This window comes from Vibrio sp. MM46, from assembly GCF_027587135.1.
Lineage (GTDB): Bacteria > Pseudomonadota > Gammaproteobacteria > Enterobacterales > Vibrionaceae > Vibrio > Vibrio harveyi.
Genome location: NZ_JAPPTO010000023.1, coordinates 57,672 through 101,560, shown reverse-complemented (window position 1 = coordinate 101,560; position 43,889 = coordinate 57,672). Strand labels below are relative to the sequence as shown.

General features: G+C 45.0%; 38 protein-coding genes, 1 rRNA gene and 1 other annotated feature (1 of these 40 only partly in view). Of the genes, 15 read left to right on the top strand and 24 right to left on the bottom strand.

Features of this window, described 5'->3' with window-relative positions:
* From OH459_RS21865 to rluD, 4 genes are all read right to left on the bottom strand, one after another.
* Positions 1-133, bottom strand: a 16S ribosomal RNA gene (locus OH459_RS21865); the annotation flags it as partial.
* A gap of 562 nt (positions 134-695) precedes the next feature.
* Complete coding sequence (gene clpB, locus OH459_RS21860) at positions 696-3,269, bottom strand: ATP-dependent chaperone ClpB (RefSeq protein ID WP_005447963.1); 2,574 nt, start codon at positions 3,267-3,269, stop codon at positions 696-698.
* A 146-nt stretch (positions 3,270-3,415) separates the two neighbouring features.
* Positions 3,416-4,144, bottom strand: coding sequence for a peptidoglycan editing factor PgeF (pgeF, locus tag OH459_RS21855; protein WP_269988709.1), 729 nt, complete (start codon positions 4,142-4,144; stop codon positions 3,416-3,418).
* Position 4,145: 1 nt separating this feature from the next.
* Entirely contained in the window at positions 4,146-5,123 is a 978-nt protein-coding gene (rluD, locus tag OH459_RS21850) for a 23S rRNA pseudouridine(1911/1915/1917) synthase RluD (RefSeq protein ID WP_005447961.1), read from the bottom strand.
* A gap of 136 nt (positions 5,124-5,259) precedes the next feature.
* Here rluD and OH459_RS21845 point away from each other — a divergent pair, with 136 nt between their 5' ends.
* The 5 genes from OH459_RS21845 (at position 5,260) to yjjX (ending at position 10,261) form a co-directional block, all read left to right on the top strand.
* Positions 5,260-5,988 carry an outer membrane protein assembly factor BamD gene (locus OH459_RS21845; protein WP_005447960.1) on the top strand — a complete coding sequence of 243 codons (729 nt, stop codon included), beginning with the start codon at positions 5,260-5,262 and terminating at the stop codon, positions 5,986-5,988.
* 121 nt (positions 5,989-6,109) lie between these two features.
* Positions 6,110-7,594, top strand: coding sequence for a lytic transglycosylase F (locus OH459_RS21840; RefSeq protein WP_009697650.1), 1,485 nt, complete (start codon positions 6,110-6,112; stop codon positions 7,592-7,594).
* 360 nt (positions 7,595-7,954) lie between these two features.
* Complete coding sequence (gene hpf, locus OH459_RS21835) at positions 7,955-8,281, top strand: ribosome hibernation-promoting factor, HPF/YfiA family (RefSeq protein ID WP_005447957.1); 327 nt, start codon at positions 7,955-7,957, stop codon at positions 8,279-8,281.
* Between the two features lie 108 nt (positions 8,282-8,389).
* Positions 8,390-8,511: a sequence feature (Phe leader region), on the top strand.
* A gap of 13 nt (positions 8,512-8,524) precedes the next feature.
* On the top strand, positions 8,525-9,703 hold the full coding sequence (gene pheA / locus OH459_RS21830) for a prephenate dehydratase (protein ID WP_005447956.1): 1,179 nt from the start codon (positions 8,525-8,527) through the stop codon (positions 9,701-9,703).
* Between the two features lie 24 nt (positions 9,704-9,727).
* Positions 9,728-10,261, top strand: coding sequence for an inosine/xanthosine triphosphatase (yjjX, locus tag OH459_RS21825; protein ID WP_005447955.1), 534 nt, complete (start codon positions 9,728-9,730; stop codon positions 10,259-10,261).
* 93 nt (positions 10,262-10,354) lie between these two features.
* Here yjjX and trpR read toward each other — a convergent pair whose 3' ends face one another.
* Both trpR and sltY read right to left on the bottom strand, forming a co-directional pair.
* Positions 10,355-10,657 carry a trp operon repressor gene (trpR, locus tag OH459_RS21820; protein WP_005447954.1) on the bottom strand — a complete coding sequence of 101 codons (303 nt, stop codon included), beginning with the start codon at positions 10,655-10,657 and terminating at the stop codon, positions 10,355-10,357.
* 13 nt (positions 10,658-10,670) lie between these two features.
* The gene (gene sltY / locus OH459_RS21815; RefSeq protein ID WP_269988706.1) at positions 10,671-12,617 is read right to left on the bottom strand and encodes a murein transglycosylase; all 1,947 of its coding nucleotides are present in this window, start codon (positions 12,615-12,617) and stop codon (positions 10,671-10,673) included.
* 375 nt (positions 12,618-12,992) lie between these two features.
* On the opposite strand from sltY, the gene ettA reads away from it, so the two are divergent.
* The 3 genes from ettA (at position 12,993) to OH459_RS21800 (ending at position 16,317) form a co-directional block, all read left to right on the top strand.
* Positions 12,993-14,660 (top strand): energy-dependent translational throttle protein EttA, encoded by a 1,668-nt coding sequence (gene ettA, locus OH459_RS21810; protein WP_005447952.1) that lies wholly within the window; start codon positions 12,993-12,995, stop codon positions 14,658-14,660.
* 257 nt (positions 14,661-14,917) lie between these two features.
* Entirely contained in the window at positions 14,918-15,286 is a 369-nt protein-coding gene (locus OH459_RS21805) for a PilZ domain-containing protein (RefSeq protein ID WP_009697646.1), read from the top strand.
* Positions 15,287-15,315: 29 nt separating this feature from the next.
* Positions 15,316-16,317 (top strand): M23 family metallopeptidase, encoded by a 1,002-nt coding sequence (locus OH459_RS21800; protein ID WP_009699373.1) that lies wholly within the window; start codon positions 15,316-15,318, stop codon positions 16,315-16,317.
* Positions 16,318-16,396: 79 nt separating this feature from the next.
* Here OH459_RS21800 and tyrA read toward each other — a convergent pair whose 3' ends face one another.
* The 3 genes from tyrA to nagZ all read right to left on the bottom strand — a co-directional run bounded on the left by tyrA (position 16,397) and on the right by nagZ (position 19,845).
* Positions 16,397-17,524: a bifunctional chorismate mutase/prephenate dehydrogenase gene (gene tyrA, locus OH459_RS21795; protein WP_269988703.1), complete on the bottom strand. Its 1,128-nt coding sequence runs from the start codon at positions 17,522-17,524 to the stop codon at positions 16,397-16,399.
* Between the two features lie 24 nt (positions 17,525-17,548).
* A complete protein-coding gene (locus tag OH459_RS21790; protein WP_050933859.1) occupies positions 17,549-18,622 on the bottom strand; it encodes a 3-deoxy-7-phosphoheptulonate synthase in 1,074 nt (357 codons plus the stop codon).
* Positions 18,623-18,861: 239 nt separating this feature from the next.
* Positions 18,862-19,845 (bottom strand): beta-N-acetylhexosaminidase, encoded by a 984-nt coding sequence (nagZ, locus tag OH459_RS21785; protein WP_269988700.1) that lies wholly within the window; start codon positions 19,843-19,845, stop codon positions 18,862-18,864.
* 100 nt (positions 19,846-19,945) lie between these two features.
* Between nagZ and OH459_RS21780 the strand changes: the two genes are divergently transcribed.
* Together OH459_RS21780 and murQ are read left to right on the top strand one after the other, a co-directional pair.
* Positions 19,946-21,058 (top strand): anhydro-N-acetylmuramic acid kinase, encoded by a 1,113-nt coding sequence (locus OH459_RS21780; RefSeq protein ID WP_026138182.1) that lies wholly within the window; start codon positions 19,946-19,948, stop codon positions 21,056-21,058.
* A gap of 64 nt (positions 21,059-21,122) precedes the next feature.
* Entirely contained in the window at positions 21,123-22,049 is a 927-nt protein-coding gene (murQ, locus tag OH459_RS21775) for an N-acetylmuramic acid 6-phosphate etherase (protein WP_050923220.1), read from the top strand.
* Positions 22,050-22,135: 86 nt separating this feature from the next.
* Here the strand turns inward: murQ and OH459_RS21770 are convergent, their stop codons facing one another.
* Together OH459_RS21770 and OH459_RS21765 are read right to left on the bottom strand one after the other, a co-directional pair.
* Entirely contained in the window at positions 22,136-22,465 is a 330-nt protein-coding gene (locus OH459_RS21770; RefSeq protein WP_269988697.1) for a hypothetical protein, read from the bottom strand.
* Positions 22,466-22,575: 110 nt separating this feature from the next.
* Positions 22,576-22,917: a DUF2799 domain-containing protein gene (locus tag OH459_RS21765; RefSeq protein WP_049534733.1), complete on the bottom strand. Its 342-nt coding sequence runs from the start codon at positions 22,915-22,917 to the stop codon at positions 22,576-22,578.
* A gap of 316 nt (positions 22,918-23,233) precedes the next feature.
* Between OH459_RS21765 and OH459_RS21760 the strand changes: the two genes are divergently transcribed.
* From OH459_RS21760 to btsR, 3 genes are all read left to right on the top strand, one after another.
* Positions 23,234-24,718, top strand: a complete 1,485-nt coding sequence (locus tag OH459_RS21760; RefSeq protein ID WP_005447938.1) for a carbon starvation CstA family protein — start codon at positions 23,234-23,236, stop codon at positions 24,716-24,718.
* Positions 24,719-24,846: 128 nt separating this feature from the next.
* Entirely contained in the window at positions 24,847-26,517 is a 1,671-nt protein-coding gene (locus OH459_RS21755) for a sensor histidine kinase (protein ID WP_009697640.1), read from the top strand.
* Between the two features lie 31 nt (positions 26,518-26,548).
* Complete coding sequence (gene btsR / locus OH459_RS21750) at positions 26,549-27,277, top strand: two-component system response regulator BtsR (protein ID WP_005447935.1); 729 nt, start codon at positions 26,549-26,551, stop codon at positions 27,275-27,277.
* A gap of 113 nt (positions 27,278-27,390) precedes the next feature.
* Here btsR and ispH read toward each other — a convergent pair whose 3' ends face one another.
* The 6 genes from ispH to murJ all read right to left on the bottom strand — a co-directional run bounded on the left by ispH (position 27,391) and on the right by murJ (position 35,014).
* Positions 27,391-28,356 carry a 4-hydroxy-3-methylbut-2-enyl diphosphate reductase gene (gene ispH, locus OH459_RS21745; protein ID WP_017190109.1) on the bottom strand — a complete coding sequence of 322 codons (966 nt, stop codon included), beginning with the start codon at positions 28,354-28,356 and terminating at the stop codon, positions 27,391-27,393.
* A 24-nt stretch (positions 28,357-28,380) separates the two neighbouring features.
* Positions 28,381-28,812: an FKBP-type peptidyl-prolyl cis-trans isomerase gene (gene fkpB, locus OH459_RS21740; protein WP_269988691.1), complete on the bottom strand. Its 432-nt coding sequence runs from the start codon at positions 28,810-28,812 to the stop codon at positions 28,381-28,383.
* Between the two features lie 160 nt (positions 28,813-28,972).
* Positions 28,973-29,479 (bottom strand): signal peptidase II, encoded by a 507-nt coding sequence (lspA, locus tag OH459_RS21735; RefSeq protein WP_005440576.1) that lies wholly within the window; start codon positions 29,477-29,479, stop codon positions 28,973-28,975.
* Between the two features lie 73 nt (positions 29,480-29,552).
* Entirely contained in the window at positions 29,553-32,381 is a 2,829-nt protein-coding gene (ileS, locus tag OH459_RS21730; RefSeq protein WP_045490851.1) for an isoleucine--tRNA ligase, read from the bottom strand.
* Between the two features lie 64 nt (positions 32,382-32,445).
* The gene (ribF, locus tag OH459_RS21725; RefSeq protein ID WP_005447930.1) at positions 32,446-33,381 is read right to left on the bottom strand and encodes a bifunctional riboflavin kinase/FAD synthetase; all 936 of its coding nucleotides are present in this window, start codon (positions 33,379-33,381) and stop codon (positions 32,446-32,448) included.
* Between the two features lie 70 nt (positions 33,382-33,451).
* Entirely contained in the window at positions 33,452-35,014 is a 1,563-nt protein-coding gene (gene murJ, locus OH459_RS21720; protein WP_005447928.1) for a murein biosynthesis integral membrane protein MurJ, read from the bottom strand.
* A gap of 294 nt (positions 35,015-35,308) precedes the next feature.
* Here murJ and rpsT point away from each other — a divergent pair, with 294 nt between their 5' ends.
* Positions 35,309-35,569, top strand: a complete 261-nt coding sequence (gene rpsT, locus OH459_RS21715; protein WP_005447926.1) for a 30S ribosomal protein S20 — start codon at positions 35,309-35,311, stop codon at positions 35,567-35,569.
* Positions 35,570-35,700: 131 nt separating this feature from the next.
* On the opposite strand, the gene OH459_RS21710 is transcribed toward rpsT, so the two are convergent.
* Both OH459_RS21710 and nhaR read right to left on the bottom strand, forming a co-directional pair.
* Positions 35,701-36,006 (bottom strand): ArsR/SmtB family transcription factor, encoded by a 306-nt coding sequence (locus OH459_RS21710; protein ID WP_005447923.1) that lies wholly within the window; start codon positions 36,004-36,006, stop codon positions 35,701-35,703.
* A 127-nt stretch (positions 36,007-36,133) separates the two neighbouring features.
* A complete protein-coding gene (gene nhaR, locus OH459_RS21705) occupies positions 36,134-37,024 on the bottom strand; it encodes a transcriptional activator NhaR (protein WP_005447920.1) in 891 nt (296 codons plus the stop codon).
* 386 nt (positions 37,025-37,410) lie between these two features.
* Between nhaR and OH459_RS21700 the strand changes: the two genes are divergently transcribed.
* Positions 37,411-38,556, top strand: a complete 1,146-nt coding sequence (locus tag OH459_RS21700) for a Na/Pi symporter (protein ID WP_026000321.1) — start codon at positions 37,411-37,413, stop codon at positions 38,554-38,556.
* Positions 38,557-38,936: 380 nt separating this feature from the next.
* Here the strand turns inward: OH459_RS21700 and OH459_RS21695 are convergent, their stop codons facing one another.
* The 5 genes in view from OH459_RS21695 to rppH are tightly spaced (at most 39 nt apart) and all read right to left on the bottom strand, a layout consistent with a single transcriptional unit that may run on beyond the window.
* Positions 38,937-39,788 (bottom strand): thymidylate synthase, encoded by an 852-nt coding sequence (locus tag OH459_RS21695; protein ID WP_005434888.1) that lies wholly within the window; start codon positions 39,786-39,788, stop codon positions 38,937-38,939.
* 9 nt (positions 39,789-39,797) lie between these two features.
* On the bottom strand, positions 39,798-40,619 hold the full coding sequence (gene lgt / locus OH459_RS21690; RefSeq protein ID WP_005447915.1) for a prolipoprotein diacylglyceryl transferase: 822 nt from the start codon (positions 40,617-40,619) through the stop codon (positions 39,798-39,800).
* A 39-nt stretch (positions 40,620-40,658) separates the two neighbouring features.
* Entirely contained in the window at positions 40,659-41,450 is a 792-nt protein-coding gene (locus OH459_RS21685; protein ID WP_005447912.1) for a sulfite exporter TauE/SafE family protein, read from the bottom strand.
* A gap of 7 nt (positions 41,451-41,457) precedes the next feature.
* Positions 41,458-43,704: a phosphoenolpyruvate--protein phosphotransferase gene (gene ptsP / locus OH459_RS21680; protein ID WP_005447910.1), complete on the bottom strand. Its 2,247-nt coding sequence runs from the start codon at positions 43,702-43,704 to the stop codon at positions 41,458-41,460.
* 9 nt (positions 43,705-43,713) lie between these two features.
* Positions 43,714-43,889, bottom strand: the 3' portion of a protein-coding gene (rppH, locus tag OH459_RS21675) for an RNA pyrophosphohydrolase (RefSeq protein ID WP_005434895.1). Its footprint extends 343 nt past the window's final position; only the last 176 of its 519 coding nucleotides appear in the window; its start codon lies beyond the right edge, outside the window; the stop codon is at positions 43,714-43,716.

Genomic DNA, 43,889 nt, shown 5'->3' with positions numbered 1-43,889 from the left:
GCATTACTCACCCGTCCGCCGCTCGACGTCGTTATCGTTCCCCGAAGGTTCAGATAACTCGTTTCCGCTCGACTTGCATGTGTTAGGCCTGCCGCCAGCGTTCAATCTGAGCCATGATCAAACTCTTCAATTTAAAGTTTTTGATTCCCTAAATAAATAGGGAGAGGCTCAATGAATACTGACTTCAAAACTACTAATGTAATTTTAAAGCTATTATCATTCCAACAGAACGATAATGAATTGACTGTGCCAAGTCCGAAGACTTGATTGGTCACTTCGTTTCATTGAAACCTAATTTGAAGCCGAAGCTTCTAATTGGATTATCATCAACGAGTGCCCACACAGATTGATAGGTTCTTATTTTTAAAGAGCAGACTTTGAAGTTCTCTTCAAAGCGGACGGTCATTTTAGCGAGATAACTTGCCGTGTCAAACACTTTTTTAAGTTATTTCTCTGTGAGTTAACTTCTAACTCACTGACCTTGTCATCTCGGTTTCGCTTAGCTTGCTTTCCCGTGACAACGGAGGCGCATTATAGGGAGTTCCCTAAGGAACACAAGCCTATTTTTCAAAAAAACTTGGCTTTTTAGTTCGTTCGTATAGAAAACAAACAAAACTCAATAAAAGTGTATTAAAAAGGGGGCTATTGCCCCCTAAAGTTTGAACTTTATCCCACTTTTCAGTGCATCAATGCAATTATTGATGAGCAATGATTTGGTCATTGCTAACAATCAGCTGTACTTTCTTGTCTGGTAATATCTCTCCAGCCAAAATCGACTTCGCTAATGGGTTTTCTACATTCTGTTGAATTGCACGTTTTAAAGGTCGTGCACCATATACTGGGTCGAAGCCAACTTGGGCGATCAAATCGAGGGCTTTATCAGATACCTCAAATTGGTAGCCTTTTTCTTCTAAACGTTTAGCCAAACGTTCTAGTTGAATAGACGCAATAGATTTAATGTGTTCTTGACCTAGTGGGTGGAAGACGACACTTTCATCAACACGGTTTAAGAACTCCGGACGGAAGTGTTTGCTTACAACATCCATCACCTCATTCTTGATTCCTTGGTAATCCAGAGTAGCAAAGTTCTCTTGAATACGAGCCGAACCTAGGTTCGATGTCATAATGACGACCGTGTTACGGAAATCCACCGTACGACCTTGTCCGTCAGTTAAGCGTCCGTCATCTAATACTTGCAGTAGAATATTGAACACATCAGGGTGAGCCTTTTCTACTTCATCTAATAAGATGACGGAATAAGGTTTACGACGAACCGCTTCAGTTAAGTAGCCCCCCTCTTCATAGCCGACATAACCCGGAGGCGCACCAACCAGCCTTGCCACAGAGTGTTTCTCCATGAACTCTGACATATCGATACGTACCATGGCATCTTCACTATCAAACATGAAGCTAGCGAGTGTCTTACACAGCTCTGTTTTACCTACGCCTGTTGGACCTAAGAATAAGAAGGAACCAATTGGTTTATTTGGATCGGATAAACCAGCTCGGCTACGACGGATAGCATTCGATACCACCTCAACCGCTTCAGCCTGGCCAATGACACGTTTATGCAGAACATCTTCCATACGGAGTAATTTCTCTTTTTCTGCTTCAAGCATTTTTGAAACAGGAATACCCGTCTGCTTAGAAAGCACTTCTGCAATTTCATTGTCAGTAACCTTATTACGCAGTAGCGTCATCTCTTGCATTTCTGCTTGAGTTGCTAGGTCTAATTGCTTTTCTAATTCAGGAATACGTCCATACTGCAGCTCAGACATACGGTTTAAGTCACCAGCACGACGAGCAAAGTCCATATCCATACGAGCTTGTTCTAACTCACCTTTAATATGTTGCGTACCTGATAGCGCTGCTTTTTCAGCATTCCACACTTCTTCAAGCTCTGCATACTCACGCTCTTTCTCGTTCAACTCATCGTTAAGCACATCCAAACGTTTTTCACTCGCTTCATCATGCTCGTTGCTCAGCGCTTGCTGTTCGATTTTCAGTTGAATGATTTTGCGCTCAAGTTTGTCTAGCGACTCTGGTTTAGAGTCAATTTGTAGACGAATACTAGAAGCGGCTTCATCAATTAAATCGATCGCTTTGTCGGGTAGTTGACGATCAGAAACATAACGATGCGACAAGCTAGCCGCCGCAACAATCGCCGGATCTGTAATTTCTACGTGATGGTGAAGCTCATAGCGTTCTTTTAAACCACGCAGAATTGCAATGGTATCCTCAACACTTGGCTCATCCACCAGCACTTTTTGGAAACGACGCTCAAGCGCAGCATCTTTCTCTATATACTGACGGTATTCATCTAGTGTTGTAGCGCCCACACAATGAAGTTCACCACGAGCCAGCGCTGGTTTTAGCATGTTACCGGCATCCATAGAGCCTTCACCTTTACCTGCACCAACCATAGTATGAAGCTCATCAATAAACAGAATGACGTTGCCTTCTTCTTTGGCTAGTTCATTCAATACCGACTTCAAGCGCTCTTCAAATTCACCACGGTACTTCGCGCCCGCAACAAGTGCGCCCATATCTAATGAAAGCACTCGGCGACCACGTAGCCCCTCTGGAACTTCATTATTAATGATGCGCTGAGCCAAACCTTCTACGATTGCTGTTTTACCAACGCCTGGTTCACCAATGATTACAGGGTTGTTTTTAGTACGGCGTTGCAATACTTGGATGGTACGACGAATTTCGTCATCACGACCAATAACCGGATCCAACTTACCCTGCTCTGCACGTTCAGTAAGGTCTATGGTGAACTTTTCCAACGCTTGTCGAAGTTCTTCCGCATTCGGGTCATTAACCTTTTGGCCACCTCTGATCTTTTCGATCGCTTGACTCACTTTTTGCTCGGTCAAGCCCATCTCTTTCAATAACTGACCAAGTGGACCACGGTCTTCTAATGCTGCAAGCAAGAAGACTTCGGAGGAAATGTAGGAGTCCTGACGCTTTTGAGCCACTTTGTCACACAAATTGAAAAGCGTACCCATAGAGCTAGACAGCTGAACATCACCACCGATGCCACTGACTTTAGGCAGTCGATCTAACATTTCGCTCAATTTAGAGCGTAGATGAGTCACGTCGACATCTAACATTGTTAGCAGTGGACGAATTGGGCTACCGTTCTGATCAAGCAATGCCACCATTAGGTGCACTGGTTCGATATATTGATGATCGCGCCCTAACGCTAGTGACTGAGCATCAGAGATAGCGATTTGAAACTTGCTTGTGAATCTATCAAGACGCATATCTTCCTTCCTAACCTCAACTGAAGAAAATTCTTTTGACAGTTAGAAAGATGGATACGCAGAGAGGGAATTTCAAGGGAGAGAATTAATAAAGATAGCTTTGCAAAAATGAAGCTATGCATCTTTGTACTTTTGGGTTGTAGTGGTTAGTCCTCGATCCAAATAAAAGTCGCTTGTCTACCCGTCACACCATCACGACGATATGAGTAAAAATCTTCTCTATTTTGGAAAGTGCACAATCCGGAATCAAATACTTGAGTGACCCCAGCTTTGTTAAAACGTTGAGTTGCAAGCTTGGACATATCAGCCAGCCACTTACCTTCAACATTACGAGGTGTAAATGCTTGATGCGCTTGAGAGTCAAAATCTAAAAAGGATTGTAAGACATCCTCACCCACTTCAAATGCTTGAGGTCCAATTGCAGGACCAAGCCACGCTATTACTTCACCAGAAAATAGCGCTAGTGCATTTTCAACAATACCATTTGCTAAACCGCGCCAACCAGCATGCACGGCTGCCACTTGGCTGCCCTGTGTATTGGTTAATAGAACAGGTAAACAATCTGCAGTCATCGCAGAACAGACAATATTATTTGAAGAAGTAAACACACCATCAGCGTCAAGTACTTGTGTTGTTGGTGTGCTTACTTGAGCTACCACAGTAGAGTGAGTTTGATTCAACCAAATTGGCGCATTTGGCATATTCGCTTGTTGCGCCAACCAATTACGGTTCTTCTCTACTATAGACGCATCATCCCCAACATGCGTACCAAGGTTCAACCCTTGATATGGCGAAGTCGAAAAGCCTCCGACTCTTGTAGAGGCGAAAGCTTTAACATTTTTCGGCGCGGACCAATTGGGAACAATCGTCTTCATATTAGAACTCGTCAGGTAGACCGAACTCTTCTGTATCTTTACGCAGCGCTTCTGTCATCTCTACCATGTCATCAGGAACTGGAGCGTGGAACTCTAGCTCTTCACCAGTGATAGGATGTTCGAAACGTAGCATTACCGCGTGCAATGCTTGACGATCAAAACCACGAATCATGGCTGTTAGCTCTTCCGATGCACCTGTTGGGATACGAGCACGACCGCCATAAGCAGTATCACCGAGTAGCGGATGCTGTAGGTAAGACATATGAACACGGATTTGGTGCGTGCGACCGGTTTCTAGACGAAGACGGATACGTGTGTGTTCACGGAAATGCTCTGCAACACGGTAATGCGTTACCGCCGGTTTACCCAGAGGCGCAACTGCCATTAGCGTACGCTTAGTCGAGTGACGGCCAATTGGCTGATCCACTTTACCACCCGCCGTCATACGACCGATTGCAATCGCTTCGTACTCACGGGTGATGTTACGTTTTTGCAAAGCGCGAACCAGACGAGTTTGTGCCGGAACAGTTTTCGCAACCACCATCAGACCAGTGGTGTCTTTATCTAGACGGTGTACGATACCTGCACGAGGTACTTCGGCGATGTCTGGGTAGTGATGCAGCAATGCGTTTAGTACTGTGCCGTCTGGTGTACCCGCACCTGGGTGTACAACAAAATCACGAGGCTTGTTGATTACGATGATATCTTCATCTTCGTAGACGATATCTAGCGGGATATCTTGTGCTTCCCAGCGTTCTTCATCTTCCAGCTCGGCTTGCAAGGTAATTTCCTCACCACCCATTACTTTGGTGCGAGGTTTAGTGACAACTTCACCATTCACTTGTACCTTCCCGTCAAGCAACCACTCTTTCAAGCGAGAACGAGAGAAGTCCGCGAACAATTCGGCGATAGCTTGGTCTAAACGTTGACCTAACTGGCTATCTTTTACGGTGTTGGTTAAAACAATCTGCTGAGCCATATCGAACTTTTTTAAAAACTGTGAGACTAATGCTCACGACTGTGGAAAAATAGACTATTACGTCATTGTATCTGTTACTGGAAAGAAAGTAACGGCAGCTTAAGAAATATTTAGATTCAAGGAACAGACTCCTGATATGAAACATCAGACTTTAACAGGCCTTTTAGCGGTATCCCTTCTGTTTGGCTGTGCAAGCAAAGAAGAAATCGTTCCTGATGTGCCACCTTCTGAACTGTATGCAGACGCGCAAACTTCTCTGCAAAGCGGTAACTGGCTTTCTGCCATCGAGAAATTAGAAGCTTTGGATTCGCGTTACCCGTTTGGTGCCTACTCTGAGCAGGTACAACTTGACCTTATCTACGCGTACTACAAAAACGACGACCTAGCACTCGGTCTAGCAACTATTTCTCGCTTTATGCGTTTGAACCCGACTCATGAAAAAATGGACTGGGTATTGTACATGCGTGGTTTGAGCCACATGGCACAAGATCGTAACTTCATGCATGACCTATTTAACGTTGATCGCAGTGACCGTGACCCAGAGCCCGTTAAGAAAGCATTTGATGATTTCAAAAAACTGCTAGAGCGTTACCCGAACAGCCCATACGCGGAAGATTCACAGAAACGCATGGTGGCGCTGAAGAACCGTCTTGCAAACTACGATCTTGCGACAGCAGATTTCTACTTGCGTCGTGAAGCTTGGATTGCGGCGATTAACCGTTCTCAAGAGCTTCAAAAGACTTTCCCTGATACAGAAGCAGCTCGCAAGTCGCTTGAGATTCAACTAGAAGCTTACAAACAGTTGAAACTGGATGACGCCGTTGCCAGAACGGAAGAGCTTATCAAGCTAAACCCAGCAAACTAATCCTCAACCGCCACAGCTCAAACTGTGGCGGTTTTGTTTTCCCTTCTTATTTTTGCTCCACCCGCTAACTTGATGATTTTTTGAGCGCTACTTATGCTTAAAGTTCTCCTTCACCATCAACATGGATGTGAACGTGACATTATCAAAGTTATGGATAGGATTGCTGCTTCTACTCTCAGCATCGAGCTTTTCTCTTGAGCTCTCCCCTCTTAGACAACCACCTTACACGGGGGATCTGGATGTCATTAAAGAGAAAAATGTTTTACGCGTATTAGTGTCTGCCGACCTTGGTTTCTATTACATAGAAGGTGGAGAACCAAAAGGCATTGGTGCAGAACTATTGGCTCATTTCGAAAAAGAGCTCCGTAAGCTCAAACCAAAACTCAACATTCAAATTATCCCAGTTTCACGCGATGAGTTGCTACCTTCTCTTGAGCAAGGTTTAGGGGATTTAGTGGTTGCCAATCTCACCATTACCGATGCACGCAAGAAGCTGGTCGATTTTAGCGATCCTGCTATTACAGGGATTGAAGAATGGGTCATCACTAACAAAAAAACACCAGCAATGACGAAGATTGAACAACTGAGTGGCAAAGAAATTTGGGTTCGTGCCAGTTCAAGTTATTTCGAGAGCATTCAGGTATTAAACAAACAGCTTAATAAAAAAGGCTTACCACCAGTGGTGGTACACTTTATTGAAGAGACGCTGCAAGACTATGAACTGGTAGGAATGCTAAACAATGGCTATATCAAAGCTATCGTACTTGATAGCCACAAAGCCAAGCTGTGGATGAACTTTATGGATGACATCCGAGCACACACCAAGATTCCGATTAGAGAAGGGGGTGAAATTGGTTGGGCCATGCGCCATAACAGCCCGGAGCTAAGAAAAGCGGTCAACAAGTTCATCCAAACTTCCAAGTCAGGAACACTACTGGGCAACGTCATTTATGGAAAATACATCGATAACACCAATTGGCTCAACAAAGCACTGAACCCCAAAAAGATTGCTCAGCTTGAAAAGCTCTCATCACTGTTTGCTAAGTATGGGGAGAAGTACGACTTTGACTACCTCCTCATCGCAGCGGTGGCCTATCAGGAATCAGGGTTCGATAACAGTCTAGTATCAAGCCGTGGTGCCGTTGGTATTATGCAAATCTTACCGAGTACGGCGAGTGACCCTAATGTGAACATTAAGAATGTCCGTAATCTAGAGAACAACGTTCATGCAGGGGTGAAATACTTAGCGTTTCTTCGCCGGTATTACTTCAGTGATAGCAACATAACTAAAGAGAACAAGCTCTACTTAACGTTAGCTGCATACAATGCTGGACCTGGAAACATTGAGAGAATGCGTAAACGTGCCGCTCAGCAAGGTTACGATCCGAATGTATGGTTCAATAATGTGGAGGTCGTAACACGTAGAAGCTTAGGGGAAACCATCAGGTACGTAACGAATGTGAACCGCTACTACGTGATCTACAAACAGTTAGAAAGTCTCGACCTAGCAAAAACTCTCGATAATGTTCTGCTTGTGCCTGATGACCCTGTCTTTATGACGCCATTGCGCAGCGTCAGCCAAACGCCTCAATTGAAAACACACTAGCTAGAAACCAAAAACGCCGCTCATTTGTTGAGCGGCGTTTTTGAATCTAACTTATTGTGCACTTTAAGAGTGATCTGATTCACATCTTTGATCTGGTTAATTTTTAACTAACTAGAATTACAGGCCGTATAACTCCCCTAAAAACGGGTTAGTTTTCAGCTCAGTACTCTATCCAATCTAATGATTTCGAATCCGATAACAAGCAATTTTCACATAAATCTCAGCAGTTCTTGAGTGAGATCACATTCATTTTTCATCTCGAAAAACCCATCCAAAAAAGCGATCTAGATCACATTCTTTTCTCCTCAAAGCGGTAATCTGAACTCAACCCATGAGGGATGAAACAGAGGAAAAACATTTATGACAATGAACATTACTGGTAAAAACATCGAAATCACCTCTGCAATCCGCGCTCATATTGAGAGCAAATTTAAAAAGCTGGAGAAATGGCAAGTAGACATCATTGGATGCCAAGCAACATTCAGCGAGGAACCAAACAAACAGAAGAAATTCGAAGCCGTTATTAAAGTTCCTAAAGGCCAGCTAATCGCCTCAGCAACTCACGAAGATCTTTACGCAGCTATTAATGAAGTGGAGCAAAAACTAGAACGACAACTGAATAAGCTGACCCACAAACCTGAAGCTCGACGTGCGAATAAGCCTGAGCTAGTGGAAGAAGAAGAGTAAAACGTCCAGATTGAGAAAGTAGCGCCGAAAGGCGCTATTTTTTTGCTTGACGCTCCCCGCCTGCTTGCTTATTGTGTTTAAACACTCACAAATTAAGCACTATTTATGCACTCAACTAACCTGTTTCTTTTTGACTTCTTTTTCCTTCCATAGTTGGAGGGGCTAACTCGTTTGTGAAAGAAAAGTCAAAAACAAACAGAAAGCCTCCCAAATCGGGGGGCTTTTTTTATAAGGAAAGAATTGATGACTGACCAACCTATTTCCCTGGAAGAAATTCGTTTACGTTTGAATGAACTCGATGACGAGTTATTAAGCCTGCTGTCCGAACGCCGTAAGCTCAGCATTGAAGTCGCTAAAAGCAAAGTTCAAACTTCGAAACCTGTTCGTGATGCCGTCCGTGAACAACAGCTTCTAGTAAAACTGATCACCAATGGTCGTGATAAATACGAACTCGACGCTCAGTACATCACCAAACTTTTCCATACCATCATTGAAGACTCGGTCCTTCTTCAACAAAGCTACCTACAAAACCTTGTTAACCCACAGCAAAGCCGTAAGCCACTTGCTCGTGTCGCTTTTCTTGGTGCGAAAGGCTCTTACTCACACCTTGCAAGTCGCGAATACTTCAGCCGCAAGAACACAGAGTTAATTGAACTCAACTGTGAACACTTCAAAGAAGTGACTCAAACGGTCGAATCAGGTCATGCTGATTATGGTGTGCTGCCAATTGAAAACACCAGTTCAGGCTCGATCAATGAAGTCTACGACCTACTGCAACACACAACGCTGTACATCGTTGGTGAACTGACTCAACCAATTGAACATTGCTTGGTGGCAACCAAAGACATTCGTCTTGAGAACATCAAAACGCTTTACTCTCATCCACAACCACACCAACAATGCAGCGAGTTCCTGAGTCGCATGAAAGGCGTGAAACTAGAATCTTGTGCAAGTACTGCAGATGCGATGCAAAAAGTGCAAGAGCTCAATCGTGATGATGTAGCGGCAATCGGTAATGCTTCAAGCGGTAAGCTTTATGGTCTACAAGCGATTCAGGGCAATATCGCAAACCAAACCGAAAACCACACACGCTTTATCGTAGTTGCGCGTAAACCAGTAGAAGTATCGACACAGATCCCTGCAAAAACCACACTGATCATGTCGACTTCTCAAGAAGCAGGCTCACTGGTTCAAACGCTATTGGTACTTCAACGTTACGGCATCAATATGACCAAACTAGAATCACGTCCAATCATGGGTAACCCATGGGAAGAAATGTTCTACGTTGACCTTGAATCTCATCTTGGTTCGAACGAAATGCAACAGGCAATTGATGAGCTAACTAAAATCACTAAGCACTTGAAAGTACTAGGCTGTTATCCAAGTGAGAATGTGAAACCGACTCAAGTTAAACTGAGCTAAAAGACATCCGTAGGTAAAAAGATCATGGCAGGCCAAAAAGTCGTTATCGCATCACTTAACCCAGCGAAAATCAAAGCCGTAGAGAGTGCTTTTCACAGCGCTTTCCCTGAGCAGAAGTTTGAATTCATTGGGGTCAGCGTTCCAAGTGAAGTCGCAGATCAGCCAATGACAAATGATGAAACACATCTCGGAGCTCTGAATCGCGTTCGTAACGCTAAAGCCGAAATAACGAATGCCGATTTTTATGTCGGTTTAGAAGCAGGTATTGAAGGGAAAGTCACATTTGCTTGGATGGTGATTGAATCTGATACGCATCGCGGGGAATCTCGCTCTGCAAGCTTGATGTTGCCACCAGAAGTACTACAGAAGCTTAAACATGCCAATGAACTTGGTGATGTGATGGATGAAGTTTTTGGTACCGACAACATCAAACAGAAAGGCGGTGCAATTGGGTTGCTAACTCAAAACCAACTGACTCGTAGCTCGGTGTATCATCAAGCTTTGATTCTGGCGTTGATTCCATTTACGAATCCCGAGCACTTCCCTGCGAATTTATAACTGCTTTTAGACTCATGGCTAAATAATACACGAATTAAAAAGGGCGGTTTTTCCGCCCTTTTTACTGTCTATGATATAGAAACTCAAACGACCTTACTGAGCACCTTGCTCGAGCAACGTCTTGAGTTTGTCCTTATCGACTTCCGACTTTGACTTCAACTCATTTGAGCCGCGAGTGATCGTTGCTATGCCAACCCCCAGCATTTGACTGATTTGACGTTGAGAAAGCTCACCTTTCAGCAATTCATTCAGAATGTTCACACGTGCGGTGAGTGATTCTCTCTCATCCGGTGTCATTAGCATGGTCAACAACATCTCATGTTGCTGGTTATCCACACTTGAGCGGATCAATTCAACAATCTGCTGCCAGTCTTTGTACTCAGGTTCGTGTGACATCAAGTTACCTCACTCAATACTTGGTATTGATCTCATTTGGGGTCAAGAACGCACCATCGACACCTAAAAGGTCACGGTAATACGTTTCAAACATCAAAATGTTCTGCACATAACCGCGAGTCTCTTTAAACGGAATCGCTTCAATAAAGGAATAAGCGTCCACTTTTCCTTGGGTTCGCTCTCGCCACGTTTTTACTCGGTTAGGTCCTGCATTATAAGCGGCGAGCGCAAAAATACGATTATTATCGTAATCCTCCATTAACCCTTGTAAGTAATGACTACCGATTTCAATATTCTTACCTACATTGTACAAGTCTTCCGTGCCTTGGTATTTAAGCTTATATTTACGAGCAGTGTACTTCGCGGTTGCAGGCATAATTTGCATCAAGCCACGAGCGCCAACGGGTGAGCGAGCCTCAGAGTCCAGTGCACTTTCTTGTCGAGCCAAAGACATCATAGTAATAGGATCGATGTTATGTTTCTCGGCATAGAAATTAAACCACCAGCGGTGAGCGACAGGAAAACGCAGAGGTATGTTGTCCCACATTTTAGCTTGAATACTCGCTGTTACCGTTAAATTATGCCAACGTTTAGAAGCAGCATAAGCCGCCAACATCTTTTTCTCTTCTTTACCAACACGACGCAGCAAATGTGCCCATTCACTTTTGGCAGCAGCAATTTTGTCGGTTTCAATCAACTCTTCAATTCGCACTAACGATTTTTGGTAAGGTTGAACAACCTTTTTATCGAGCTTCACGGTACTCGATGGATACTTAATCGACTGACCAATCGCATTCGCTGCAGCAACACTATAAAAATTCCGTTGACCCGCCAATTTAGCCAAGCGCTGTTTGCCCGCGATTTTATCACCCAACGCCATCTCACTGCGTCCTAACCAGTATTGCCACCGAAGCGTCGCTTGTTCTTTTTCATTTAAAACTGCAATCCACTTCTGTACCCCTTTCCAATCACCATTTTGAATCGATAAACGAATGCGGCTTTCAATCAAGGGTAAATTCTTACTCGATTTCGTCTTATCATCACGCCATTGAGCCAACGAATCTGACTCGGTACGAATCAAACGAATCGCAATATAGTCAGCTAATGCTTGTGCTTTCTCTGGTGAAAACTTCTGTCCTTTCACAACGATTGCGTAAGCGTCTTGCGCCTTTTTTGTATCCTTACGCGCTAGTTTTTCTAACGCGAATTCACTTTGAGCACGGTTGAAATCATTAGCAGGTTGTTTCTTAGCAAATGCAGCGACCGTTTCTGGTTTATCAAACAGTGCCTTCATTGCTTTGGCTTGCTGCTGCGCCTTGCTTGATTTAGGCAGTTTTTGTAGGTAACTCAATAAACCACCGTTACGCGCATCAAACGCCAGCAACATGCGTTGTAAGATAAGTTCATCAGAGCGCTCACCCGCTTTATCCCACGCAGAGAATAGTGGGTCACACTCATCTGCAATGCTGCTGCCACGCAACCACATGTGTTCTGCACCTTTGAACGCAGCCACTTGTTTGCCTTGATTTAATTGGGCGACGTAAAAAATACATTGATAGCGCTCACCACTTGGTTCCACTCTCTGAAACTCAGTAATGGTTTTCCAATCTTTCTGACGATAAAGGTTATCTAAGTAAGGGGCACGAATTCGACGTGAGAATGGAAAAGCCTCATGGTCTTTAATAAATTCGTCTACCTGTTGTGGAGACTTACTCGATAATTGCCTCAGAAACACCCGATAATCCACATAAGGAGTCAGTGGATAGTTGGCGATTTTTGAACGGATAGATAAGTAACCATCAATGTCATTCTTATCTAATAGGTCTTGAGCTTGTTCATAGACCTGGCGCTGCTTTTCTAAACTCAGCGCAGCGTTTGCTGATACGCTAACCGCACATAAAGCGGCTGCATAACATACTCTTTTAGCCAATTCAGATACGTTGAATCTCATGTGCGTCATTTTCCTCAGACGTTTATCACTCCATGCCTTACTAATGAAGAATACAAAGCGTAGTAAGTCATAAAGCATATGCATCTATTTACACCGTATTAAGTTCTCATTGTAAAGCGACTTGATGTAATAAATGTTGTACTCGTGAAACTTTAGAACCCTTAAAGACAAATAGATTCCCAACAATCCATTCTTCCTGATGAATCGCAGCACATTGAATTAAGGATGAACAAGAAAAGTGTATACCCTAAAGTTGTGAGTTTCCGGTCAGCAATGAAGAAGAAATCACATGAGCGGCGAATTTCTTGCAATGCGGTAACAAAACTCAAGGAGTTGGTATAAAATAGACGCTTTGAATGACAGTTAATTTAGGAACGATCGGCAATGGCTGAATACGTATATACCATGTCGCGGGTGAGCAAAATCGTGCCACCTAAGCGTCAAATTCTTAAAGACATCTCTCTAAGCTTCTTCCCAGGTGCAAAAATCGGTGTTCTAGGTCTGAACGGTGCGGGTAAATCAACTCTGCTACGTATCATGGCGGGCATCGATACTGATATCGATGGTGAAGCACGTCCACAACCTGGTCTAAACGTAGGTTACCTACCTCAGGAGCCAGTACTAGACGAATCAAAAACCGTTCGTGAAGTGGTTGAAGAAGCGGTATCTGATGTTGCAGACGCGCTGAAGCGTTTGGATGCGGTATATGCTGCGTATGCAGAACCAGACGCAGACTTCGATGCACTTGCAAAAGAGCAAGGCGAACTAGAAGCGCTAATTCAAGCGAAAGACGGTCATAACCTAGACAACGCGCTAGAGCGTGCGGCTGATGCACTTCGTCTACCTGAGTGGGATCAAAAGATTGCAAACCTATCTGGTGGTGAACGTCGCCGTGTTGCTATCTGTCGTCTTCTTCTAGAGAAGCCAGACATGCTACTACTAGACGAACCAACCAACCACTTGGATGCTGAGTCTGTTGCATGGCTAGAGCGCTTCCTAGTTGATTACACAGGCACTGTAGTTGCGATTACCCACGACCGTTACTTCCTAGATAACGCTGCGGGTTGGATCCTAGAACTTGACCGTGGTGAAGGTATTCCATGGGAAGGTAACTACACGTCTTGGCTAGAGCAAAAAGATGCACGTCTACAACAAGAAGCATCTCAAGAAAAAGCTCGTCAAAAGACCATTGAGAAAGAACTTGAATGGGTTCGTCAAAACCCTAAAGGTCGTCAAGCGAAGTCTAAAGCACGTATGGCGCGCTTTGAAGAGCTGCAAAACACTGACCACCAAAAACGTAACGAAACCAACGAGCTGTTCATCCCACCAGGTGAGCGTCTAGGTGATAAAGTTATCGAAGTGAACAACCTGACGAAATCATTCGACGGTCGCGTTCTTATTGATGACCTATCATTCAGCATGCCTAAGGGTGCAATCGTAGGTATTATCGGTGCCAACGGTGCTGGTAAATCGACCCTATTCAAGATGCTAAGCGGCACAGAACAGCCTGATTCAGGTACGATTGAGCTAGGTGAAACCGTGAAGCTAGCGTCTGTTGAGCAGTTCCGCGACTCAATGAACGACAAGAACACCGTATTCCAAGAAATTTCTGAAGGCGCTGATATCATCAAGATCAACAACTTCGAAATTCCTGCACGTGCTTACTGTTCTCGCTTCAACTTCAAAGGTTCAGATCAACAGAAGATTATCGGCGAACTGTCTGGTGGTGAGCGTAACCGTGTACACCTTGCTAAGCTTCTTAAAGCTGGCGGTAACGTACTATTACTCGATGAGCCAACCAACGACCTTGACGTTGAAACACTACGTGCGCTAGAAGAAGCTCTACTAGAGTTCCCTGGCTGTGCAATGGTTATCTCGCACGACCGCTGGTTCCTAGACCGTATCGCGACACACATCATCGACTACCGCGATGAAGGTCAAGTTAACTTCTACGAAGGTAACTATAACGAGTACATGGAATGGCTGAAGAAGACGCTTGGTCCTGAAGCGGCTGAGCCACACCGTATCAAATACAAGCGCGTATCGAAGTAATTTCGACCGTAGGTTGATGTGCGGTATTTCACCTTACATCTCACCTTTGCTTGTAATTCGTACAAAGGTCGCTATCATAGCGACCTTTGTTGTATGTGTTGCATAAATAGCTCAAATGCCCTTGTAGCATGTAAAGAGCCTAACCTTTAGCCAGCATAACTCTGTAGCATTTTCGACATTTCAAACACAAAAATCGAACATTTTTTGTTCTATTTGGTATAGTCTTGCCATTGTTTGACACTTTACGAGAAAGCTCTATGACGGAAAGACGACGCTTTTCACGCATCATCTACCAAGTACCAGCCTTAATTGAACAGAGAGATTTGGTAATACCAGCTACCATTCAAGACCTTTCTTTACATGGCTTGTTATTAAAAGCTGAAGATGCAAAAAAACTGAATTTATTACAGCCCGTAGAAGTCGGTTTTTCGTTTATTCAATCAGAGCAAACCATGCGATTAAATGCTGACGTCATTTCAATTGCAGACAATGAAGTTCGGCTAAAGATCAGCAACATAGACATCGACAGTATTAGCCAATTAAAACGATTCATAGAATTGAATGTAGGCAATAACGAGCTCCTAAATCGAGAGTTAGAACACCTTTCGGATTTAGGGGAAGAATAAACTGAACGCCTGCTTTAGTAACAATAATCATGTCTAGAAAAATCATCATGCAGATCCCAACCAAAGATGGGAATCAGCAATTTCATTTGGGTCGCCTTTCGATCCTAACCATTTGCGCATCGGTCATTGCGCTACCGGCTGTCATTGGTGGCGCTTGGTATATGAACCAAAAACAGGTTCATGACGCACAAACATTAAACCAGACCATCGCAAAGCTTGAGAGCGAGAAAGCACAAATCACTGCATTGTACGAAGAGCAGTTGGACACCAACCATTCATTATCTCAGTCTCTGACGGACAAAAATAACCAAATACAACTTCTCGGGAAGCGCGTATTTGATGTTGAATCCGTACTCGGCTTGGCAGATGAAGAGTTAATAGGTGAAGAAAGCAATCTCGCGTTAGAAGAGCGGATCGATGCAGCTGCGATAGACTCAGCGGTCAGAGCCACCATGTTTCGCTTGATACCAAACGACAGCCCGATGACCTACCAACGTATTTCATCTTCATATGGCAGTCGTATTAACCCTATTTCTGGTAAACGTCATGTTCACACCGGTATCGATCTCACCTGCAAACGCGGTGAAGAGATCCTGGCTCCAGCCGATGGGGTTGTGGAGACAGTACGACCAAGTAACAGAGGTTACGGCAACTACCTAACTCTGCGTCACTCTTTTGGTTTCTCGAGCTCTTTTGCCCACTTAAACCGTTTTAAAGTGAAAAGTGGTCAGTTCGTAAGTAAAGGTGATGTGATTGCACAATGTGGTAATTCAGGTAACTCAACTGGACCACACTTACATTATGAGGTGCGCTTCTTAGGTCGTGCGTTGAATCCTCAATATCTGATGGATTGGACACCAGAAAACTTCAACTACGCATTCGAGAAAGAGAAAAAGGTGAAATGGGGACCATTGGTTCAATTGATTGATAATGTCGTTCGTCTGCAAATCAATCTGACTAACTCACCTTACCGTGATACTAGCATCAGCACCGTATCAAGCGAAGATAAGACAGGAACCGCAACCAACTAAGGTTTTGCGCTCTTTTTCTTCACTTCACATATAAAAAGAGCAGCCTCAGGGCTGCTCTTTTTATCTATCAAATCGGTGTTTATCCACGATGGATATTGTCATTCGCTTGTTTTAGCAGATTCTGACTCTCGTTCATAAATTGTTGAGAGTACTCACCAAACCAATCACTGACTTGTTCAAAGCTTTCAACAAATTCCGCTTTGTCTTTGCTATCCAAAATGCTCAGCGCCTCACCAAAACGTTGGTGGAATCGCTTAATCATATCGATGTTCTCTTGCGACGAGAGAATAATGTCACCGTAGAGGTTTGGATCTTGACCAAACAAACGCCCTACCATCGCTAACTCCAAGCGGTAAATTGGTGAGCTCAACTTTAACAACTGTTCAATGTTTGGATTCTCTTTACTTAGGTGCATACCGTAAGCAAACGAAGTGAAGTGGCGCAGCGCCTGAATCAATATCATGCCATGATCGTGCTCTTGCGCATCAATTTGGCACAGGCTTGCGCCCCAAATCCCAAACTGTTGCAATAGCCATTGGTATTGTTCGTTACCACGACCATCACAGTACACAATTACCTGTTTCGCTAAGCTTGGTACATCTGGACCAAACATAGGGTGTAAACCAACAACCGGACCTTGGTGCACATTCAACATTGCTTGCAATGGTTTAGACTTGATGGAAGTCAGGTCACAAAGAATGCAGTCTTTTGGTAGATTGCCTAGCTTTTCAATCACACCTTCTGTCAGGTGAATCGGAACAGTAACCACCACCAGCCCAGCATCTTCCAAGATGTCGTCTGCATGATCCCAGTCTTTACTGCCCAGCACTTTAACTTGGTAACCAGACAGCTTAAACATTCGACCAAACAGACCACCTAACTGACCATTACCACCAATAATAACCACTGAGCGCAATTCTGGGTTCAAACACTTAAAACCGGAATCTTTCTCGCTGGCATAAGACTCACGCATTGTTCGACGAAGAATGTCTTCAATCAGTTGTGGAGGAATCCCCATTTTTTCAGCTTCAGCTCGTCGTGATGCCAGCATTGCCGCCTCACGATCTGGGGCATAAATTGGCAAACCGTGTTCGCTTTTTACTTCCCCTACTTTCTCTACTAGAGCCAAACGCTGAGCTAATAGCTCCAACATTTGCTTGTCGACTGCATCAATCTGATCGCGTAATGCGTTAAGTTCAACTGCCATTGATGTTCCTTAAATCCCGTGTTGTTAGCCTTTTAGACGATTCTCTAAGAAAGGCACCAGCTCTTCGTGTGCATGACGTAATAGTGCCTCAGTTGAATCCCAATTGATACATGCGTCGGTGATCGATACGCCGTATTTCATCTCTTCGAGTGGCAGGTCAGAAGATTGATTACCTTCATTGATATGGCTCTCAATCATCAAGCCAATGATTGACTTGTTTCCTTCACGGATTTGATGAATCACATCTTCTGCGACCAATGGCTGACGACGGTAATCTTTACGCGAGTTCGCATGGCTACAGTCCACCATCAGCGAAGCATCGAGACCAGACTTCGCCATTTCTTGCTCACATTCAGTCACTGATACTGAATCGTAGTTGGTTTGCTTACCTCCACGTAAAATGACATGACCATTTGGGTTGCCTTGTGTCGTTAGCAGTGCCACTTGGCCTTCACGGTTGATTCCCATGAAACGATGACTAGAAGAAGCCGCTTGCATCGCGTTAACAGCAGTTGCCAAGCTACCATCCGTACCATTCTTAAAACCAATAGGCATAGAAAGACCACTTGCCATCTCGCGGTGAGTTTGTGACTCCGTTGTGCGAGCACCGATCGCCGCCCAGCTAAAAGTATCCGCAAGGTATTGTGGGCTGATTGGGTCAAGAGCTTCTGTTGCTAGCGGGATTTCTATCTCTGCCAATTCAACCAGCAGTTCACGACCAACATGCAAACCATGTTCAATGTCGAAGCTACCATCTAGGTGTGGGTCATTGATCAAACCTTTCCAACCAACCGTGGTTCGAGGTTTTTCAAAGTAAACACGCATTACAATATACAGTTGGTCGCTTAGTTGTTCTGAAAGGGCTTTTAGGCGCTTAGCGTAGTCCTTCGCTGCCTCTACGTCATGAATAGAACATGGTCCACATACAACAAGCAGACGATGATCTTTCTTGTGAATGATGTCAGCGATGGTTTGACGAGACTCTTGAATGAAACGACGTGCCTTTTCACTCAAAGGAAGCTTAACTTTTAGCTCCTCAGGCGTGATCAGTACTTGTTCTTCGCTGATGTTGATGTTGCTCAATTCACTTCTTTGCATAACTTCGACCTGTATATTTTTGTTTACACCCAACCAATTCCTTGGTGAGACAACTAAGCTTTATCGACAAGATAACAGGCTACAAAAGAAATACAAGCGTACACAATAAAAAACATTCAATGTAAACTTAAATTTACACACAAAGAAAAAGCCGAAATGCAGGGCACTTCGGCTTAAAATAGGTGTTTTCGACAGTTTACGTATCCCCCCAAGTAAACCAATACTCAAGGTTTACATGGCTAACCAATCAATCGCTTCATGGCTTCAGTAGCGTCTTTCCACTCTTGAGACAATTTTAACTCGCTTAGTGTAAAGTTTTGTTTTTTCAGCAAGGCATCAGCAAGAGGAACGGAAGTAATTGGCAGGTTATCGAGTACTTCCACCTGTGCATCGCGCTTGTTACAAACTAATAGCATGTCACAACCTGCTTTTAATGCCTGTATGCCTCGCTGGGCAGGACCACCCATAATTGCGGCACCTTCCATGGTCAAATCATCAGAGAAGATCAAACCTTTAAAACCAAGTTGTTGGCGCAAGATTTGTTTTAACCAGTACTCTGAACCACTTGCAGGTTGATCATCATAATTGGGGAAAATGACATGAGCAGGCATCATCGCATCTAAGATGCCGGAATCGATTTGCGCTTTGAAAATAGCCATATCTTGCTCAAAGATATCACTGCGCTCATCGTACGGAGTCTCTAGGTGTGAATCAGCAATCACACCGCCATGACCAGGAAAGTGCTTACCTGTTGTTGCCATACCGACACTCTTCATGCCATGCATGTAAACAGAACTGTGACGCAAAATTGTGTCCATATCCTCACCAAAAGCTCGACTGCCGATCGCTTTACACTGATGGCCTTTATCCAGCACAGGCGCGAAACTTAGGTCAATGTCATGAGCTATCAGCTCTGCAGCCATCAACCAACCACCCATGCGTGCCAGTTCCTCACTATTTTGGTGCTTGGCATATTCGTCAGCCGCTGGAATGAGAGAGAAACCTTCACGGAAACGCTGAACGCGCCCGCCCTCTTGGTCAACACCAATCAAAATCGGACGTTTCGCCGCTTTACGGATAGACTGGGTAAGAGCTTGAAGCTGCTTGCTGTCGTGGTAGTTACGTGTAAATAAAATCAAACCACCAACCGTTGGATGTTCCAAAATTTCTCTGTCTTCTGCAGTCAGTTCGTAGCCTGCAACATCAACCCATAACGGTCCCATTGTTTCTCCTCAAAATCGGCTGAATATCTCGTATTCGATGAGGTTATTCGCTTCAGAATTGCTTTACAATAAGTGAATCGAAGAATTGACGGAATCGGCTGTGAATCTTAACAATCTGTACATTGGCGTAATGTCTGGAACCAGCATGGACGGTGTGGATACGGCACTGGTAGAAATTGAAAATGACCATGTTTGCCTAATTGCGCACGATGATTACCCAATGCCGCCTCACATTAAACAAATGCTTCTGTCGATTTGCACAGGACAAGACACTAACCTGAAAGCACTTGGCGAACTGGACCACCAACTCGGGCATTTGTTTGCCGATGCCGTATTACAACTACTGAATAAATCTGGCTATTCCGCTGAGCAAGTCCGAGCCATTGGCAATCATGGTCAAACCGTTTTCCACCAGCCAACTGGCGATCTGCCCTTCACCACTCAACTGGGTGATGCCAACATCATTGCGGTCAAAACCGGTATTGATACCGTGGCAGATTTTCGACGCAAAGACATGGCGCTAGGTGGACAAGGTGCACCACTTGTTCCTGCGTTTCACAAAAGCATCTTTGCGATGCAAGACTCCACAACGGTAGTGCTTAACATCGGTGGTATTGCCAATATCTCTGTATTACATCCCGAGCAGCCGGTGATTGGTTATGACACCGGTCCGGGTAATATGTTGATGGACGCATGGTGTGAGCAGAATACTGGACAAGGCTTCGACAAAGACGCCCAATTTGCTCTGCAAGGTAAGATCAATGCAGCTTTACTGGCTCAACTGTTGGAGGCTCCTTATCTTGCGATGCCACCGCCTAAAAGCACAGGGCGAGAACTGTTCAATATCGATTGGTTACATCAACAGCTAACGAATCACCGTGTCTCTGTACAAGATGTACAACGCACACTTTGCGAATACTCGGCAATGACCATTGCTGTCGAAGTGGAAAAGTTCACTCATGGTCAAAAGCCTCAGCTTTTAGTGTGTGGTGGTGGAGCAAGAAACCCACTATTGATGCAACGTTTGGCAGCCCTTCTCCCTCAGTGGCAAGTCGCAACAACCAACGACAAGGGTGTCGACGGAGACTATATGGAAGCCATGGCTTTTGCTTGGCTTGCACAGCGCCACGTTCATGGATTGCCAAGCAACTTGCCAGAAGTGACAGGGGCAAGTCGTCTTGCTTCACTCGGTGTGCTCTATCCTAAAAACTAAATGAGTTGTTCTAAATACAGCTTAAAGATGAAACGAATTCAGTATTCAAAAGGCTTAAATCACTATGACAAATGACGCGCTTATTGCCGCTCTCGCTCACCTTGTTTCAGAAGGTCGCAACCCAGATACGATGGACATCGACTTATTACCATCTCTGGATATTGTTCAGCGTCTTAATCAACAAGACAAACTCGTTCCACTTGCCGTTGAGAAAGCGTTGCCGGAGATCGCCCTCGCGGTAGATAAAATCACCGATGCATTTAAGGTAGGCGGTCGTTTGGTTTACATGGGCGCAGGCACCAGTGGTCGTTTAGGGGTGCTTGATGCATCAGAATGCCCACCAACATTTGGTGTGTCTGACAAGATGGTGGTTGGCTTGATTGCAGGTGGTCCAGAAGCCATCCTCAAAGCGAAAGAAGGCGCAGAAGACTCTCCAATTTTAGGTGAACAAGATTTGAAAGACATCGAGTTCACTCGTCATGATGTCGTGGTCGGCATCGCCGCTAGTGGACGCACACCTTACGTGATTGGTGGTTTGGAGTACGCCAACGAGATAGGTGCGACGACAGTGGCACTGTCTTGTAACCCAGACTCACCAATTGCAGAGATCGCTAGCATCGCCATTTGTCCTGTCGTAGGTCCTGAAGCTTTAACCGGTTCAACACGTTTAAAATCAGGAACCGCGCAGAAGCTGGTTCTGAATATGCTGACCACAGCGAGCATGATCCGTTTAGGTAAGAGTTATCAAAACCTGATGGTCGACGTGAAAGCGACCAACAACAAACTGGTAGCGCGCGCCGCACGCATCGTTATGCAAGCGACCGATTGCAGCAAAGAACAAGCAACCGAAGTACTTAAGCAAACAGACTATGAAGTAAAACTGGCGATCTTGATGATCCTGACCGATCTTGATATCGATTCAGCTCGTGCGCATCTGCATCATCAAGATGGCTTCTTACGTAAAGCCGTTGAAAGTCACCAGCCAAAATAACGGGTGAGATGGTTAACCAGATTGACCAACACAAGAAAAACAAAAAGGAGACCTCAAGGTCTCCTTTCTTATTCTGATATCAAGAATCAGTCTTCATATAGCCACTCATCAAACTCTTGGTTAAGCTTGTCATTCGCTTTGCGCTTGATTTGATCAGGATTCGTCATGTTTTTCACACGGTCGACCTTATTGGTGTACTTGCTAGTGGTATTGTTTACCTTGCGCTTAACCCGGCTCTCCACATAAGTGCCATCGGTGATCTCTTTGATATTACGCTTAGTGTGATTGATGGTGTTGGTTATATGATGCTTGTCATGGTCATACTTTCGCTTCATCTTGATCGACTCTTTCAATACATTGGTTGCGCCAACGGTCAAAGGGAACAGTGCTAATACGACCAAAAAGACTTTTTTCATGCTTCTATTTCACTTCTGATTGAATCTAATCATATCAGTACATCAAAGCGATAAAATTCAAATGTCAGAAGATTAACAGGGCAAATTGCTGTCTTGATTATGAAACAGAACTAGTTACTGTATTCGTTCCAACCGCGTTGCCATTCCATTCGAAACTTCTGCGCTTGTGGTGTGCCTTCGCATACACCTTCATAGTACTGACCAGACAATCCCATCTGGTAAGCGAAATCAGGATTACAGTATTCCGTCACCCCTTCGAGATAACCTTGGTCGTAGTCACCTTGCTTAGCATTACCGAGTTGATTGAGTTCTTTCACCGTACGAGAAGTATGCCCTGCAATGCCATCTTGATAACCGATCTGATACCAATCACCAGATTGCGCTAATTCTTCCGTGGTCGCCACACAGCCTGCCAATAAAGCCAGCGCCAAACCTAACGTTGCCTTTTTCATGATTCTTCCTTAACTAGTTGTTTTCCAAACAAGCTTACCACTAAAGCCCGTGATGTTCCGCTTATCTGTCGATTTCGCCACTTAACTCTTGAGGTAACCACTTACCATTAATCACAGCCACTCAATGGTGAATAGAACCACTTAGCCCATCGTGCTACCACTAAGCAAACGATAAAACCACTTAATCTTTATATCGACCACTCGCTTCTCTATTCGACCACTCATCCACTGAGCGAATGCACTTAACAAAAGAGGCGAATACCATACATCCTGAGCTTAAAAAATTACCCTACCTAATAAACCAAGGACAATTGCTATGATGTGGTTTCTAACCTGTGTCGCAGCCCTTATCGGCGGATACTTCATCTACGGTGCTTTCGTTGAGAAAGTTTTCGGTATCAATGAGAATCGCCAAACTCCTGCCCATACAAAAACCGACGGTGTTGACTACGTTCCAATGTCAACCAAACGCGTTTACCTTGTTCAACTACTCAACATTGCTGGTGTTGGTCCTATTTTCGGTCCAATCATGGGTGCCCTATACGGTCCTGCCGCTATGTTGTGGATTGTTGTAGGTTGTATCTTTGCAGGTGCAGTACACGATTACTTCTCAGGCATGCTTTCTGTTCGTAATGGTGGTGCATCAGTACCAACGATTACAGGTCGCTACCTAGGTAATGGCGCAAAACACTTTATGAACATCTTTGCCATTGTCCTGCTGCTTCTTGTTGGTGTGGTATTCGTATCTGCGCCTGCTGGCATGATCACGAACCTAATTAACGACCAAACTAGCCTAAGCGTCAGCATGACAACGATGGTTGTATTGATTTTCGCTTACTACATCATCGCTACAATTGTTCCAGTTGATAAAATCATTGGTCGCTTCTACCCACTGTTTGGCGCACTACTGATCTTCATGTCTGTTGGTCTGATGACAGCTGTCGCGTTTTCTAGCGAACACACAGTGATGGGTGATTTCCAAGTAAGCGATATGTTCACTAACTTGAACCCTAACGACATGCCTCTATGGCCAGCGCTGTTTATCACTATCGCATGTGGCGCTATCTCTGGCTTCCACGCAACTCAGTCACCACTGATGGCTCGTTGTATGGAAAACGAGAAAAACGGTCGCTTCGTTTTCTACGGTGCGATGATTGGTGAAGGTGTTATCGCGTTAATCTGGTGTGCTATCGCTCTGTCTTTCTTCGGTACGCTTGACGGTCTTGCAGAAGCAGTGAAAAACGGTGGTCCTGGTAACGTGGTATACAGTGCTTCATTTGGTCTACTAGGTGTATTCGGTGGTGTGATTGCCTTCCTAGGTGTTGTAATTCTGCCAATCACATCAGGTGACACAGCATTCCGCTCTAGCCGTCTGATTCTTGCTGAATACTTCGGTATGGAACAAAAAACACTACGTAACCGCCTTCTAATGGCTGTACCACTATTCGTTATCGGTGGCGTTCTGACTCAAGTAGATTTCGGTATCATCTGGCGCTACTTCGGCTTTGCAAACCAAACAACAGCAGTAATGATGCTTTGGACTGCATCGGCTTACCTATTACGCCACAACAAGTTCCACTGGATCACGACTGTCCCAGCGGTCTTCATGACAACCGTGTGTGTTACGTTCATTCTAAACAACAGTACATTAGGCTTTGGTCTGCCAATGCAAATCTCGACCATCGCAGGTATTCTGTTCTCACTAGCCGCTGCTGGCTACGTAATTAAAATCTCTAAAGGTAAAGGTGAGACTGAGCTTGCTGACGAAGAGAAACCACAAGCTGCTTCAGAAACTGCATAATGAATACCTTCGCTTGCTAACCGATTCATTATCAATGACTGGATAAAACCAAGAGCCTGCCCACCGCAGGCTCTTTTTGTTTCTCTTCTACGTTACAATAACAACATCATTTTTAGGTTAGGTTCGCTATGGAACTGGTCATCTCCCTTTTACAACAAATGTGTGTTTACTTAGTGCTGGCTTACATGCTGAGTAAAACGCCGATCATTTTGCCCCTGCTGAGTATCTCCTCTCGCCTCAGTCATCGGCTCATTTGTTATGTACTCTTCTCTGGCTTTTGTATTCTCGGCACCTACTTCGGCTTGCATATTAACGATGCTATCGCCAATACGCGTGCCATTGGTGCGGTGATGGGTGGGTTGTTTGGTGGTCCTGTGGTCGGTTTTGCTGTGGGGTTAACTGGTGGTATTCACCGCTACACACTTGGCGGTTTTACCGATTTAGCCTGCGCAATTTCTACCACGGCTGAAGGCTTGATTGGCGGCTTGCTGCATGTCTACCTTATAAAGCGTAACAAGGGAGCCATGCTGTTCAATCCAAGCGTGGTATTCAGTGTCACTTTTGTAGCAGAAATTGTGCAGATGATTCTGTTACTCGCTGTAGCCAAACCTTTCGACCAAGCCTATGCGCTTGTCTCAGCGATTGCCGCTCCAATGATCATTGCTAACTCGGTTGGTGCGGCACTGTTTATGAGTATCCTGCAAGACCGTAAAACCATTTTCGAAAAATACTCAGCCACCTTCTCCCGCCGCGCATTAAGCATCGCCGATCGCTCAGTTGGTATTCTAAGTACCGGCTTTAACAGTGAGAATGCAGACAAAATCGCCCGCATCATCTACGACGAAACCAAAGTAGGTGCCGTCGCGATCACCGACCAAGAAAAGATCCTAGCTTTCGTTGGTATCGGCGATGATCACCATAAGCCAAATACTCCTATTTCATCGCAAAGCACGCTAGATTCGATGGAAAAGAACGACATCATCTACCTTGATGGTAGCGAACGACCGTATCAATGCTCATTAGCACAAGACTGTAAGTTGGGCTCTGCATTGATAATTCCTCTGCGTGCAGGCAAAGAGGTGGTGGGAACCATTAAGCTTTATGAACCAAAACGCAAACTGTTCTCTACTGCGAATATGTCAATGGCAGAAGGGATTGCTCAGCTTCTTTCAAGCCAAATCTTGTATGGTGATTATCAGCAGCAACAAACGCTACTGGCTCAGGCAGAAATCAAACTGCTGCATGCTCAGGTGAATCCACATTTCTTGTTCAACGCGTTAAATACCATTAGTGCCATCACTCGTCGTGATCCTGACAAAGCACGAGAACTGATCCAAAATCTGTCTCATTTCTTCCGTAGTAACTTAAAGCAGAACATCAATACAGTGACGCTAAAAGAAGAATTGGCGCACGTGAATTCCTACTTATCGATCGAAAAAGCACGTTTTACCGATCGCCTAGAAGTTGAGATTGATATTGAACCAGAATTACTGGATATCAAGCTGCCGAGTTTTACTCTTCAACCTCTGGTCGAAAATGCCATCAAGCATGGTGTTTCTAATATGTTAGAGGGAGGAAAAGTGAAGATTTATAGCCAAGCACACCCTCAAGGCGCGCTGATAACGGTTGAGGACAACGCAGGTAGTTATAAGCCGCCAAAAGAGAATCATTCTGGTTTGGGTATGGAAATCGTCGATAAGCGCTTGTCGAATCAATTTGGGCGTGATTCAGCGCTAAAAATTACCTCTCAGCAGCATCAATTTACTAAAATGAGTTTTATCATTCCCCACTCGCGATAAGCGCAATGAAAACGCACAAAGGTAATCTTGGATGTTAACCGCCCTCGTCATTGATGATGAACAGTTTGCTCGTGAAGAGTTGGCAGAGCTATTGGATGAAACAGGTCAAATTGAGGTGATTGGCGACGCGTCAAACGCCATCATGGGACTGAAGAAAATCAATGAGCTGAAACCAGATGTGGTGTTTCTCGACATCCAAATGCCTCAGGTGACGGGCATTGAGCTGCTGGGAATGTTAGACCCAGAAACTATGCCTTACGTGGTGTTTGTGACAGCTTATGATCAATACGCTATTCAAGCCTTTGAAGACAATGCCTTCGATTACTTACTCAAGCCCGTTGATCCATGTCGTTTGACCAAAACCGTCAAACGCCTTAGCAAGGTGATGAGTCAATCTGCGCTCACTCAGCAACTGTCAGCCATCGCACCAGAAAACCTCGACCAAATTCCATGTATTGGGCACAACCGCATAGTGATCATGGCGACGGAGACAGTTGAGTGTGCTTACAGTGATATTAGCGGTGTACATGTGCGCTCCACCAGCCAAACCGCAAGTACTCAATTGACCCTGAAAACCTTGGAAGAGAAAACGCCACTGGTACGTTGTCATCGACAATATCTCGTAAGTATTAAAGCCATCAGCGAGATTAAGCTATTAGAAAACGGGCTGGCAGAAATCATTACCAAAACAGGCTTTGAGATCCCCGTGAGCCGCCGCTATTTAAAAGTACTCAAAGAGCTACTCGGCATTAGTCATTAGGGTATATACCAAAATAACCCCGAAATGGCTGGGTATAAACCATCACGAATAGATAGAAACCACACAATCAAAAAAGGCGACCTTCTGGTCGCCTTTTGCATATTTTCATCGCCTTAATCAACTTGCTTGATTTGTAGCTCTTTTGGTACTTCGAAGAACATGTTTTCTTCGCGACCAAGCACTTCATCTACGGCTTGCGCCCCAACCAACTCTTTGATGCGATCTAGGATTTGATTAACCAGCTCTTCAGGCGCAGATGCACCAGCAGTCACACCAACCTTGCCTTTACCTTCAAACCATTCAGGCTTAATGTCTTCAGGACAATCTGTTAGGTATCCTGGCGTACCTAGCTTTTCAGCGAGCTCTTTTAAACGCGTTGAGTTTGATGAATTCTTGGAACCTACCACGACCATCACATCTACGTCAGCAGAAAGCTCACGCACAGCATCTTGACGGTTTTGCGTCGCGTAACAGATGTCATCTTTACGAGGACCTTGAATGTCTGGGAATACGCGGCGTAGCTCTTCAATTACGTCAGCGGTTTCATCAACAGACAGTGTCGTTTGACTCACGTAGTGTAGATCAGATGGATCCTTTACGATCGCTTTTAGCTTCTCAACATCCGCAGGTGTTTCCACAAGGTACATACCGCCTGTATCACTTGAATACTGACCCATTGTGCCTTCCACCTCTGGATGACCAGCGTGACCGATCAATACCACTTCCATATTGCGACGGCTTGCACGTGCTACTTCCATATGTACTTTGGTTACCAGCGGACAGGTCGCATCAAACACAGTTAAATCACGAGACTTCGCTTCTTGGCGAACCGCTTGAGATACACCATGAGCGGAGAAAATCACAATGTTGTTGTCTGGCACTTCGTGCAGTTCTTCAACGAAGATAGCACCACGCTGTTTTAAACCTTCAACCACAAAGCGGTTGTGCACTACTTCATGTCGAACATAGATAGGTGGCTGATACATCTCTAGCGCACGTTCTACGATGCTAATCGCGCGGTCAACACCAGCACAGAAACCACGTGGGTTAGCTAACAGGATTTTCATTTCATTGCTCATGGAAGTTATCTTTTATTTGGTTCGCTATTCTACTGACAAAATTTCGACTTCGAAAGTCACGTCTTGTCCCGCGAGTGGATGGTTGAAGTCCACTGTTACTGAGTCGCCAGCAATCTCAGTAATGATGCCCGGGATTTCCATACCATCGGGACCACTGAACGCCATAATAGTGCCGACTTCAACTTCCGTTTCGCCCACAAATTTAGTGCGATCCATATGGTGGATATGGTCTGGATTCGGCATGCCAAAAGCGTCAGCCGCTTTTAGTTCAATTGCCTTTTGTTCACCTACTTGCAAGCCTAATAGGCACTGCTCAAAGTTCTCACTTAAGCTGCCATCGCCCATCACGAACTTAGCAGGCTTGCCCATGTTATGTGTGCTGTCCGCTACAGAGCCATCTTGCATTTTGATGGTGAAATGCAGTGTTACTGCTGAATCTTGATTTATTGTTGTCACGTTACTGCTTCCTTGTTCTTGGGTTTTCCAGCGCTCTATATGATCACTCACCGTGATTACTTTTATTGTACGAAGATACGCGGATTGCGCTCCAACATAATAAAAAGCGTCGTCCGAATCAACGGACGACGCTTAGGGTTATTCGATATATCGCAAAAGATTACTTGTCAGCGTCCTTTTTGCGGAAGCCATCAAGAATGATCATTGCCGCACCAATACAGATAGTTGTATCTGCAAGGTTGAATGCAGGCCAATGGTAGTTCCCCCAGAAGAAGTCTAGGTAATCAACAACAAAGCCATGAACAACACGGTCAAACACGTTGCCCACTGCACCACCAATAATCAGTGCGTAAGCGATGTTGTTCCATTTTTCTTTCGCTGGAAGCTTGCTCATCCAGTAGGTCAAAAGACCTGTAACAACAAACGCGATACCTGTGAACAACCAGCGCTGCCAACCCGCTTGATCGCTCAAGAAGCTGAATGCTGCACCGTAGTTATGAACATAAAGTAGGTTGAAGAATGGCAGCACCTCAATTCGGTTTGCCCATCCGTAGCCCATGTTGTCCATCACCACCAATTTGATGCCAATATCTGCAATAAATACCAGAATTGCTAACCACAGCCAGCGAACTCCAGATTGCTTTAACGTCAGTGCTTTTTCACTCATTACTTTACCTACAAACAGCCCCAGTAAATACTGGGGCTGTTAATTTTAAAAAAAGTTCAGTTGTACTGGGTAATTACGCGAATTTACGTACTTCACCTTCGCCGTCAACGTTAGACACACAACGACCACAGATCTTCTCGTGACCTTCGATTGTGCCTACGTCTGGCGTGTGGTGCCAACAACGGTCACACTTCTCGCCTTCAGCAGCTGCCACTTCAACAAACAAGCCTTCGATATCTGTCGCTTGTGCTGCATCAGTCTTCTCACTTAGAGACTTAACTTTCGCAGCAGAAGTTAGTAGAACAAAGCGCAGTTCATCTTCTAGTTTGTTGATTTTCGCCGCTAGAGCGTCATCAGCAAATAGCGTCACTTCAGCTTGTAGTGCACCACCGATGGTTTTCTCTTTACGCGCATCTTCTAGAAGTTTGTTTACTGCACCACGAACCGCTTGGATCTCAGTCCAAAATTCGTTGTTCAGCTCTTCACCTTCAGCAAGACCGAATAGACCGTCGAACCACTCACCAGTGAATACGAACTTGTCGCGCTCGCCTGGCATTTCGTTCCAGATTTCATCTGCAGTGAACGACATGATTGGCGCCATCCAACGAACTAGCGCTTCTACGATGTAGTAAAGTGCTGTCTGACAGCTACGTTGAGCGTTACCGCCACGTTTTGCTGTGTACTGACGGTCTTTAATTACGTCTAGGTAGAAAGAGCCCATTTCGATTGAACAGAATTGCATTAGACGCTGAGTCACACCGTGTGTGTTGTACTCTTCGTACGCTTTAACAATCTCTTCTTGTGCTGCTAGCGCACGACCAACTGCCCAGCGATCTAGCGCAACCATCTCTTCAACAGGAACGATGTCTGTTTCTGGATTGAAGCCGCTCAGGTTAGCTAGGAAGAAACGCGCTGTGTTACGGATACGACGGTACGCATCTGCGCTGCGTTTTAGGATTTCATCAGAAACCGCAACTTCACCAGTGTAGTCAGTAGATGCTACCCATAGGCGAAGAATGTCAGCACCTAGCTTGTTCGTTACGTCTTTTGGCGCAACCACGTTACCGATAGATTTAGACATCTTACGACCGTGACCATCAACCACGAAACCGTGTGTCAGAACTTGCTTGTATGGTGCTTCGTCTTTCATCGCGATAGATGAAATTAGCGAAGACTGGAACCAACCACGGTGTTGGTCAGAACCTTCTAGGTATAGGTCTGCACTGTTGCCGTTGTACTCTTCACGAGCATCAACAACAGAGAAGTGTGTTACACCAGAATCGAACCATACGTCTAGCGTATCTAGTACTTTTTCGTACTGGTCTGCTTCGTCACCTAGTAGTTCTGCTGAATCAACATCCCACCACGCTTGAATGCCTTTCTCTTCAACCAACAGAGCAACCTTCTCGATAAGCTCTAGTGTGTTTGGATGAAGTTCTGCTGTTTCTTTGTGAACGAACAGAGCAATTGGCACACCCCAAGTACGTTGACGAGAGATACACCACTCTGGGCGACCTTCGATCATACCTTCGATACGGCTTTGACCCCACTCAGGCATCCACTCAACATTCTTGATTGACTCTAGTGCTTTAGCACGTAGGCCAGCTTGGTCCATAGAGACGAACCATTGAGGCGTAGCACGGAAGATGATTGGAGTCTTATGACGCCAACAATGTGGGTAGCTGTGCTCGTAAGCGTGGTGGTGTAGTAGTGCACCTTTTTCTTTCAGTACTTCGACTACTGCATCGTTCGCTTTAAATACGTGCTGACCAGCAAATAGCTCTGTATCTGGTAGGTAAACGCCGTTTGAACCAACTGGGTTTGCTACTTCTAGGTTGTACTTGTTACCAACCGCAAAGTCTTCTTGACCGTGACCAGGTGCAGTGTGAACAACACCAGTACCTGAATCAGTTGTAACGTGATCACCCAGGATCGCCGGTACTGTGAAATCGTAGAATGGGTGTTGGAACTGAGAAAGCTCTAGATCCGCACCTTTTGCAAAGCCTAGGTTGTGGAAGTGCTCGATACCAGCACGATCCATTACGTCTTTCGCTAGCTCAGCAGCAACGATAATACGCTCAGCGTTGTCGCCTTCTGTTTGGATAAGTACGTATTCTAGATCATCACGTAGACATACTGCGCGGTTTGCAGGCAGCGTCCAAGGCGTTGTTGTCCAGATAACGATAGACACGTCACCTTGACCTTCATGACCTTCTGTCAGTTCAAACTTAGATAGCAGTGCCGCTTCGTCAGCCGCTTTAAAACGAACGTCGATAGATGGCGATACTTTATCTTTGTACTCAACTTCTGCTTCAGCAAGAGCTGAACCACAGTCTGTACACCAGTGAACTGGTTTAAAACCTTTCAGTAGGTGACCTTTGCTTGCGATCTTACCAAGAGCACGAATGATGTTCGCTTCAGTTGCGAAATCCATAGTGCGGTATGGCTTGTCCCACTCACCCATGATACCAAGACGCTTGAAGCTCTCTTTCTGACCTTCAACCTGACCGGCCGCGTACTCGCGACATTTCTCGCGGAACTCAGCAGCTGTCACTTTTTGTCCTGGTTTGCCAACTTTCTTCTCTACCATCAATTCGATTGGTAGACCGTGACAGTCCCAGCCTGGGATGTAAGGTGCGTCAAAACCTGAAAGTGTTTTGGATTTAATAATAATGTCTTTAAGAATCTTGTTTAGTGCGTGACCAATGTGAATGTCACCGTTCGCGTAAGGAGGGCCATCGTGCAGTACGAATGACTTTTTGCCTTTCTTAGCTTTACGGATTTCACCGTAAAGATCTTCTTTGTACCAACGCTTAAGCATTTCTGGCTCACGATTGGCCAGGTTGCCGCGCATTGGAAACCCTGTTTCAGGTAAGTTCAGGGTATCTTTATACTCACTCATCGATTCTTAATTCCGTTATATTGGGCGAAAATTAGACATTATGTTGCACGGTGGAATAAACCGCTCAACGCTTAAGCTGACGCAGCCACACCCTTGCTGCTTCAGCATCCAATTCGATTTGTTGTTTAAGTGCTTCAAACGACTCAAACTTTTGCTCATCTCGAAGTTTGTGCAAAAGTTCCACTTCTAGCTGCTTGCCATATAAATTAGCGTGAAAGTCGAATAAGTGTACTTCTAACTGCTGGCGAACACCATTTACTGTTGGTCGTTGACCAATATTAGCGACACCGCCAACTGGCTTATCTCCTAAGCCAAGCGCTTGAACAACATAAACTCCGGAAACCGGAGAAACACAGCGTTTCAAAGGAATATTTGCAGTAGGGAACCCAATGGTTCGACCTAGCTTTCTTCCATGAGAAACACGACCGCTGATGCTGTAATCTCTTCCCAGCATCTCTTGCGCGGAATGCAAATCATCACGAGCCAGCGCTTTACGAATAGCCGTGCTACTCACTCGTAATTGCTGTAAACAAAAGCTTTGGGTACTCACAACTTCAAAGCCGTACTTTTTCCCCGCTTCTTGTAACATTGCAAAGTTTCCTGTTCGACCTTTGCCGAAACAGAAATCATCACCAATGACAAGAAACTTAACACCCAATCGACCAACCAACAAGTCACGGATAAACTCTTCCGCCGTTAGGTCAGCAAAATGACGATTGAAGTTAACACACAGCAGACGATCGATGTCGAGCTTACTCAGCTGAACAAACTTATCACGCAGTCGCGTTAACCTCGCAGGTGCCTTATCTCGAGCAAACAGCTCCATCGGCTGAGGTTCAAAGGTCATCACAACCGAAGGTAACGAAAGTTTCTCCGCTTGTTCAGACACTTGCTGCAATACTTGTTGATGACCTCTATGCACGCCATCGAAATTGCCAATAGTCAACACGCACCCATGATGGTGCGACTTGATATTGTGAATGCCTCTAATCAGTTCCATTGGATACTGCTTTATGCCTCTGTTTTTACTTTGCACTGTGTGAAACTGACGGATTATATACCAATCAACCTTATTCTGTCCCAGCTTTTAGGTCTTTTAAACGTACACCGAGTAAAAACACGACGGCTAGGTAAACACCTGCACCAAGCGCAATCAGCATTCCTAATACGCCACTGCGATGAGCAAAGCTCCAATCTAACCATACCGACATGTCTTCTAGCTGCCACAAAATAGCCGCAACCATCGCAGCTCCCGCGATCATCAAACGTATAATAAAGAGGACTGTACGTTTGGTCACTTGGTACACACCTGCGATATGGAGACCACGGTAGAGTAATGCCATATTTACAAAAGCAGAGAGCGCAGTCGCGATAGCCAGACCAACATAGCCATAGAAATAAGCAAAGATCGCATTGAATACCATGTTAGTTAGCATCGCAATGATGCCGTATTTCACTGGCGTTTTCGTGTCTTGACGAGAGTAGTAACCCGGAGCAAGAACTTTGATCAGCATAAAGTTAAGCAAGCCAGAAGCATACGCTAATAAAGAGAGAGAAGCTTGATGCACATCCTGCGGAGAAAACTCACCACGCATGAACAGCACCATTAACATCGGCTTCGCCAGTACCATTAAACCAAGCATTGCTGGGATTCCCAGTAAGGTCACCATACGAATGCCCCAATCCATGGTGTGTGCAAAGCCTTCACTGTGAGCATCTACGTGCTTACGTGATAACGCTGGGAGAATCACCGTCGCTATCGCAATACCAAACAGGCCTAACGGGAATTCCAACAATCGATCGGAATAGTACAACCAACTGATTGAACCGGTTTGTAGAAAACTGGCAATAAAAGTGTCAAACAGTAGATTGATTTGGCTTACAGACACACCAAATAAAGCAGGAATCATCAAGGTACGGATCTTCACCACCCCCGGATCGCGCCAACCCCATTTTGGCTTGACCATAACTCCCGCTTTAATAAGGAAAGGGATTTGAAATAAGAACTGAACCAACCCACCAAGAAAAACACCAATGGCAAGACCAATCTCTGGTTGTGACATCTGCGGAGAGATAAACCACGCAGCCAAAATGATCATCACATTGAGGAAGACGGGAGTAAAAGAAGAAACCGCAAACTTACCTAGTGTATTGAGAATGGCTCCCGATAAGGCAACAAAAGTGATGAACCATAAATAAGGAAAGGTAATCTTGAGCATTACGCTGGCAAGTTCAAACTTCTCAGCCGCGGGACCACCATGCATCCAGTCTAAAAACCAACCAAAACCAAATAAAGCAGTCACGACGCCAGAGCCAAGAACACCAAGGATGGTAACAATAGAGACAATCACACCCAATGTACCAGCAGCACGAGCAATCAACTCACGAGTTTTGTCCATGTCCCCTTGTGCGTGACTTTCAGTTAATACAGGAACGAAAGCTTGAGAAAATGCGCCTTCAGCAAACAAACGGCGTAAGAAATTAGGAATTTTATTGGCAAAGAAGAAGACGTCGGCACTCGCGCCTGCCCCCATCAAGTTTGCTACTACTACATCACGAACTAAACCTAGGACGCGCGAAATTAATGTCATGGCACTGACGATCATGCCAGACTTGAGCAGTCGTTTACTCACTGTAACCTCGGAATATCACCAAAAGATAGCCAACCCTATTCCTCTAAGCCTTTGAAAGCTACAAATGGGCGTTAAAAATATATCCGGTTATTGTTAGATCTAAGCGGATAAGTATTAGCAATGGTCTAAAAATGCTGTTAGAATCCCCGCCATCTTAACCGCGATAACCTTTCTTACCAAAACTTGTTTTGGCTTCGATGGGTTTTTGCACAAATCATTTGACATTTAGGCGCAAATGAGGGATAGTCCTCGCCCTTAAATTGTCACAGAACTAAGTTTTTGGGAGTTAGACCCTTGGCAAATAGTAAATCTGCTAAGAAGCGCGCTATCCAAGCTGAGAAACGTCGTCAGCACAATGCTAGCCGTCGCTCAATGATGCGTACTTACATGAAGAAAACTGTTGCTGCTATCGAAGCAGGCGACAAAGAAGCTGCAACTGCTGCATTCGCTGCAGTTACACCTATCCTAGACCGTATGGCGACTAAAGGCCTTATTCACAAGAATAAAGCAGCTCGTCATAAGTCTCGTTTCACTGCACAAATCAAAGCTCTATAATAGAGAATTGATTCTACAGTGAAGAAAAAACCGGCTAACGCCGGTTTTTTTATACCTAAAATTCAGCAAAGCTCGAATTCAAGACAATAAAAAAGCTGGCACTGCCAGCTTTTCTAATTTGTGACCTGTCATCACGCGGTTGCTTCTGCACAATAAAGACCATGAAGTGTTTGAATTAGCGCTTTCACTTCATCGCTCTTCAATGTGTAGTAGACCGTTTGTGCTTCTTTTCTCGTCGCAACTAACTCATCACGACGAAGCCACGCTAAGTGTTGAGACAATGCCGACTGGCTCAACTCTAGTTTTGCGCAAAGTTCCCCGACCGAAAGCTCTTGATTATGCAGCATGCAAAGGATTTGTAGGCGTCTCTCATTTGCCATCGCCTTGAGCAGCACGACAGCCTTGGCGGAGTTTTTCTCCATTTCTTGTAGATTCATGCGTTGGACCTCTAGCTACAACTTACTTTTCCCAACCCTGGCCAGTTTGTTGTGTGTTACAGAATTTTATAATTTCGAGTTATAATTTTATCGATAGTAATCTATTTAATTGAGCAACGGAACGTGTTCATTCAAACATTTGGCTAAAATCTGCATCACATACGTTCTTAACCGCTGGATGTTGTATCATTCGTTCCGCAAAAATGACGTAGTACTCTTCTTTTAAGTCTTCAACGTGACCAATCAGTTGTAAGTTTCGGTCATCTTCAATCTCCGACATATAAACTGTTGGAGCCAAAAAGATCACATCATCGCGGTAGCGTGCAAAAGCTTTCATGAGTGCCACATCGTCAAACTCACCCAATACATCCGGTTGTAAGCCTTGGCGATCAAACCACTGCAATACTTTACGACCCATTGCCGTTCGGCTTGCCGGGATCAACAACTTTTTCTTCTCTAAGACTTCAGGAAAGCTCACTCCTGCGATTTCAGACGAAGCAAAAAAGCTCATACTACTTTCACCCAACTTCTTACTGTACAGACCCGGGCTTTGTGTCGAATCTACTGGGCAATCGGAAAGGATCATATCGAGTTTATGTTGTGACAAGCGCTCCAACAGCAACTCGTGTGTTGATTCATAACAACGTAAATGAATGCTGTTGTCTTCAGGAACTGTCGTCATCAAGACTTTGCTGACAAGACGTTTAGAAAGCGCATCGGCGACGCCGACTTCGAAAAGGATATTAGAGTGTTGGCTATAGTTAACAATATCGAGCATTTCGTAGCTCAAACCAAACATACGGTCGGCATACTTAAAAACTAACTGCCCAAGTTCTGTTGGTTCAACTGTACGTCCATTCCGTTTGGTCAACTTCCCCTTCATACGGTCTTCAAGTGCTTTAATTTGTCCGGTAACCGTTTGAGGCGTCAGGAATAACGCATCTGCTGCTTTTGTTACCGAGCCTTGTTTACACACCATCCAGAAGTAATAAAGGTGGTTGTAGTTTAAATGTGACATAGCCAATCCCTATAAAGAAGATGACACTTTTTATATCAAATGTGACACCGACAAACAATAAGTTCGACAAAACCTACATAAAGCTACAAAACATATGGTTTTACCGAAAATATAAGATTCACACTGTCATAAAACTTGAAGCCAAACGCACTTTTTTGATCTTACCCAGAAATAAACCCGCCGATCTATAAGCAATAAATACCCTTAATAATCAACATCTTAATTTGATGTGAAATTTTCTTCACGGATAACTATCAAAAAGAATAATAAAAATCCTCTATAGAAACCTAACTGTAATATTACTGAAATATTTCATCTCTAACATCGCCCTCAGTTTCAACAACAGACCAAATAAACGAACTGAAAGGTCCACGGAGAAAATTATGATGAACCAAGCTACTTCTACAGCAGCACCAATCTCGAGCACGACTCGCTGGTTACGCTGGGCTAACTTGGCATTCATGTTGTATCTGCTTCTTCTAGCAGTATCTATGGTTGGTAGCGGCTTCAAATGGGCGACTGGCGATCAAGCTAAAGTACTCTTTGAATTTGCGTCTCACCCAGTCGCAGGTCTAATGATCGGTTTGGTGGCTACGGCACTGATCCAATCTTCCAGTACCGTAACTTCTATTATTGTAGGTTTGGTTGCAGGTGGTCTACCTGTAGAAACCGCTATCCCTATGGTAATGGGTGCGAACATCGGTACAACCGTAACAAATACACTGGTTTCGCTTGGTCACGTTCGTTGTAAAGACGAATTCAAACGTGCATTCGCAAGCGCAACAATCCACGATTTCTTCAACTTACTTGCAGTACTGATCTTCCTACCACTGGAAATGATGTTCGGCATCCTAGAGAAAATCTCTCACTGGTTGGTGTCACCATTACTAAACACAGGTGATATGAGTATGAAAGGCTTTGATTTCATCAAGCCAATCACGAAACCAGTAGTAAGTGCAATCAAAGAGCCACTAGCAACATTTGGCGACACTATGGGTGGCGTAGCGCTAATCGCTCTAGGTATCGGTACTATCTTCGTAGCTATCACTGTTATGGGTAAGCTAATGAAGAGCCTAATGGTTGGTCGTGCACGTGACATCCTTAAGAACGCAATCGGTCGTGGTCCTATCCACGGTATCGTATCGGGCTCAGTAGTAACTGTTCTTGTTCAGTCTTCTTCTACGACAACAAGTCTAATGGTTCCACTTGTAGGCTCAGGTGTTCTAAAAGTACGTGACATCTACCCGTTCACTCTTGGTGCAAACATTGGTACATGTATCACGGCTCTACTAGCAGCAACAGCGGTATCTGGCGAGTTCGCAGTATTCGCACTACAAATTGCACTAGTACACCTAACGTTCAACATTCTGGCGACACTGTTCATCTTCGGTATCCCGTTCCTACGTGAGATTCCAGTGAAATGTGCAGAAGTGATTTCAGAAATGGCGATTAAGAACAAAGCAGTTGTAGCAGGTTACCTACTAGCAGTATTCATCGTGCTACCAGGTTCTATCCTTGCTCTGACAGCATAATAATAAGATTACCATCGCTTATTTAGGCTCCACTTCGGTGGAGCCTTTTTCCGTTTTGGGGAAGCGAGAAGCGCTCTCATTTCTTAATCACGCAGTAAACTATGGTAAAAGAGATTCCCGACGACGCTCCTTCTTCGCTTTCGGAAATGACACCGTTTGATTTCAGAGTGATTGAACGTCATCCTCAAGAGCGCGGCGCGAGCGAGTTGGGGATCTTTTATTCCCTCTCACGTCTCGAAGCGAAGCGTTCCTCAGGGCAAAGCCCGCTCCCGGCTCTCGAAGCGCAGCATTCTATAGGGTGAAGCCCGTTCCCTTCTTTCCCTGCCCTTCAGGCGTAAAAAAGCCGCCATGCAGGCGGCTTAGAAAACTCAACATACTCGTTAAACTGAGAACGGGTACTGAATTGGATCGTGATGCTCGTAACCTTCTACCCAGAAGTCATCTAGGGTTACCCATGTTTCTAAATCTTCTAGCGATTTAATTTCTGGGTTGATGTGGAAAGTTGCGGCTTTTAGTGGCTCACGTTTCAACTGAATGTCACGCATTGGTGCAAGCTGATCTTCGTAGATGTGTGCGTTAACAATCTTGTGGTATGCCTGACCAGGTTTCTTGCCCGTGATTTGCGCCATGATTGCCAAGAACACATACACTTGAACCATATTGAAATTCAGACCTAGCGGGACATCACAAGAGCGTTGCGTGCTGTTTAAGTAGAGCGTGTCACCTAACAGTGAGAAGTGGTGGCTGTACATACATGGACGCAAACAACCCATGTGGAATTCACCCGGGTTGTAGAAGTTTAGGATTTCACCACGGTCATCAACACCACGCGTTAAATCATCCACAATCTTACGCAGTTGGTCGATATGACCGCCATCTGGCTTCGCCCATGAACGACCTTGAACGCCATATACACGTCCCATGTCATCTTCACCTTTGCGGAACGGGTTGTTTAGCCATGCTTCATTTAGGTTTGCGTTCGCATCCCACGTTTTCGTACCTAGCTTACGGAAATCTTCTGCGTTGTCGTAGCCACGAATGTAGCCAAGTAGCTCAGCAACTGCCGCTTTCCAAAAGCTCTTACGTGTCGTAACTAATGGGAATTGGTTGTTGGCAACATCGTAGGTCAAGTCTGCGTTGATCACCGTTAGGCAGCGTTTGCCTGTGCGCTCGTTTTCAACCCAAGTGCCTTGGTCAACGATACGCTGACACAAATCTAAATACTGTTTCACACCAATTCCTTACTTCGTTTCTGCTTGGACTTTGTCTTGGTAAAGACCACGTTTGTACGCCCAAACCATCATAAGAACACCCAGAATGATCATCGGTGACGATAGGATTTGTCCCATCGAAATGTAACCACCAAATAGACCAAGCTGTGCATCCGGTTCGCGAACAAACTCAACTAGGAAACGGAATGTACCATATCCAGCTAAAAATAGCCCTGATACCGCACCTAAAGGACGAGGCTTTTTGATGAACCAGTTCAGAATGAAGAACAGCACAATGCCCTCTAGGAACATCTCATAAAGCTGAGATGGGTGACGAGGCAGTGGGCCACCATTCGGGAAGATGATCGCCCATGGCACATCTGTTACGCGTCCCCAAAGTTCACTGTTCATGAAGTTACCCATACGCCCCATGCCAAGACCAAACGGCACGAGCGGAGCCACAAAGTCAGCCACACCGAAGAAAGTTCGACCATTCTTATGTGCGTACCAGAACATTGCCGTGATAACACCTAACAAACCGCCGTGGAATGACATGCCGCCAGTCCAAACTTTAAATAGGTATAGGGGGTCTGCTAAGAACAAATCAAAGTTGTAGAAGATAACGTAGCCAACTCGACCACCAATCACTACCCCAAGGAAACCAGCGAACAACAAGTCTGAAACTTGTTCACGCGTCCAACCACTACCCGGTTTATCTGCGCGACGATTTGCCAACCATAGTGCGAACATAAAGCCGACTAGGTACATCAAACCGTACCAACGAACAGAAACAGGACCAATAGAGACTAAAACCGGATCAATATTGGGAAATTCTAAGTATCCCTGAGACATAACTCATTCTCTTCTTATTACTAATAAAACAGGTGGACTTTACAGCAGCATGGTCGCTGCAACAAACATCAAGAACACAGCAAAGATCTTTTTTAAGACTGCCGTAGGAAGGTTGGTTGCCATTTTAGCGCCGACTTTCGTCGTGAGCATCGACGTCATCGCTATCGCCGCTAAAGCTGGTAGGTAAACATAGCCAATACTGTAGTCAGGTAACCCCTCAACTTTGTAGCCATGCAAGATAAATCCAATCATGCCTGAAATCGCAATGACACAACCGCATACCGATGAGGAGCCAACCGCTTTGCGCATTTCAATGCCATGCTTGTTTAAGAAAGGCACCGACAGAGAACCACCGCCAATACCAGCAAGACTAGAGACGACACCAATTCCCGTTCCGTACATCATAGTGACCGGACTACTCGGCATTGGCTTCTCACTTTTCGTCTTGATGGAGCGAAACATTTGTATTGCTAAGCACAGCACAATCACACCGAAGACTTTCGGTAGGTAATGAGTCGGGATCCATTCCGCGATATTAGCCCCAACAAAACCACCGATAACCACGCCAGGCATCAACCATTTGACGACAAACATATCGACATTCCCAAGCTTCAGGTGGTTCAGTGCAGAAGAACCTGACGTGACAATGATACTCGCCAATGACGTTGCTAATGCCATATGCATGCTCATTTCAGGAGAGATACCAGCAAGAGGAAGAAGGTATAGTAACGCAGGTACGACAATCAGCCCGCCTCCGATACCAAGAAGCCCCGCCATCACGCCTACAAAAGCGCCTAGCGCGAGCAATAATATAAATAAAGAGATGGTCACTGTTACCCTACTTCTTACCTGCACGAATAAAGCCGGCAAAGCCTTGCTGGATAAAGAAATCATGCATCATTTGATGGATTTCTTGCCCGTAAGAGCATGACATGGCTTTCTCGACGAGTTTTTCTAGTTCTTTTTGTTGGCTATGACGAATCAAATACTTCACCTTAGCCACGTTCGAGGTGTTCATGCTCAAACTGTTGTAGCCTAAGCCCAACAGGAGCAGCGCACCAAATGGATCACCTGCTAGCTCACCACAAATACACACAGGTACTTGATACTGGAGGCAAACATCGTGAATTTGTTTTAACGCTAACAACACCGCCGGATGCATGGATTCATAGACATCCGCAACACGGGAATTGTTCCGATCAACTGCCAACAAATATTGCGTTAAGTCGTTAGTACCCACCGAAACAAAGTCAACACGATGAGCAATGGCCGGTAACAAGTACACCATTGATGGGACTTCTATCATCACCCCAACCTTTGGTGCTTGAATTCGCTCATCCAGCAACACGACTTCACTGTACGCTTGATTGATAAGCGTAATCGCGTCATCGAGCTCTTTTATTCCCGAAACCATAGGAAGCAAAATACTTAAATTGCCGCTTTCAGCACTCGCCCTTAGCATCGCTCTCAGTTGGATCAAAAAGATATCCGGATGATCCAAAGTAAAACGAATACCGCGCCAGCCCAAGAACGGATTATCTTCATCAATCGGCAGATACGGCAATGGCTTATCACCACCGATGTCCAAGGTACGCATCACAACGCGCTGATTCGGATAACTATTAAGAATTGCTTGGTACTGATGATACTGCTCATCTTCTGAGGGAAAGTGATGCTGAAGTAAAAAAGCGATTTCTGTTCGATACAGACCAACGCCATCGACACCTGAGTTGATCGCGATATTGCTATCGGCACTCAACCCCGCGTTAAGCATCACTTCAATGTGGCAATCGTCTTTTGTAATGGCTGGCAGTGCCAAGTCTTTGTTCACCATGGCGAACAGTTCAGACTCCTCACTCACAAGGCTACGATACTCGCGTAGAAGCTGCCTGTTAGGTTCTAAATAGATCTCACCAGTGTAACCATCCACAATCCCCTTCTTGCCATTCACGACACTGGTGTTAATGTTCGCGCCCATGATGGCAGGTACACCCAATGCCCTTGAAAGAATCGCCGCGTGAGAGTTCGCTGCACCTTCCAATGACACGACCGCTAAAAGGTGTTGTTTTGGAATCGACGCTAATAACGTGGCCGTCAGTTCATTGGCAACCAAGATCACCGGACGATCGATCGAGGCATGTTCTTGCTCGCTATTGTGCAAGAAATAGAGCAGGCGTTGTCCTAATTCACGAATATCTTGCGCACGTTCACGCAGGTACACATCCGACATACGTGCAAAGCGGTTCGAATAGGTCTCAACAACTTGTCGCAACGCCCAATCTGCTCGGTCGCCTTTCTCGATCTGCTTCTTCAGATCACCACGCAACATTGGATCGTTAAGTAAGTGGGTAAAAAGGTCGAAGATCGCCAAGGCATCTTTATTGATTTCGCTGTCGAACTTTTTCCGCATACGGCGAAAATCACTCAATGCCCTCTCTACTGCAACCGCTAAAAGTTCATGCTCACGCTCTTTATCTAACGCTGACGCAGGAAACACATCATTTAAGTTTGGTTGTGTATTATCAAACCAGAACTCACCAATCGCTACCCCAGTTGAAGCCGGTAGGCCTTTGATCACCGTAGGTTTGGAAGCAAGTTGCCAATGACCGAGGTTTTGCGCATGGGCAATGAGCACCGCAAGCTGTGCCGATAGGGTAACAAGGAAAGACTCTTCCATCTCACTGAACAAACGTGGTGTTTTCTGCTGGATAACCAACACGCCAAGTACTTGTTTGCGATGAATGATTGGCGTACCAAGGAAGGAGTGATAAACCTGCTCGCCTAATTGGGGGAAGAATTTGAAATCAGGGTGAGTGGAAGCTTCTGCTAAGTTAAGTGGCTCTGCACTGCGCTTCACCAAACCAACCAAGCCTTCATTGAAGTTGATATGGATGCTATCGCCTTCAAAAATAAGGCCTTGAGTTGCCATTAACTCAAGGCGCTGCATTTCTTCGTTAGCAAGATAGATAGTACAACATTCAGTGCATAGGGCGGCACAAGTCTCTTTTACCAATATATCGAGTGCCAGATGCACATCATCGACTCTGGAGACTTTCTCAACTATTTCCCTTAGCTGACTGAGCATGTTAACCCTCTATCTACGTTGCTTTTTTCTTTTCCCTTTCGTCTTACGCTCTCGAAAAGGCATGGCTAAAGATGCAAACTCTTTCATTGCTCGACGGTATACGTCACGTTTGAAAGAAACAACTTGCCTAACTGGATACCAGTAGCTTACCCAGCGCCAACCATCAAATTCAGGGGATTTCCCGC

Excerpts from the sequence above, each read along its gene's own strand:
- lgt (WP_005447915.1), bottom strand. The coding sequence starts at position 40,619 with ATGTCTCAGGGATACTTAGAATTTCCCAATATTGATCCGGTTTTAGTC.
- OH459_RS21805 (WP_009697646.1), top strand. The coding sequence starts at position 14,918 with ATGACGGAAAGACGACGCTTTTCACGCATCATCTACCAAGTACCAGCC.
- trpR (WP_005447954.1), bottom strand. The coding sequence starts at position 10,657 with ATGTCACACGAACCTGAGTACAAAGACTGGCAGCAGATTGTTGAATTG.
- ptsP (WP_005447910.1), bottom strand. The coding sequence starts at position 43,704 with ATGCTCAGTCAGCTAAGGGAAATAGTTGAGAAAGTCTCCAGAGTCGAT.
- sltY (WP_269988706.1), bottom strand. The coding sequence starts at position 12,617 with ATGACGCACATGAGATTCAACGTATCTGAATTGGCTAAAAGAGTATGT.
- OH459_RS21770 (WP_269988697.1), bottom strand. The coding sequence starts at position 22,465 with ATGAAAAAAGTCTTTTTGGTCGTATTAGCACTGTTCCCTTTGACCGTT.
- OH459_RS21840 (WP_009697650.1), top strand. The coding sequence starts at position 6,110 with ATGGATGTGAACGTGACATTATCAAAGTTATGGATAGGATTGCTGCTT.
- OH459_RS21845 (WP_005447960.1), top strand. The coding sequence starts at position 5,260 with ATGAAACATCAGACTTTAACAGGCCTTTTAGCGGTATCCCTTCTGTTT.
- ettA (WP_005447952.1), top strand. The coding sequence starts at position 12,993 with ATGGCTGAATACGTATATACCATGTCGCGGGTGAGCAAAATCGTGCCA.
- ileS (WP_045490851.1), bottom strand. The coding sequence starts at position 32,381 with ATGAGTGAGTATAAAGATACCCTGAACTTACCTGAAACAGGGTTTCCA.
- OH459_RS21765 (WP_049534733.1), bottom strand. The coding sequence starts at position 22,917 with ATGAAAAAGGCAACGTTAGGTTTGGCGCTGGCTTTATTGGCAGGCTGT.
- OH459_RS21760 (WP_005447938.1), top strand. The coding sequence starts at position 23,234 with ATGATGTGGTTTCTAACCTGTGTCGCAGCCCTTATCGGCGGATACTTC.
- hpf (WP_005447957.1), top strand. The coding sequence starts at position 7,955 with ATGACAATGAACATTACTGGTAAAAACATCGAAATCACCTCTGCAATC.
- clpB (WP_005447963.1), bottom strand. The coding sequence starts at position 3,269 with ATGCGTCTTGATAGATTCACAAGCAAGTTTCAAATCGCTATCTCTGAT.
- OH459_RS21800 (WP_009699373.1), top strand. The coding sequence starts at position 15,316 with ATGTCTAGAAAAATCATCATGCAGATCCCAACCAAAGATGGGAATCAG.
- ispH (WP_017190109.1), bottom strand. The coding sequence starts at position 28,356 with ATGAGCAATGAAATGAAAATCCTGTTAGCTAACCCACGTGGTTTCTGT.
- ribF (WP_005447930.1), bottom strand. The coding sequence starts at position 33,381 with ATGGAACTGATTAGAGGCATTCACAATATCAAGTCGCACCATCATGGG.
- rluD (WP_005447961.1), bottom strand. The coding sequence starts at position 5,123 with ATGGCTCAGCAGATTGTTTTAACCAACACCGTAAAAGATAGCCAGTTA.
- pgeF (WP_269988709.1), bottom strand. The coding sequence starts at position 4,144 with ATGAAGACGATTGTTCCCAATTGGTCCGCGCCGAAAAATGTTAAAGCT.
- nhaR (WP_005447920.1), bottom strand. The coding sequence starts at position 37,024 with ATGTCACATTTAAACTACAACCACCTTTATTACTTCTGGATGGTGTGT.
- OH459_RS21710 (WP_005447923.1), bottom strand. The coding sequence starts at position 36,006 with ATGAATCTACAAGAAATGGAGAAAAACTCCGCCAAGGCTGTCGTGCTG.
- tyrA (WP_269988703.1), bottom strand. The coding sequence starts at position 17,524 with ATGGCAGTTGAACTTAACGCATTACGCGATCAGATTGATGCAGTCGAC.
- nagZ (WP_269988700.1), bottom strand. The coding sequence starts at position 19,845 with ATGGGACCGTTATGGGTTGATGTTGCAGGCTACGAACTGACTGCAGAA.
- OH459_RS21790 (WP_050933859.1), bottom strand. The coding sequence starts at position 18,622 with ATGCAAAGAAGTGAATTGAGCAACATCAACATCAGCGAAGAACAAGTA.
- pheA (WP_005447956.1), top strand. The coding sequence starts at position 8,525 with ATGACTGACCAACCTATTTCCCTGGAAGAAATTCGTTTACGTTTGAAT.
- OH459_RS21755 (WP_009697640.1), top strand. The coding sequence starts at position 24,847 with ATGGAACTGGTCATCTCCCTTTTACAACAAATGTGTGTTTACTTAGTG.
- yjjX (WP_005447955.1), top strand. The coding sequence starts at position 9,728 with ATGGCAGGCCAAAAAGTCGTTATCGCATCACTTAACCCAGCGAAAATC.
- lspA (WP_005440576.1), bottom strand. The coding sequence starts at position 29,479 with ATGAGTGAAAAAGCACTGACGTTAAAGCAATCTGGAGTTCGCTGGCTG.
- btsR (WP_005447935.1), top strand. The coding sequence starts at position 26,549 with ATGTTAACCGCCCTCGTCATTGATGATGAACAGTTTGCTCGTGAAGAG.
- murQ (WP_050923220.1), top strand. The coding sequence starts at position 21,123 with ATGACAAATGACGCGCTTATTGCCGCTCTCGCTCACCTTGTTTCAGAA.
- OH459_RS21700 (WP_026000321.1), top strand. The coding sequence starts at position 37,411 with ATGAACCAAGCTACTTCTACAGCAGCACCAATCTCGAGCACGACTCGC.